Raw genomic sequence first — 55179 nt, 5'->3', positions numbered from 1 at the left:
GGTTCCCTCGAACCGAAAATTTGTTTAAACCGCTGCGACCACCGCTGCCAGTCGTCCCGCGACCTTGCGCGCGTGCTCTTCTTCAGCAGCTTCCACCATCACGCGGAACAGCTCTTCGGTGCCCGAGGGACGCAACAGCACACGGCCATCGCTACCCAGCTCTGCTTCAGCTTCAGCGATCGCTTCCTTCACCGCCGCGTCATTAAGAATCAGAGACTTGTCCGAGACCGGCACATTGATCAGCACCTGCGGCAGCACCGTCATCACGGCCGCCAATTCCTTCAGGCTCTTGCCCGTCTCAGCCATACGCTCCATGATCAACAGGCCCGACAGGGTGCCGTCACCGGTCGTTGCGCGCGCGGGCACAACGATGTGGCCAGACTGCTCGCCGCCGAGCGAGAAATCGCCACGGTTGAGCTCTTCCAGCACGTAACGGTCGCCGACCTTCGTCTCACGCATCGAGATGCCTTCACGCTGCATGGCCAGCTTCAGACCAAGGTTGCTCATCACCGTGGCAACCAGTGTGTTCTCGCGCAGGGACGACTTTTCCTTCATGCCCAGAGCGAGGACCGCCATGATCTGGTCGCCGTCAATGACATTGCCTTCCGCATCGACAGCCAGGCAACGGTCCGCGTCACCGTCATGAGCCAAGCCCAGATCAGCATTGTGCTCCACGACGGCTTTCTGAATCTGCTCAATGTGCGTAGAGCCCGAATTGTCATTGATGTTGTACGCATCAGGCTTATTGAAGATGGCCACAACCTCAGCGCCCGCCGCAGCGTACGCCTCCGGGGCGATCTTCGATGCCGCACCATTCGCACAGTCCACCACAACCTTGATGCCCTTCAGCGACGTCGTCACCGACTCCGCCAGGTGCTCAAGGTAGCGGACGTGTGCATCCGGGCTTTCCTCGATAATGCGTCCGATACCGGTACCAGTCGGGCCGCCCTCTTCAAGGTTGGCCATTGCGTGCTCGATCTCGTCCTCCACGGCGTCGGCAAGCTTCTTGCCACCAGCGCTGAAGAACTTGATGCCGTTGTCCGGCATCGGGTTGTGCGATGCCGAAATCATCACACCGATATCCGCGCCGTAATCATCTGTGAGGAACGCCAAGCCCGGAGTCGGGATCACCCCAACGCGGAGCACATCCACACCCTGGGATGCCATGCCCGCGGCCATCGCAGCAGCGAGCATCTCACCCGAAACACGCGGGTCGCGCCCAATGATCGCAGTGGGGCGACGCTGCTCCGAACGCTTATTCCGCGTGAGCACTTTCGCCGCAGCCTGCCCGAGCTTCAGCGCCAGCGGCGCAGTCAGTGACTCATTGGCCAAGCCACGCACACCATCAGTTCCAAACAGTCGAGTCATGACAATCAATTATGCCGTAGACGCTGTTTGCTGCTCGGTACGGGTTCCAGTTGACGGCACAGCGTCGATTTTTTCCAAACGTCCCCGAGAAAGCAGAAACGCCGCCACCCCACAGCGTGGGACAGCGGCGAACCAGCGTGAAAAGCAGTGCTTAACGCTTGGAGTACTGCGGTGCGCGACGTGCCTTGTGCAGACCAGCCTTCTTGCGCTCCACTGCACGAGCGTCACGGGTGAGGAAGCCAGCCTTCTTCAGGGTCGGGCGCTCAGCCGGGTTGTAGACGTTCAGTGCGCGGGCGATAGCCAGACGCAGTGCGCCGGACTGGCCGGTCGGGCCGCCGCCGCCAACGTTTGCCTTGATGTCGAACTGGTTCTCGCGCTCAAGCAGAGCCAGCGGGGACAGGATGTCCTGCTGGTGCAGCTTGTTCGGGAAGTAGTCCTCGAGGTCACGGCCGTTGACCGTGATCTTGCCCTCGCCCTCAACGACGGTCACGCGAGCGATTGCGCGCTTACGACGACCGACAGCCTGGATCGGGCCCTCGTGGAAGGAAGCGACCTCGACGGTCTCTTCCTGGGTGTCCTCGTCGCCTGCGACGGCGTCACCGATGGTGTAGTTGAACTCCTCGGTGGCAGCGGTAGCTGCGTCGATGTCGGTCTGCGTAGCCTCGACACCTTCCGTCTGGCCAGCGTTCGTGGTCTCTTCGGTGATGTTGTTCGGCTCGGTCATTACTGTGCCACCTGCTTAAACTCGAAGTTCTCGGGCTTCTGCGACTCGTGCGGGTGCTCGGAGCCGGTGTAAACGTGAAGCTTCTTAATGGACTGACGAGAGAGGCGGTTGTGCGGCATCATGCCCTTCACAGCCTCTTCGATCACGCGGTCCGGACGCTCATCAAGAGCACGGCCCAGGGTGATGGACTTCAGGCCACCCGGGTAACCGGAGTGGCGGTAGCGCATCTCGCGATCGCGCTTGTTGGACGAAATGTGGACCTTGTCAGCGTTAATGACAATGACGTGGTCGCCGGTGTCAGCATTCGGCGCGTACTGCGGCTTGTGCTTACCGCGCAGCAGATCTGCCACGGTGGAAGCAAGCTTGCCCAGCACCACGTCGGTAGCGTCGACGACGTACCACTTGCGGGTAATGTCACCGCTCTTCGGGTGGTAGGTAGACATATATGACTCCTTGAAGTCTTTATCTAGAGGCTGCCGGCCAGGGCGCGCTCAACCTTTCCCTTCCCGGTTCCGGCGGCCGGTGGAGACCCGGTGGGAAGACCCGATAAATCCTTCAGGCCACTAGGTGGCAAAAGGTTTTACCGGATGGCAAAACACACAGGGTGTTTACCTTAGAGCAACTGGTGGTCAGACACCAAAACGTCGCCGCTGCGAAACGCTGCTGCGGCGACGTATCTTCAACATGGTTCGAAACGTCTTGAAGAGACCGAAAAAGATCCGAAATAGCTCTGTGGGCACCGCCAGCCCCAGGCGGTGCCCACAATGAGAGCCCGATGAAAGGTGCGCGGGCTTTATTCGCGTCTGCTCCCCAGGATGTGGGAATGGTTTAAGGGAAAGCCCGCGCCAGACAGATTCTGATTATTCGTATTTACCCCCAGCTATTTGCAGCAGCAGTGTTGACGGCCTGCATACGGTTGTTGCCCTCATCGACCGCGCGGCCAATGGTTGCCAGGATCTCGTTGAGTTCCGCGGCGGCGGTATCCCACTTGGCCTGGTGTGCCTGGTAGCTCTCAGCGGCTTCGCCTTCCCAGGTGGCCACCATTGGCTTGAGCTGACCCTTGAGATCTTCGAGCTGGCTGCCGATGTTGCGGGAAGAAGACTCGATATCAGCTGCGGCACCTGCCAGCGAGCCGAATCCGTACTTAATCACTGTCACGATGTTCTCTCCTTATTTTGGGATGTGTGGTGTGCGGTGTGCGACGAATGGATCTACAGCGCCAGGCCGCCGGACGGTGCGATGGTGGCGAATACGTCAGAGTTGGTTGCGTCGACGTTTTCGAAATTGCCGGCATTGTCGCGAATATTGGTTGCGATTCCGCGGAGTGCCTCGCTGAGACGGCGCTCGGCGTCATCGAAACGGATCATCAGCTCATCAAAGCTGGCCTGTGCGGTACCGGACCAGTAGTCGCGCGTGGATTGTGCGACATCCTGCAGGCGATTGAGTTCAGCATTCACCGCGTCGTTGGTGCTGTCTACATTGTTGGCCGCGTTGCGCATAACGTCGGCTTCTGTACGGAACTGAGCGTTGCTCATGTTTCCTCCCCCGATGTGTTGTGTGTTGAAAAGAAGTGGATGGGGCACGTTGTTCAAAACCGTGTTCAAACCATTCGTGGCCTTTCCATCCTTATTTGACTGCCCCGCCCCCCGTTTCGGTTCCCTCAAACCGAAAACTTTTTGGGCTTGAGGGATTTTGGCTGCTAACCAGGCGAGAATCGGGCGGATTCATTGGCCATCGTGCACGTGGCCAACTGCACTGTGGTGGGCATGGTCTTGGTGTGGCAACCAATGGAGATCTGCACGTCACGGTCGGTCCAGGTACTCCATTGAGCTTTTGATCCATCGGGCAGATCGTGTTCGTAGCGGACACTCGTGTCGTCACTTTCGATGTGACGTAACTCTGGGTCTTCTTCGATGTCTTTTTTGACCTGGCGTATGACGGCTTCAGGTTCGACGCCGTAGAGCGGGTCAACGGCGAGCTGGAGACGGAAGTCCGGATCGGGACCTGTTGCCCGCCACATGTCGCCATCAGGCTCAAGGTGAAAGCCGACGGGCAATTCAACGCTCAAACCATCTTGTTCAAGCGTGACCTTGTCTACCTTCGCAGGCTCTGGCGTTTCTGGTGACTCTGGCGGCTCTTCACTGAGATCGCTCCCGATTGATTCTTCTGACCACGGAGCCTTATCTCCCACTTGGTTGGCTGCTTCGGAGCTATTGGCCGCTAGTTCATCCGTTGAGTTTCCTCGGTTGGTGACAAACCAGATCGCCACGGCACATACTGCGACGACAAGGAAAACAGCCCCAGTAAGCATGTAGCCGGAGCGCCCGAAACGTTCATTACGACGTGGCTCTAAGACAGGTCGTCGGACCGGGATGTGTCCGATTTCTTCCCATGATTCCGTCGCTGGATGAGTCTCGGTCCCTGCAGAGGAAGGCAGAGCGCCGGCATGCGAAACACGCGCAGCGTTATCTTCACTGTCTTCGCTGTCCTCACCGTCTTCACTGATTTCGCAGGTGAGCTCCACCTCGTAATCGCCGAAAGCCTCAATCAGCTTCCCCAACATCGCCTCGGTGGCGACAAGGTGAACTGTTGCCCACGCTGGATTCTCCCCCAGCACACTGCGGGCATAAGAGACGATTTCGCCAGCGGTCGGGGTGTCGTAGCGGTACACATTGGTCAGTCCGCTGAAGACAACGTGGTCGGCAGCAACAGTAATGGTGAGCACCGCATCTGCGGCGCTTCCTGTGGATGAAAACTCAGTGGTTGCGGGTGGGGTGGTCACTGGGGTGCCTCCGTGGTGGCGTCGATAAGCGTGCTGTGTGCGATGTGGATGGCGCCGAGCGCTTCGTTATCGCGGACGAGAATGCCGCGGCCGGGGCGCAGTGGCATTGGGCGAACGCCAAAGAGCGCGCCTTCGTCTTTGGTGCCGGACATGATGATCACGTCAGGGATTTGGTCTTTAAGCGCGCTGAGGAATGGGCCAAGTAGTGCGCGGGCGGTGCCACCGAATTTGCGGGCGACGATGATGTGTAAGCCGATATCTTGGGCATGCGGAATGAGTGACACGAGCGGGCGAAGTGCATCGTCACTGACAAGCTCGAGATCGTCGATGAGGAGGTAGATGTCCGGACCCTCCCACCACGAACGAGCGGCGAGCTGATCGGCATTCACATCAGGTCCAGGAAGTCGGCTACTCAACGTGGTCACCGTGTCAGCGATCGCGGCGGACGCCGCATCATTTGAACCGGCATAAGCCGCCACCATCGGGTGGTTTGAGACGCGCAGGTGCGTGCGCCGCGGATCGATAATGACCATGCGTGCAGTTTCACGGGACAGGTGCGCAAGGCCTGCGATCGCTGTGTTTACCAGCGTCGATTTTCCTGCGCCCGAAGCGCCGATCGCCAGCAAGTGCTGCCGTTCAAGCTTGATCGCCGCAATATCGCGACCACCGATACCAAGCACGACCTCACTGCGCTGCACGTCTGCTGCAGCGATCTCATGCACCTCAACATGCTCCGGCAGCACCTTCAGCGCCGGCACCGGAGTCTGTCCAGCTGCCTGCGCCGCGATGTGCGCGATGTCTTCTTTCGCAGTAGCAGCGATCAGCATGCTCTTGCCCGCAGCCGTAATGCCACGTCCCGGCGCGATGGGCAGTTTCTCCTGTAGTTTGCGGTCTAAGAGCGAGTCCATCGGCTCGGTGAGTTTGAGCTCCAGGCGCGTGCCAATCAGGTCACGCACATTCGGTCGGATCGCATTCCACCGCTGCGTAGTCACGATGAGGTGTACACCAGCCGCCGGGCCTTCCGCCGCGATTGTGGCCAGTGCATCCTTCAGATCTTCGAGCTTCGAATCAGGTGCGACGATCGCCTGCCAGCCATCCACGACCAGAACAGTCCGTGCGGGTCGGGCGCGACGCTTATCGACGATCCCTAGCACCTCATCCACCACCCTTCTCACTCGCTCTTCATCACTGCGCTGCGCCACGCCAGCCACGTGTGGCAGGGACTCGAGTACCTTCGAATCACCGCTGCCCGCGTCGATGATGTAGAAACCGAGCTGGTCTGTGCTGTGCGTTGCTGCCAAGGACGCCACGATCGTGCGCACCGCCATCGACTTGCCGGTCTGCGGACCACCGGCAATAGCCACGTGCCCGCCAGCTATACCCAGATCAAGGGTGAGGGGGTGTTGGCGCTGGTGATAAGGGTCGTCGATAAGCCCGATGTTCGCTTTGAGCTCCCCTGCTTCCTCGCACACTGCGGGCAAATCGACGCGATCTGGAAGAGGGGGAAGCCACACCGTGTGCGCCTGCTGCCCGCGGGCTTTCGCAGTCTGTTTTGCCGCGCTGACCACCTCAGCGAGCAGTGTCGTCGATGAATCCGCGATCATCTCACTGATCGGTTCTTCTGTCTCGTCCCATCCTTCAAAGAGACGGACCTGCGGGGAATCTTCCGGGTCTGTTGGCTCCGCGGGGCGCAGCAACGGCCCTGAAACATATGCGGCTTTGAACCGTGTCAGCTCCGTCGATGCCGTTTTGAGGTACCCCGTTCCCGGGTCCGCTGGCAGCTCATAGGCATCTGGCACGCCAAGCACCTGGCGTGACTCCGCTGCTGAGAATGTGCGCAAACCGATCCGATACGACAGGTGCGAATCCAGCCCGCGCAGCTTGCCTTCCTCCAAACGCTGCGAAGCTAGCAATAAGTGCACACCCAAAGACCTGCCCAAACGCCCGACCGCGACGAAGAGATCCGCGAAATTTGGGTGCTGGCCGAGAAGTTCTGAGAACTCATCCACCACAATCACCAAGGACGGAAGTGGCTCCAGATCCGGCCGCGTGCTTGTGCGCGCATCGTTGTAATCGGTGATATTCGCGAAATTTCCTGCCGCACGCAGCAATTCCTGACGACGATTCATCTCCCCCGAAATCGCGTCATACATGCGCTCCACCAGGATCGCTTCATCCTCAAGATTGGTGATCACCGCCGACGTATGCGGCAACCCCTCACACCCAAGAAACGTCGCACCGCCCTTGAAATCCACGAGGACCAAATTCAACTCATCCGGCGAATGCGTCGCAGCGAGTGCGACGACGAGAGTTCTCAGCAGTTCCGACTTTCCGCTGCCCGTAGCACCGATGCACAGCCCGTGTGGCCCCATGCCACCGTGCGCGGATTCCTTCAGGTCGAGGTACACCGGTTGCCCATCGGATCCAATTCCGATCGGAACAGTGAGGCGTTGGCGGCTCTGTTCCCTCCCTGGCCACATCGTCGGACCGGCAAGGTGCTCAATGTCGTCGATGCCGAGCAGATCAGTCAGGCCTGCGCCGTTCGCGCTAACGGTTCCTTTGTCCGGCCTGCGGTAAAACGCAAGGCTGCGATAGATAAATTCCGCCGCACCAGCACTGAACTGGTCCGGAACACCAAGCTTCTCCTGACCAGAGGCGGTCACTGCGTCAATCGTGTCACCGCACAGCAAGTGCAGCGCACCGTCATGTACAAATGCGTCTTCGTCTTCAGTCACCGCGATAACGCAGTCCGCCTCCGCATAGGCCATTGCACCGGGTGATCCTGCATCCACAACCGCGACCGTGAAGTGCGCGGCTTGCGGGTCACGGGTATGTGGCAGCCACTTCGCCGCCTCACACCCGCAAGCACTGATCTCCAGGCCGAGTGTTTCTGGTCCGTGAAAGAAAGCCAGTTCGGCGATCATTGCGCGAGCTGTGTCCACTGCTCCTGGTCCAGCGAGTGTGACCAATGGGAAGGCCTCTAGCTGGACCACGATCGGCATCCCCTGCACCACGCTGACAGCAGCCACCGTGCGGCGCAAGCTCACTGCGCACACCGGATCAAGATCTTCGGGCGAACCAGGATCTGCGACGTCGACAGGCGTGCACAAGGACGAAGCACCCGTGCCAACCCGCACTTCAAATGCGCGCGGATCATCAGCTGTGCGCTCCCACACGCGCTCCGTGTCCACGGCATTGACCAAGTGTTCTGGCTGCGGGTGAAAGAATTCAACATGCTTGCGCTGCTGCTTCGCATTCCCCCGTGCACGCTGGGCTAATGCGTCGAGGTGTCGCAGATACACCCGGCGCGATTCATCAATATCGCCTGCCTTTTCGGGTGGGTTCAAGGTGGCTAAAAGTCCCATCACCATCATCAGTGGGAAGACCATCAGCATGGGGCTCAATCCTCGGCCGCTGAGAGCGAAGATCGCCACCATTGCACCGATAGCGGCGACCATGACAACCGGCATGAGGATGCGCATCAGCGGTTCAGGTGACCTGCGCACCGCATCCGGAACGCTCTCTGCATCCAGCTTCCCCGTCGGCAAAGGCGGTGCCGCATCAATCACAGAACCTGTCGCCGGTGGCGTCTGAATTGGGTCATTATCCAGCCCGAGCATTATTTTCCCCCCTTGGTCCACGCACCTACCCTGTTGCGCTTCAGCATCGAAGAGCCCCCTGCTCTTCGCGCATTACAACAAGTCGGTGTCGTTGAACCGAAAGTCTAAATGCCGCGCAACCCGTATGCCTTTCTGCAATGTCCACTGAAGTGGACATCGTTCTGTTTCGCATTTTCCTGCCGGCATGCACACTGGCTTTTGCAACCAAGCACACACGGGGGAAATCATGGTCGCTGCTTCAACCCATCATGTTGTTCGAGTCACCGTGCGCATCAGCGCGGCACCTTTTCATCGCTCTATCGACGTGAGTTTGCCCACGTCATCGACGTTCAGCGAGGTGCTGCCGGAACTAGCGCGACTCATTGAACTGCCAGAGACACGACAGCCGTGGGAATTCGCCACCGCAGCGGGAGCACCATTGGATCCGCATATTCCGCTGCACAACATGCGGCTGCGGGATGGCCAGGTGCTCGCGCTGCGTCCCCATGAGCCGGTCGCGCCACCAGTGGTGCGTGATGCTGCCGAATCATTGGCGGCTACAGCAGCAACAGCTACTCGTTCGGGGATTGATACGGCGGCAACGCTCGCCGGCGCTGTAACTGCGGGCCTGCTCATCGCTGCATTGTCTACTCCACTGATCGGTGCCGCGGCGAGCACGTTGATCATGCTCGTGGTGGCTCTCGCCGCACGCTCACGTGCGATCTTCCCGGCTGCGGTGTTCAGCGCCGGGATTGTGTGCGGCGCGTGGGTCGCTGGTGGTTCCGCTTTGGCATGGCCTCCTACCACTGATGCGGCATTCGGAGCGATGTCTTCAGCCCTCGTCGTCGTGGTTCTCACTATTGGTGGGGCGTATCTCCGCCTGGCTGGTCCGCGTCTTTCAGCAGCTGTGGTCGCGGGAGCTGTCCTGATCATTATCGGTGCGCTCGGAGTGTGGTTGCCCGCGACTGAAGCACCGGCAGCGGCGGTGGTTCTCACCGGTCTCATCACCGTGATGCTCACCCCGTCTGCTGCCACGCGTGCTGCGGGTCTACGCATTCCACGGGTCCCTACCGCCGGACAAGAATTCGGTATCGCTGATGACTATCAAGATGACGTCGATGAACGTGCTCATGCTGCTCGTGCGATTACTACGGGGATCAGTGCAGCGACAGCAGTGTGTATGATTCCAGCGCTGATCATTCTTGCTTTCTCCGGTGGGGGCTGGGTTTTCGCGTTGTGTATCTGTGCTGCCGGTGCGCTCATCGTGCATGCCTCGCGCCACCACGATTCCGTGCCACGCCTCAGCCTGGGTTGCACCGCCGTGAGCGCATCGGCCTGCGGTATTGCGGCAGTCGCTGTGAGTGCCCATAGCGGTAGTGCTCACCCAGCTCTCATGATCGCCGCCGCGTTTTTTGCTCTCGCCGCTGCCACGTCTGTGCTGTGGGCCGCGCGCGTTCCTGATCTGGAGCCCACCACGCTCGTGTGGGTCGAGCGCGCCGAAGCAATCGCGATCATCGCGGTCATTCCGCTCGCCGTGCATCTCACCGGCATCTTCGAGCTCATTCGGGGGCTGTAGAAATGTCACGCACGCTTTTCCGCTTATCGACGCCACTGCTACTCCTCCCCGCCCTTATTCCCTCTCCTTTTGCATCTGCTCAGGATGTGGTGTGTGCCGTCGGCGCTCCCGCCGACGATGTGCAACCTGCAACGGAGAAAGAGAGTGAAAACCGGGAGGACATGCGCCGTCTCGCCACTGGTGCCGGGGTGAAGGTCGCGGTGATCGACACCGGAGTTGCCCGCCACCCGCAGCTGAATCAGTTGGTGGGCGGGGCAGATTTTGTCACGCCTGACGCCCCAGAGCCTTTGCTGGATTGTGATGCCCACGGCACTGTCGTCGCAGGCATTATCGCCGGAACAGAGACGGGGATCGCACCAGATGCGCAGATCATGTCGATCCGCCAATCTTCTGCTCATTACCGAACGCCAACACCACGTGAAGGCGACGAAGATGCGCCTCCTGCCGCAGGAAATCTAGAGACGCTGACCCAGGCCATTCACAATGCGCTTGATGAAAAAGCCAAGGTGATCAATATCTCGGTCGTGTCCTGTGTTGAACCCACGTTGGCATCACGCGTGGACACCCGTGGCATCACCGAAGCACTGAACCGCGCTGAGCACGAAGGTGCAGTGGTGGTGGCTGCAGCAGGCAACCTCACCCACGAGTGCCCTGCCGGATCTACTGTGTACCCAGCTCATTTTCCAACCGTGCTCACTGTCGGTGCGCGTTCAGATGCTCACACGATGGCCGATTACTCACTGCCGGTTCCAGAAGGCACCACGCTGCTTTCCGCCAGAGGTGATGTTCCGCTCGCTCTTGCTCCTGGCAATAAAGGATGGTCCGCAGGTATCGCTGGTGAGCGTGGCGCTGTCGAACCATTTGCGGGTACCAGCTTCGCCACACCAGTGGTTTCCGGCACTGCTGCATTATTGCGACAGCGCTACCCACATGCTTCAGCGGGTGAGATCAGGGACATCATCACCGCATCATCAGAACCGCACGGCGGGGCGGTTGATCCACTTCGTGCGCTGACCTTCATTGAGCATGCACAGAACCCAGATTCAGACCCGCTTCAAGTGAAGCCAGCAGAAACCGTCCGCTCTGCTGCGCCTGCTCGTGGACAGTGGATCGCTGTCAGCACCGTGCTCCTCGCAGCGCTCGCCATCGCAGCAGCCGCACTGCGAGGAATACTCAGTATGTCGCGGTCAACGCGGCCTCGCGGGTAAGTTCTGGGCCTTCCGGCAGCAGACTGATCAGGCTCCACGGCACCTGTTCAATGTGCTGCGCCCCAACGACATCGAGGTTCTCCCGTGTATCCACAAAATGGCGCTGCCCGGAAGCGCTCACCACGTGGTAGCCAGCACCGGTATCAATTCCCACTGCGCCATCTGACAGGCCAACGAAATGACTCGCCGGACTCGCTCCGGAAAGTTCAATTGCTCCCTGCGCGAGGACATCAGTTCCCACTACCGCCGCGGTGCCTGATTCAGTCGAGCAGACAGCCTTCCCATCGAGGTCAACCCATTCAGGCGCAGTGTCTGGCACATCAATGGCCAGTGGGACGTCTGCATCCGGGTATGCCGCGACCTGGGAGGTGGTGACATTGCGGGGAGTGACGCCGGCGTCGATAAGCATGTTCTTTTGTAATTCGGTGACCGCCTGAAGCCCACCATGTGGCGTGAGCACCCACGCTTTGTCGCCGCCCGCATTGTCGGCAATGAGGAGCTGCGGCAGTGGGTTCGGGAGCTTGATTGGCGGCAGCTCACGGAACGTGGTTAGCGCCGCAGCATCGATAGCCAGGCGCGGGACCTGCGCATTAAGTCCGAGCGCGCGGCGAATCACACGGCCCTGCGCATCGTCGGCTGGCGGCAACTTCGCGCGCCCCTCACGCGTGAGCAACCACTCATCCGCATCCAGCTTCACGACGACCCCCTCATTCCCCTTCAACTCCCCCGGCATCGCACCCGCCGCAATGGTCAGCCGCCCGGTGGTGTCCTGGCACGCAGACCACGCCGCGTCCTCCGCGTCGCCCGGCGCGAACATGGACGGTGCGGTAGCGATCCCGAGCGGAACACCACGCTGCATAGCTGTCAGCCGCTCATCCCCCACGCGCTGCGGCTCTTCCGCCACTCCCGCGATGAGGCGCGCGGACGTCAGGTTCGTCACCGGATGCACTTCCTCTCCGACCCGCACATACATCGCGCCATCCGTCGCCCGCAGAATCGCCGCCTCCCCCGGATCCGGATTGGGCCGCAACCACGCAAACAACCCGGACCCCGCGGCGATCAGCGCGACCGCGACAACTCCAAAGATCGCCGAACGACGCCTGGCCGCCAACGGGTCATGGATCATGCGGATATCCCCATAAATCAGACCATGCTCCACGCGCCGCCGCATGAAGCGATGGCCTGAAACCTGCGAACGCGTAGTCGGCAGCAAACGCCGTACGGTCGATGCTTCCCCCGTATCGGTATGAGTGTGCTCAGCCATGTGGACGTCCCCCCGTGGATTAGCGATGGCTTCTGTGAAAAGACGCTAAACGCGTGGAGGCCGCCCTTCAAGCGGAAGATGCACACTGAAGTGCGCAACTCATTAAACGCTGCCAGCGGACTGCGCTGGCAAGGCTTCCGTCAAAGACGTCAGCTCCGGCACCTTAGTAGACCCACCATTAGCTACCGCATCGCGCTGAAGCTCCTTGAGTTCCTGCTGGGTGAACTGCTCATTTACAGCGAAGATGGTCACGCGGCCGCGTTGATACACAGGCGTGACCCCCGGAGTGGACCACAATGCTTTGCTGACCTGCCAGTTGCGCGGGCCCGGCCAGAACGTATTGCCGGAGGAGACGATGAACCGGACCTCGAGGCGCTTGGCAGCCTCATCGGCCGGGCTTTGCGCGTTAGGTCGGCCGCGCTCGCCCGCGCCAAGGTGACCTGCCTGCTCCGCAAGAATCGACGAATTGGTGCCTGCACCGCCGGACGGCCACAAGTAGTGGCGGGCAACCGTAGGCACACCGCCTATGCCGTATGCCCAGGAATAACCATCGGTAGGTTCACCCGCAACAAGGCCCTGCTGTGTCTCAGGGCGGGAGGCCAGCCACGCATACGCAGCACGCTGATCAGCATCGACCATCCGATCCGTCATGCGGGACGCCTCAAAAGCAGCGCGCGAACCATCAGCTGCCACCGTGGACGCCCACGCACCGGTGCCCCACCCCGACAGAACAGCAAGCACCACCGAAGCGATCGAGGTCCCCCACACCCACGGGCGGGTGCCATAGCGCGCAGCGACCGGGGCCAGCGCCAGCACACGAATGATCGTTGCCACCCCGACCGCAGCGGCGGCGATCACCGTCATGGCCACGATCGTGATCAGGCGATGTGCACCGTTGTAGTGCGGTGCCCCCAACGCGGTCAGCAATGGCTCCAGCACACCATCAAACGGGTGCAACGCATGAGCCGTAGACGCGACCATGATGACGTAGAACAACGGTGCCCACACCTGCCGACGCCACACCACAGCCACGATCGCGCCGAAACCAGCCAGCCACAGTAGCGCCACCGGATCAAAGCCCGGGAAGAACTCATCCACGTGACGTGTGTCCATCAAGAAAGCCTTCTGCCAGGCCTCCGACAACGTTGCACTATCGCTGGACTTCCACGTATTCACTTCTTCCGCTTGGGTGCGCCCAGCGATCAATTGCGGCAAGAACGCCAATGCACCGCCTAATGCGGGGATAGCCAGCCACAGCGTGTCACCAATCCGGGACCGGTCCGGCGTGACCAACACATAGGTCAACCAGTACAGCGCCACCGCGAGCACCACCACCGTCACCGCCGAGGGGTGCACCTGCAGCATGCCCAAGAATGCGAACAACGTGGGCAGCGCCAGAATGCGATAACGCGGCACCTGCAAGAACAGAGCGATCACCAGACCAGACAGACCCATCGCCACGATGTACGGGCGCATGCCCGTGAAATCCGGAATCCACACCAGCACCGGCGACGCATACACACCGATTGGAGCCAGACCCGCCGCGATCTGCGCAACCATGCCCTGCCCGCGCGCAATCGCCCACGCCAAGCCAGCAGCACCAGCAGTTAGCGCCAAGCTCGGCAGAACTATCGACGCCACATTCGCCGCCACCACCGGCTCCAAACCCCCCGCCTTAGCGAACAGGGCTGTCACCGCGTGGAAAGCCGAAGGATAGAACAGATCAACATGTGTCTCCGGGCTTTGCAGCTCACCCATCCGGGTCGATGAAGCAATGCCCTCTTCCATGACAAAGCGGATGGCGTTGACGTGCCACTGGATATCCCAGCCCTGCACCACGTTATTCAGCTTGCCCGGCACATTGTCTTGGAGCTCCAACTGTTTCGCGATGAGCATCCACGCCCCCACCACGAAGCCTGCACCGGGCAGGATCCACGAAGGATCCGCGATGCTGCCCCGACGCCAATCACCAGGCCATAGAGCACGAAGCCAACTCTTCGCCCCACGTTTCTTCGCCCGCCGGGCAAACATGTAGCGCCACACACCAGCCGCGATCAGTGTCAAAAGCGTGAAGACGATGAACGAAGTCCAGCCGAAGCCGATCCCCATTGCCCCGTACATCCAACTGGCTAAACCGGCGATACCGAAGGTGACGGGCAATGATGCTGCAGCTGCCACTGGTAGCTTCGCACCAGCGACCCACGAGACGATCAGCCCCGGCAACGTGAATACCGCGATGGCCAGCCAGACAGCACCGACTGCACCCATGCGTTCTACCTCCGGAATATGTAAGACGGACTTTTACTGCCCAAGCATTTTATTCCTTCGGGGCTCCAGGATCGGTGTGCACCTCCGCAGCTTCTCGACGCTGACTAGTCAACTCCGCACGAGCTGCCAATTCCCCGTCTGCCGGGTAATCCACACCGATGAGCGTCAGCCCATTTGCTGGCGCCAAGCCCACCGCTGAAGCGCGTTCCGTCTCGCCGAGGAGGGCTTTCGCCCAGTCCACGTCTCGTCGCCCTGCTCCCACATCAAGACATGTCGCCACGAGCGCACGAACCATATGCCAGCAGAATGCATCAGCCACGATCACCGCTTCATACAGCTCCGGTTCCTCAGCGGTGGACACGTCGTGCCATTCAAAGGACCTGATCTCCCGGATCGTCGTGGCAAAGGGACGAGCCTTGCAGAAGGCAGCGAAATCATGCAGTCCGATCACCACATTCGCCACGTCTTGCGCCGCGGACAAATCGACCTTCTTCGGCCACACAGCGGTATCACGCAGGCGCGTCGGCAACGCACCGCTTTCTGCCGTGGTCACGCGGTATCGGTACGTCCGTGTCAGCGCTGAGAATCGCGCATTGAAGCCATCCGGTGCGAAGCTCACTGCTGTGACGCGAATATCCGGTTCCACCAGCTTCGCTAGTCTACGTACCAGCCGCCCCGGATCCCCATCAATAGAACGCTGGTGTAGGGAGGCAGCCGGGATATCTGCATGCGCCACCTGACCAGCAGCGTGCACACCCGCATCAGTACGGCCTGCCACCGTCAGTTCGACAGGGAAACGCAGAATCAGACGCAGTGCATCCTCAAGCTCCCCTTGGACAGTGCGCAGCTCTTCCCCGTTCTTCGGCTTTTGTCGTGCCCAACCGTGGAAGTCGGTGCCGTCATACGCGATATCAAACCGCAGGCGCACCATCTCTTCCGGATCGTCCGCACGGTCATTTACAACGCCGAGATCACTTTTTCCTGCGCCCATGCCCCAACCATAAATGGCGGCACTAGATGCGTTTGAAATCGCTCCACAAAACCCCAGGTCGCATGTTGCCCGTGTGGCAGATGTGTTTCGCTTTTCAAACGCATCTAGTGGAGACTCTTGCGGAGCTTTCGCGATGCCGCCACCGCGCCGCCACCGCGCCGTCCCCGCACATCGTTGACAACGAGAAAACGCCCGCTCCCCTCTTTCAGCAAGGTGGGAGCGGGCGCTTCGCTCTGTATGAGGCGAGAAGGTTACTTCTCGTCCTCAGTCTTCTCCTCGGCAGCAGCGTCGTCGTTGGACTCAGCCTCAGCCGGAGCTTCCTCAGCCTCAGCCGGAGCCTCTTCTGCCTTAGCTTCCTCAGCCTCAGCAGCCTTCTCCTTGGACGCGGCAGCGCGAGCTGCGCGGGTTGCCTCGGCGGTCACGGTCTCCTCGAGAACGAGGGAGATGTTGACCATCGGAGCGTTGTCGCCCTTGCGGTTCTCCAGCTTGATGGTGCGGGTGTAGCCACCTGCACGGTTCTCAAACTTCGGGGCGAGCTCGTTGAACAGGTACGCGACGACGTCCTTGTTCGGGATGTCCTTAGCCACAGCGCGGCGGTCAGCGACCGAACCGGACTTGGCCTTGGTGATCAGCTTCTCTGCGTACGGACGCAGCACCTTGGCCTTAGCCTCGGTGGTCTTGATGGAGCCGTTGACGAACAGCTGGGTAGCCAGGTTGGACACGATGTGCTTCTGGTGGCTAGCCGAACCGCCGAGACGCGGGCCCTTCTTCGGGGTAGGCATTGTTGTACTCCTCGTGTTGTTTCGCGGTCGTTAGAACCAGTGAAACTGTGTTTCTATGAAAACTTCAGTGCGCGGTGATTACTCGGCGTCATCCATGCCGCCATCGACAAAGTCGCCGGTCTCAGCGTCGTAGCCCTCAAGCTGGGTTGGATCGAAATCTTCCGGAGCGTCCTTGAGCGTCAGCCCCAGGGAAGCAAGCTTGATCTTGACCTCGTTGATGGACTTCTGGCCGAAGTTGCGGATATCCAGCAGGTCGGATTCGGTGCACTCAGCAAGTTCACCGACGGTGTGGATCTCCTGGCGCTTCAGGCAGTTGTAGGAACGCACGGAGAAGTTCAGGTCCTCGATCGGCATGTTGTACGCGGCGATGTACTCCGTCTCCTGCGGGGACGGGCCGATCTCGATGCCCTCGGCAGCGGTGTTCAGCTCGCGTGCGAGGCCGAACAGTTCAACCAGGGTGGAACCTGCGGACGCGAGAGCGTCGCGGGCGGTCATGGAGTTCTTGGTCTCCACATCGATGATCAGCTTGTCAAAGTCGGTGCGCTGCTCAACACGCGTCGCCTCAACCTTGTAGGAAACCTTCAGCACCGGCGAGTAGATCTGGTCGACTGGGATACGGCCGATCTCGCCACCGGAGTTGGGCATTGCCGGAACGTAGCCACGGCCACGCTCGACAACGAGCTCCATTTCCAGGCTCGCCTGCTCATTGAGCGACGCGATGTGCAGATCCGGGTTGTGCACGGTGACGTCAGCCGGCAGATCGATGTCTGCTGCGGTGACCTCGCCCGGGCCCTGCTTGGACAGGTACATGACCACCGGCTCGTCAGAGTCGGAGGACAGAACCAGGTCCTTGACGTTGAGGATGATCTCAGAAACGTTCTCTTTGACGCCGTTGATCGTGGTGAACTCGTGGAGCACACCTTCGATCTTGATCGAGGTCACTGCAGCGCCCGGGATGGACGATAGCAGCGTGCGACGCAGAGAGTTACCGAGGGTGTAGCCGAAACCAGGCTCGAGCGGCTCGATGACGAACTTCGAACGGTTGGTATCGATGTACTCCTCAGTGAGCTGAGGACGCTGTGAGATGAGCATGAACTTCTCCTTCCGGCGCCCGCTATATGACGCCGTAGAGGGTGCCAGCAACATGGTGTTGCCGACACGGATGACAGTTGAAGAGAGCCGTCGATAAGCAATTGCTTTTCGACGCCCCGAAGCCCCGCATTGCGCGGAGCCTCAATCTTACTTCGAGTAAAGCTCGACGATGAGCTGCTCCTGCAGCGGAACGTCGATCTGAGCGCGCTCGGGCAGCTGGTGCACGAGGATGCGCAGCGTCTCCGGGACGACCTGGAGCCACGCCGGGACAACAGAGTCGACCAGCGCGTCCTGAGCCTCTTCGAACCAGAGCATGTTGCGGGACTTTTCACGCACATCGATGATGTCGTACTGGGTCACGCGGTGGGACGGCACGTTGGTCTTCTTGCCGTTAACCGTGAAGTGACCGTGGGACACCAGCTGACGAGCCTGACGGCGCGTACGTGCCAGACCAGCGCGGTACACAACATTGTCCAGACGGGACTCCAGCAAGATCAGCAGGTTGTCACCAGTCTTACCCGGAAGGCGGTTAGCCTCCTCGTAGTAACGACGGAACTGCTTCTCCATCACACCGTAGGTGTAACGAGCCTTCTGCTTCTCCTGGAGCTGCAGCAGGTACTCAGATTCCTTGATGCGAGCACGGCCAGCCTGCCCCGGAGGGTAGGGACGACGCTCGAACGACATGTCGCCGCCGACCAGGTCGACGCGAAGGCGGCGAGACTTACGGGTAGCAGGGCCGGTATAACGAGCCATGATGTATTACCTCTTTTCCTTTCTCACCAGTTAAACGCGACGACGCTTCGGCGGACGGCAACCGTTGAACGGCTGCGGCGTCACGTCCGAGATCGAGGACACCTCCAGGCCGGCAGCCTGGAGCGAACGGATAGCGGTCTCGCGGCCGGAGCCCGGACCCTTGACGAAAACGTCGACCTTCTTCATGCCGTGGTCCATTGCCTTACGGGCAGCATTCTCGGCAGCCATCTGAGCAGCGAACGGGGTGGACTTACGGGAGCCCTTGAAGCCGACGTGGCCGGAGGATCCCCAGGAGATCACAGCGCCGCTCGGGTCCGTGATGGACACGATGGTGTTGTTGAAGGTGGACTTGATGTACGCGTGGCCCGAGGCCACATTCTTCTTTGCTACGCGGCGACCAGAGCGGCGCGCAGCAGAACGAGTCTTAGCAGCCATAGATTACTTCTTCTTTCCTGCGATGGTCTTCTTCGGTCCCTTGCGGGTACGCGCGTTGGTCTTGGTGCGCTGGCCGCGGACAGGCAGTCCACGACGGTGGCGCAGGCCCTGGTAGGAGCCGATTTCGATCTTGCGGCGGATGTCAGCCTGAACCTCGCGGCGGAGGTCACCCTCGACCTTCCACGAGTTCTCGATGACATCACGAAGAGCGGCGACCTGATCATCAGTCAGGTTGTCGGTACGCAGGTCAGGAGAGATGCCCGTCTTCTCGAGCAGCTCCTTGGAACGGGCAGGGCCGATTCCGTAGATGTATGTAAGTGCAACCTCCATGCGCTTATTGCGCGGAAGGTCCACACCAGCTAGACGTGCCATGTGGTACGTGCCTTTCAGGTTGTTTCGGTGGTTTTCTCCCAACTCGTCCACGCCACGCGGCACTTGTGTCCGGACCGTACCGGACTATTGGGCCGTGATTCACGTGGCTCCAGCCACCGCAGCCAGAGGTTGCATGGACCGTGACTGTCACACACCAGGTGCGACATGTGGGTCCGAGAGTAAGGAGGCTTAGGTCAGTTGCGCCTGACTCGGAGTGTCTGTGATTCCCCTACAGGGAAATTCTCGGTGGAGAATTTACTTGTAGCGGTAGACGATACGTCCGCGTTCCAGGTCGTACGGGGACAGTTCCACGACGACGCGGTCCTCGGGGAGGATGCGGATGTAGTGCTGGCGCATCTTGCCACTGATGTGGGCGAGAACCTCATGCCCGTTGTCAAGCTCGACACGGAACATCGCGTTCTTCAAGGGCTCGATGATGCGACCCTCGACCTCGATTGCGCCTTCTTTAGCCATACACTCCGCTTTCCCGACACCTATTTTGCTGCGTATTTACCTGACGAATGTCATGCAAAACAGCAGGTGTCTAACGTATTTGAGTCAATTGCATGTAGTGCGCTGGGGTTTTCCCGCACGCACCACCAGACCACTTTATCCGTCTACCTGCGGGAAAGCAAAATCCTCCCGCGCTCGTTGTTGAGCATCCGGGAGGATTCGATCAAGTGGCTTAAAGGCCTGTCGCTGAAACTAGGTTTTAAAAGACGTGGACCTGGTCGCCGATCTGCAGCGAGTTGAAGTAGGTCTGCGCATCGCCGCGGTACATACGGATGCAACCAGCAGACTTGATCGACGGATCGCCCTGGTGGAATGCGATGCCGTTGTAGGTGAAGTACGTAGCAAATGGCATCGGGGCGTTATTGAACTCGTAAGAGATCTCGTCCTTGACCTTGCGGTTGACGTAGTGGAAGCCCTTCGGGGTCTCTTGCCCCGGCTTGCCGGAAGACATGCGGACCGGACCATAGGTGATCTTGCCGTTGCGCTGCAGCCAGGTGCGCTGATTCTTGATATCCACGCACGCGCGTGCCGACGGTGCGCAGCCAGACGGCTGGTTCTTCGGCTTCGGGGCCGGCTTGGGTGCCGGTTTCGGAGCGGGCTTCGGGGCCGGCTTTGGCTTGGGCTTCGGCTTCGGGGTCTTCTCAGCGATCAGGCCTGGAGCCATCGCTTCGACGATCCGGTCGATGCCAGCGTGGAGTTCCTTCTCCTGCGCCTTGTTGCCACGGGAGATCGCGGTAGCCTGCGCGCGCAGTGCATTGCGTGCATCCCACACCGCATTGCGAGCACTGTTGTTCAGGTTCATCGACGCAGCCTGCAAGCTCTTCTCAGCCTGCTGCAGGAACTGCGAGGAACCAGCGGAAGATGCAGCCGGCAGTGCCGGTGCTGCCTCTGCGGTCGGCGGCGTGACCACGAGTGCTGCGGCCAGACCAACACCCGTCAACAGTGAGGCTCCCCGGCGGGCGAAGCGGGTCATCTTCGTTTCAAACGCATGGCGCGGTGTGTACGACATGGCAAGAAGTATAACCCCCGCCGAGGAAAATCTGGGAGTGAGGCAGTATGTCGCGGGTCGCTTATCCCTCACGTGGGGTCAGAATGCGGGGGCCATCCTCAGTTGCGGCAACGGTGTGTTCCCAGTGCGCCGCCGGGGAATTATCGGCAGTCACGACGGTCCAGTCATCATCCAAAACAACGGAATCAGTCTCGCCACCGAGAATTAGCATCGGCTCAATAGCAAGGACCGATCCAGCCACAATAAGTGGGCCACGGCCCGGGCGACCTTCATTGTGTAAGTAGGGGTCTTCGTGCATTTCACGGCCAATGCCATGCCCGCCGTAGCCGTCGAGAATGCCGAGTTCAATACCGAATTCAGCCTCAGCCTTGCGGGTGGCCAGTTCGAGGGCATGGGAGACGTCGGTAAGCCTGTTGCCTGGAACCATCGCTTGCATGCCTTCGAGCAGCACCTGCCGGGTTGCGCGATTGAGCTTATCGACGTCTTCTGTCAGCTCCCCCACCCCGAAGCTCCACGCCGAGTCCCCAACCCAGCCGTCCAAAGTAGCACCGCAGTCCACGGAAACTAGGTCGCCTTCTTTGAGAACGATGTCGGTGCTTGGAATGCCGTGTACCACGACATCATTAACGGATGCGCAGATCGAACCCGGGAAACCCTGGTAGCCCTTGAACGTCGGAAGAGCGCCGTGGCCGCGGATCACATCCTCGGCGACGGCATCGAGGTCAGCAGTGGTGACCCCGGGCGCTGCGGCTTTACGCACTTCCTGCAGCGCGATACCGACAATGCGTCCCGCCGCCTCCATCGCGTCGAGCTCCCCCGGAGTCTTCGCAGGGATGGACTTCTTGCGGCCGAACAGCATTGTGGTTCTTTCTAGTTGTGTTCTCTGTAGCGCGACTTAGCGTTCCAGGCGCTCCATAGCGCGTGCATTGACCTCATCAACATCGCCTTCAGCGTCAATGTTGATGATGGCATCGCCATAGTGGTCGATCAGCGGTGCAGTCTCATCGCGGTAAACCTGCAGACGAGTACGGATCGTATCCTCGTTATCGTCAGCGCGGCCGCGAGCGAGCATGCGCTCCACAACGACATCCTCATCGATGCGGAAGTTCAGCACGCCATCGAGCTTCTGACCATTGCGGGACAGCAGATCCTGGAGGATCTCTGCCTGCTCAACGGTGCGCGGGAAGCCGTCGAGAAGCCAGCCGTTCTTGGCGTCCTCCTCTTTCAGACGGGACTCCACCATGCGTGCGGTGACATCGGTGGGCACGAGCTTGCCCGCGTCGATGTACTCCTTCGCCTCCTTGCCCAGCGGAGTGCCCTCACCAATATTGGCGCGGAACAGGTCACCGGTGGAGATGTGCGGGATATTCAGCTTCTCCGAGAGAATCGCTGCCTGGGTGCCTTTGCCGGCACCGGGAGGGCCGAGGAGAACGAGACGCATTATTTCAACAGTCCTTCGTAGTTGGATTGCAGTAGCTGGGATTCAATTTGCTTCACCGTGGTCAGGGCCACGGAGACCATAATCAGGATAGCCGTACCACCGAACGCAGACATAGTTCCTCCGTTTCCGCTACCGCCAGTGAGGCCAAGATCCAGCGCGATATTCGGCAGGATCGCGATCAGGCCGAGGTAGATCGCACCGACGAAGAGCAGGCGGTTCATCACGAATGCCAGGTACTCAGCCGTCGGGCGGCCCGGACGGATACCCGGGATGAAACCACCGTACTTCTTCATATTGTCTGCCTGCTCGTACGGGTCGTACTGAATGGAGACGTAGAAGTAGGAGAAGAAAATGATCAGGGCAAAGTACGTGAGAATGTACTGCCAGGACGCCGGGTTCTGCAGCCACGCGATCACGGTAGACATCCACCAGTTATCCGGCGGGGTCGGCTTATCCGAGTTGATGATCTGGGTGATCAGAACAGGAACGTACATCAGCGAGGACGCGAAGATCACCGGGATAACACCAGCCTGGTTGACCTTCAGCGGCAGGTAGGTGGAAGTGCCACCGTACTGACGGCGACCGATCATGCGCTTTGCGTACTGCACCGGGATACGGCGCTGGCCCTGCTCGATGAACACGATGCCCACGACCAGGAGGATCACAGCTGCGATGACAACAGCGAAGACCACCGGGCCGGACTGACGCAGGATATTCGCACCGTCGGTAGGCAGGCGCGTAGCAATACCAGCGAAGATCAGCAGGGACATGCCGTTGCCGACGCCCTTTTCTGTAATGATCTCACCAAGCCACATGATCAGGACAGCACCCGACGTCATCACAATGACCATCATTGCCAAGGTCCACAGCGAGCGGTCCTCCACGAGCACCGGCACGCCCTGGCCCAGCAGCTGCTCACGGTCTGCCAGAGCCACGATGCCGGCAGACTGCAACAGCGCCAGGGCCACTGTCAGATAACGCGTGTACTGCGTCATCTTCGCCTGGCCAGACTGGCCCTCCTTCTTCAATTCCTCGAAACGAGGAATCACGACGGTGAGCAGCTGCGTGATAATCGACGCCGTAATGTACGGCATGATGCCGATCGCGAAGATCGACAACTGCAGCAGCGCACCACCGGAGAAGAGGCTGATCACGGAGAAGATATTCGCCTCATTGCCCTCAGACAGAGCGCTGAGACGCTCGGCGATGATTCCGTAATCAACACCCGGAGTCGGGATCTGAGCGCCGATGCGGTACAGAATGATCAGAGCAAGGGTGATCAGAATCTTCTTGCGTAGATCGGCGTCTTTGAATGCCTGAACAATGGCTGACACGTGGCCTCCTGGCACCTTCCCACTTGAGGGCCGGAGCTTATTTCAAACTCCGCGTCCACACGGAAGGCAGCGGACAGTAGATAACGTACGTTGATGCCGCACCACCCCGCGGGGGCGATGGACATATTTTGACTCGTCCACCCTACCAGGTAGCTCCGTGAAACTACTATTCCCCCGTCAACCATCCAATCGTTCCCGGTTGCTTGGTTAAAACAAAAGCCACACAATGCGAAAACTCCCCGCCGGTTAGTGCATTAGCACTACCGAACGGGGAGTTCAGCTCAAGGAGAATTAGTCCTCCTTGGTCTCCTCAGCCTTGGCAGCAACCTCAGTGGTGGAGCCGCCAGCAGCCGCGATCTTCTCAGATGCGGACTTGGAGAACTTCTCTGCGGTGACGTCGAGCTTGACGGAGATCTCACCGTCGCCCAGCACCTTCACCGGCTGGTTCTTGCGAACCAGGCCAGCTGCAGCGATGTCCGCGGAGGTGACAGAGCCACCCTCCGGGAAGGCCTTTGCCAGGTCTGCAACATTGACAACCTGGTAGACGACCTTGTTCGGGTTCTTGAAGCCCTTCAGCTTCGGCAGACGCATGTGCAGCGGCATCTGGCCACCCTCGAAAGCAGCGGAAACCTGCTTACGAGCCTTGGTGCCCTTCGTACCGCGACCTGCGGTCTTACCCTTAGAAGCCTCACCGCGGCCGACGCGGGTCTTGGCCTTGTTTGCACCCTCAGCCGGGCGCAGATCATGGAGCTTGATGATGTCAGCCATGTCAGTACCTACTCCCCTGCTACTTCTTCAACGGTGACCAGGTGGGCCACCTTGAGGATCTGACCGCGGGTTGCGGCGTTGTCCTGCTTAGTCACGGACTGACCGATCTTGCGCAGGCCCAGAGCCTCGAGATTCTTACGGGTGAGCGGCTTCTCGCCGATCAGACCGTGGTGAAGTGTAATTTTCAGTGCCATTGTGCTTAAGCCTCCTGTCCTGCGCGCTGACGCAGCATGCGTGCGGGGGCGACTTCCTCGATGGACTTACCGCGACGAGCGGCAACTTCCTCGGGGCGCACAAGTTCCTTCAGACCAGCAACGGTGGCCTTGACCACGTTGAGGGCGTTGTCGGAACCCAGCGACTTAGCCAGGATGTCCTGGATGCCGGCGCACTCGAGCACCGGACGGGCAGCGCCGCCGGCGATGACACCGGTACCGGGAGCAGCCGGACGCAGCATAACTACGCCTGCAGCATCCTCGCCCTGTACCGGGTGGGGGATGGTGCCGCCGATCATCGGGACGCGGAAGAAGTTCTTACGAGCCTCTTCTGCACCCTTCTGGATTGCGGCAGGAACTTCCTTTGCCTTGCCGTAGCCAACGCCGACCATGCCCTGGCCGTCGCCGACCACCACGAGGGCGGTAAAGGACATGTTGCGGCCGCCCTTGACGGTCTTTGCAACACGGTTGATGGTGACAACGCGCTCGATGTACTTATCGCGCTCGTCCTGTGCACCGCCACGGCGGTCATCGCGGCGTCCGCCGCGGCCACCACGGCCGCCGCGATCGTTGCGGTCGTTGCGACCACCGCGGTCGTTGTTGTTCTGGTTCTTCTGGTCGTCGGCGGATGCTCCGCCGTCACGCCGTTCACGCTCGGCCATGTCGCGATCCTTCCGTTGAGTTTCGTCTGCGGTGGTCATTAGAACTTCAGACCACCTTCACGGGCGGCGTCGGCAAGCGCGGCGACGCGGCCGTGGTACTTGTAGCCACCACGGTCGAAGACGACCGTCTCGATGCCAGCTTCCTTGGCGCGCTCAGCAACGAGCTCGCCAACCTTGGCAGCCTTCGCCTTCTTGTCACCCTCAAGGGTGCGCACTGCATCTTCCATGGAGGAAGCGGACACGAGGGTGTGGCCGGCCAGGTCGTCGATGACCTGGACATGCATGTGGCGGGAGCTGCGGTGCACAACGAGGCGCGGTGCCTCCGGGGTGCCACGCAGGGTCTTGCGGATGCGGTTGTGGCGGCGGACGCGGGCCTCACGGCGGCGGGTAGCAATATCCCGGCCGACCGGAGTGCGCTTCTGAGTAGTCTTTTCTTCAGTGCTCATGGATTACTTACCCGTCTTTCCGACCTTGCGGCGAACCTGCTCGCCCTCGTAACGGATGCCCTTACCCTTGTACGGGTCATCCTTGCGGAGGCGACGGATGTTCGCGGCGATCTGGCCAACCAGCTGCTTATCAATGCCTTCGATGGAGAACTTCGTGTTGCCGTCAACAGCAAACGTGACGCCCTCCGGAGCCTCGATGAGGATCGGGTGCGAGTAGCCGAGGGAGAACTCAAGGTCCTTGCCCTTCTGCTGCACGCGGTAGCCGACACCGAAGATCTCCATGTTGATCTTGTAGCCCTCGGTCACGCCAACAACGCAGTTGTTGATCAGCGAACGAGACAGACCATGGAGCGAACGGTTGTCGCGGTGGTCATTCGGGCGAGAAACCACGATCTGGTTCTCTTCAACGGCAGCGGTGATCGGAGCCGGGACGTCAACGGAGAGGGTGCCCTTCGGGCCCTTCACCTCAACGAGCTGGCCGTCGATCTTGGTCTCGACACCGTTGGGGATTGCGATAGGTGCATTACCTACACGAGACATATCTGTTCAACCTCCCTTTACCAGACGTAGGCGAGGACTTCCCCACCTACACCCTTCTCTTGGGCCTGGCGGTCCGTGAGCAGACCCTGGGACGTGGAGATGATTGCCACACCCAGGCCGCCGAGAACCTGCGGCAGGTCAGTCGACTTGGCGTACACGCGCAGGCCCGGCTTGGACACGCGGCGCAGGCCAGCGATGGAAGCCTGACGGGACGGGCCGTACTTCAGGTCGAGGGAGAGGGTCTTGCCCACCTTTGCGTCCTCAACCTTGTAGTCAGCGATGTAGCCCTCCTGCTTGAGGATCTCCGCGATGTTGACCTTCAACTTCGAGGAGGGCATAGACACGGTCTCGTGGTGCGCATTGTTAGCGTTGCGCACGCGAGACAGCATGTCCGCAATGGGATCTGTCATGGTCATGGTTGACCGTTTACCTTTCTCGTTGCGGTTCCCGTAACCCACCTTGTCCCGGCGCATCGTTGATGCATGGGACTCGCGTTATCCGTGTGTTCTGTCGGGGGCTACTACGAGTCCGAATCACACCGTCACCGGCATGTTTCCAAACTCAAACAGTGGGCGCTCCTTACCGCTTAATAACGGAAGTGCTCGCCGCCACCCTTCATACGGTCCGCATTTTGGCGGGGGGCCTGCAACAAAGTTGGATGTATACGTTCAATGCGGATCTGACACACGCAGCATGCGCGCGCAGAACCGTTGGTCAACCATACAGGTCAGCGCACCAGATGCACAAATTGCTTAGTGACTCCCCGCCTGCCCCCTTCATCCCCTAAAACTTCAGCATCTGGCTCAGGGCCGGCCATGCCACGCCGACACCGAGACCGACCATGCCGAGCACGGCGATGATGATGGTCGCGAGAATACCTTCCGGCGAGCGGATACCGGAGCCGTCCACACCGGAACTAGGGCCAGATTCCGGGGCGCTGTCGGGCACGAGTTTGCTGCTCAGCGGCAGTGACGACAGGTGGGAGCTCATTGCCACGCCCGAACCGTAAGGGTCCTCGTTGCCGTTGAAATTCGCGCACACCTGGTCGTCGGCAAGCGGCTTGTCATTGAATCGGTCGATCATGAAGCTGAAGCCGAAGGTCGGGCCGCTCAGCGCCTGCACGAGGTGATTCTTCATGCCGTCTTCAATTTCAGGAACGACGTCATCACGGTAGACCACCTTGGCATCGTCGACGGTGCACCACTTCATGGCCAGGTTCCGGGCCTGCCGGTACTCCACCTGACGGTCGTAGCGCCCGCTGATCACCATGACGGGTGCGACGGGAGAGCCGTTGCCGATTTCCTGCTCCCTCATCCTCGCCAGGGCCGTCGCCATGTCCGGCTCTTTGAGGATTTCTTCGAGCGAGCGCCCGTCCTTCGTCCAGTCACGGGTGGTCATGTACGCGTACGGCTCGGAGGTGATCTCGTTGGTGCAGGAATTCTTGAAGGTCTCCAGGACCTTCTTTCCGTCCTCGCTCAGGTATTTGTCCAGGAGATCGTCGAAGCCGTCGTACCGCTCGACCATGCCGTTCATCGCGAACCCGATGGCGCCCGAGAGGTCGGACCCGTCGATATTGCGGGCCACTTCGTAGAGGTTCGCCGGCGGCGCCGAGGCGTAGGCGCCGGCGACATTGGCTTGCTCATCGGCACTGTAGTAATTCCGCGCTTCTTCCACCGCCGCCGCGGAGGCGCCGCCGCCCTGCGAGTGGCCGTAGAAACCGATCTTGCCGAAGTCCTCCTCCCCGACCAGGTTCTTCACCGCACGTCCGGCATCCAGCATCGCGTGCGCCTGATCGAGGCGGTTCATGTACGTATGCACACCCTCGGTGCCCATTCCCACGAGGTCGGTGACCACGACGCGGACGCCGTACTTCGACAGCGCGAAGTCGTAGAGGCCCTCCATATTCACCGTGCGCTTCGACTCGATCGGATTCGGCTGCCCGTCCAACGGCCAGTTGCGAGACGGGGCGCACTGGTCGCCCTGGCCCACCGTTCCGCGCCCGATAACGACGGTGGGACGCGGCCCCTTGCCCCGCCACTTAGAGGTCGGCTCGACCACGTACCCGGTCACCGGAACGAGCTCGCCATTCGCGTCGGTCGTGGTGTACATGATCTTGGTCGCTTCATTCGGAAGATCAGAATCAGCCGAGCCCAAGACATTGGAGTACGGCACCGTCTTCTCTTTCAAGATTTCGCCCGGAGTGCCCGGCGCGACATCGGTGGTGTTATAGAAGCTGTCTTCCGCCTTTGCGATACCGCCCGCGCCAGTCATGACAGACGCGGTCAGAGCCGCCGCGACCAGAATTCCGCCCAATTTCTTCGTCATTGAAACTCCATCTCAACCGAATAAATGTGTCCTGCGACACATTAAGACGGGGCGGGCGAATTCGTGAGAAAACGCTTATTAGTACCAAAAAAATTATCTAGTTTCACCCCCAAACGTAGGTGCGTAAAACATTTTTGGGGTCGGGTTCCACGGATTCACGTCGGCGTCGATAAGCGGTCTTTAGGGTGAGACCATGCCACGAGGAAGAATGGAGATCCCGCTGAACGGGATGCGCATCGGCACGGCATCGGCCGGCCTGCAGATCGAAGGCTCGCCACGCCCCAGCAACTGGACGCAGTGGGCCAACGCCGGACATATCAAGGACGGCACCAGCCTCCACCCCACCACCGATCACTGGACACGGTGGCGGGAGGACAACGAACTCATGGCGGAACTTGAATTCTCCATTGCCCGCGTCGGCGTCGAATGGTCTCGCATCGAGCCCGAACCCGGGGCATACGACACAGAAGCGCTCGAACGCTACGCCGAGGAGTTTCGCGACCTCAAAGCGAAAGGCATCGAACCACTGGTCACCCTCCACCACTTCGGGCAACCGCTGTGGCTCGAGCGCCGCGGCGGTTGGACCAACCCGGACATCGTAGAGCGGTTCCTCGCGTACGTCGACGTGGTGCTCGACTACATGGGGGAGCTTATCGACGACTGGGTCACCCTCAACGAGCCCAATGTCTATGCCTCCGAAGCCTTCTTATTCGGATCCCAACCCCCTGGTTCCGGCGGTTTCGTGAAGATCAGGAAGGTCCTGCAAAACATGGCTGCGGCGCACCTGCTCGCCTACGAGCGGATCCACCGTCGCCTCGACGCTCCCGGCCGTACAGTCCGCGTCACCTTCGCGCACCACAAGCGCGTTTTCGCCCCGATGAACCCCCGCAACCCGATCCATCGGTTCATCACCCCGATCGTCGAGCATCTCTTCCAAGGCGCGATGGAAAAGGCTTTTTACCGCGGCATTTTCCTGCCGCTCATCGGCCGACCCAAAGCACTCGACAAGGACTTCATCACCCGCGCCAAAGCCGCCGCCGCGCTGACCAGGACGCCGAAGACGACGAAACGCTTCGTCGACGCCATCGCCATCAATTACTATTCCCGCACCGCCGTCAAAGGCTTTGACGACGCCACCTTCCCCGGCCGCCCCACCAACGACCTCGGCTGGGAAATCTACCCGCGCGGCATCGTCGACGTCTCCACTCACTTGGCTAAAGAATTCGCTCTGCCGATCTGGATCACGGAGAACGGCACCGCCGACAACAGCGAGTCCTTCCGGTGCGGCTTCATTCTCGACCACCTCGAGGAGCTCGCCCGCTTGAATTCAGGCTTGGATGCACCCGACGGAACGCCGCAGTCCCGGGTGCCCGTCGAGCGCTACTACCACTGGTGCTTCGTGGACAACTGGGAGTGGTCCGAGGGCATGGCGCAGCACTTCGGGGTCGTCGGACTCGACGAGAACCTCGACCGGCACGTCAAACCCGCCGCGCGCATGCTGCGTGACATCATCCGCGCCGACGCTTTGACCCCGGCGATCGATGCGCAGTACCGGGAAGCTACAAGCAGGTAAACACTGTGACTGCCACCGTGACAACCACTGTGACGACCATCGCGGAACGCCACCCAAAGGCCTTCTTCTGGAAATTCGCCCTCGCCTATATCGGCACGTGCCTCGTGTGGGCCGGCCCGTCGCAACTGTTGCTGGCCAACCAGATGCTCGCGGTCCGCCCCGGCAGCCACGAGGGCGCACTCGCACTTCTCATGATGTGCGGCGGCGCATCCTCCGTGGCCACCAGCCTCGTCGTAGGGTTCATCTCCGACCGCTCGCGCTTATCGACGGCATCTGACTGGGCCCGCCGCTGGGGCAAACGCTTCCCGTGGATCTTGGTGGCGGTACCGCTGGCGTCGATAGGCATGCTCGCGATGTCCGCGACTCCCGGATATTGGGCGTTGGTCGCCCTGTGGTGCCTGGTGCAATGCTTCGTCGCGTTCATGACGAACAACCTGTTGACCATCACTGCCGATGTCGTTCCGCAGAAGCATTTCGGTGTCATCTCCAGTGTCCTCGGCGTCACCTACGTTCTCGGGCTGGTGGGCGGAACTGCGCTTGCGAGCCTTCTCCCGCTGAACTGGGCGTACATCGTCATCGCGGGACTCGCTTTCGGGATGGTGATCCAACTCGGTTTCGGCCCCGGCGCGATCGATGCCGCCGCCAACCAGTCGACCCTCGACGACCAGGCTGAGCTCGGCACTGTCGTCTTCGACCCGGATGCCGAGCTGGAGCGACTGCCGCTCAATGCCTACCGGAACTACGCCACTGTGTTCCTCGCGCGCTTCGTCATTCATGCCACGCAATACACCGCGTTGTTCTACCTGCTTTATTACCTCCGCGACCACATCCGCGTCGCTGACCCTGATATCTGGGTCCTCATCCTCACCGTCATCTTCGCCGTGGTCACCATGGCCGCCGCGGCCGCAAGCGGTGCCCTGTCCGACAAACTCCAACGCCGCAAGATCTTCTTCGTCGCCGCGGCGGTGGCGATGGCCGCTGGAACACAGTTGATGGCTTTCGTGAGCACCCTGAAAGCCGCGATCACCGCCGCTGTTCTGCTCGGGTTGTCGTGGGGCTTGTTCACCTCCGTCGAGCAAGCGATGATCAATGAGTCCCTGCCGTCGAAGGTCAACCGTGCTCGCGATGTGTCCATCATGACGTTGGCGCAGGGCTCCGCGAATATGATCGCGGGCCTCCTCGCCGCCGCTGGCCTGCGGTATCTGGGCGGTTACCCCGGCCTCTACCAGGCCTGCACGGTTGCCTGCGTCTTGGCCGCGCTACTGGTGCTGACCGTGCGTTCCTCGCGCTGACGCCCGCGAGTTACGGGACCAGGACGGTGTGGAAGTACGTAGTCTGAGTCTCGTTGAAGTTGTTGTCCGAGACGACGATCAGGGTGCGGCGCCCGTCCTCGGTGCGCGGCCCCCATGCCAGCCCCTCGACGTTGTCCGGGTGTGGCTTCTCGGTGGCGAAATCGAAGACGAGCTCCTTGGACACCGTCTTCTCATCGCCGGCCAGCTTTTCTTTGCCCAGGACGTCATCGGCGCCGTCGAGATCGAGCTTGTAGATCTCAGCCTTGTTCTCGCCGTTTTCGCCCAGGTCCTTGAAGAAGCCACGCTGCAGCATGTAGAGATCGCCGTTGTCGTCTGCCAAAAGCGACGTCGCGCCACGTCCGGCTTCGAGCTTGACAACGAGCTCGCGGGTCGGCTTGCCACTCTCCAGGTCGTAGAAGGTGATGCGGTTGACCGATGCGTCCTTCTCCGAGTTCTTCGCGCCATCCTGGGCGAGGGCGTTTTCTTCGACGGTGACGGCCGTGCGGCCGCCGTCGATAAGCGTCATGCCCTCCGGCCCGTTGTTGTTGTAGATGCCGCGCGTGGAAACGCCGTTGGGCACCTGGTAGCCCGGCACGTCGATGCGGCGGATTTCCTTGCCGTCAGGCGCGGACTCGATGAGCTGCGGCGCGACGACCTGACCGGGCTTGCCGTTGCCCTCCGTGGTCCACAGGAAATTGCCGTTCGGCAGGACACGGATTTCCTCCGGGTCAATGAACTCGTCGTAGGCCTTGCCCTCCGGATCGGTGAACTCGATGACCCCGTCGCGGGTGAATGTCTTGTGGTCCGTCGTGGTGAAGACATAAGCGCGGACCGGGCCGTGCTCGTTCTTGTCGTCGGAGAGCACGACGTAGCGGCCCGGCGCGACCTCGTCGATGCCGCTGAACCCTCCAGCAGCCGGATCATCGTTGACGGCGCTGAAATCGAAGCGGTTCGCGTACTCCGCCTTCATCGGCTCCGCTGGTGCGGGCTGATCCTTGTCCCCCTTCGAAGAACCCGGCAGCGCTCCCGTGATCGCCTGGATGATCACGAAGCTGAGACCGCCGAGCACCGCAGCTGCGGCCACGACACCCGCCAGCGCCGCCGGCACCGGCACCGTGACCCCACCGATATTCACCTCACGCTGCCCGAGGCCTTCCAGGTCGAACGGCAGCGACGACAGGTCGTTCAGCCCTGGGATAGCGGGCGCGGGTGCCGCGGCCGGCTGCGGAGCGGGCGCCGGGGCTGGTGCCGGCTCAGGGTGACCGCCGTGCGCGACCGCGGGTGCTGGGTTGACTGCGAGGGCGACCGAAACGGTGAGGGCGACAGCGGCGCGCACTGCGGGGCGGCGGCCAGCGGCGAAACGGGTGGAACGGGACATGGCTACTCCTGTGGCTCGGCAAAACGTGATTCCAAGCCTAAGAACCACCGCGTGTGCCGCAAACGCTGCAGCGACAATTCATGTCCCGGTAATAGACGCGTTGATCCGCGTTCAACTCGTCGGAGCGCCCCGGATGTGGCCTAGCACGGCAACGCCGGGCGCGCGCGGACACGACTCTGGCCGAGATCGCTGGTCTCCCCCGCACTCACGCCGCGGAAATACGACCCGGCGTCGACCGTCGCCTTCGATGCGCGGTTGGTGAATTCGATGCCCTGCTGCGCGGCGAAAGCGCTCATCGCGTCACTTGCTTTATCGCGGTCGTCCATCAGCGCGAGGGCGTATTCGCCCTTGCCTGCGGCGACCGTGCCTTCGGCCGCTTGCAGCCGCTCAGTGATCACGCTGATGAACCCGCCCATGAAAGAGCGGCGCGCCACCACCGTCGCCACACCGAGTGCGCGGCTGCCGCTGATCTGCTGCGCCCCGGCGGCCATCTGCGGATTGAGGACTCCGAAGAGCATGTCCACCCGCTCTATGTGGCGGCGGAGACCGAAGGCGGTGACGGTGGAGATTTTCCGGGAGCGCCGGGTGCTTTCCATGTAGCCCATGCAGTGCAACGCATTGCAGAGATTCAGCAAAAGCGACGCTTGCATATCGGTATACGAACCACCGAGCGCAAATGTGCGCATTATCACCTCATCGCTTTCCGACGGGCGCCTCAGGTCCCTTTCCTCAAACCCATACGTGGCCATCAGGTCGAAAGCCTTCTGATAAAACACCTCCCCTTCCGCCGTTCCTGCCCGGTCCGCTGCCTGGTTCAACAGCTTCTGTACACGGTCTTTGATCTTTTCCAGATTGTTCGTACCCATGAGTTCCCCCTTGTTTTCAGTGCATGAAAGGTACACCGCTTTTTCTATCGCGACCCCCTACCCACACCGCTTCCTTTCGAACACTGACCTGTGGATAACTCCGAATCGGGCACAATCAGACATTCGGCGCTAATCTCGGAACTAAGGCTGCTCAATAGCACAGCAGCAAACACGAGCGAAGGAGCATCAATGATCCATCCGAACGCATCGCACAAGGCCGGAGAAAACGGCACCACCCCAACCCCCGGCAAGAAGGTCGTCCTGATCGGCGCCGGTGACGTCGGAATGGCCTACGCATCGGCCATCGTGAACCAGGGCCTGTGTGACCAGCTGGCCATCATCGATCTGAACGAAGAAAAGGTCTGGGGCGAAGTCCAGGACCTGAACCACGCGGTTCCGTGGTCCGGCCACAACACCCGTGTCACCCAGGGCACCTACGAGGACTGCCGCGATGCAGCAATCGTGGTCAACTGCGCTGGTGTCGCGCAGCGTGATGGTGAGACCCGCCTTGAGCTGGTCGGCCGCAATGTGAAGATCTTCAAGTCCATCGTCGACGAGGTTATGGCCCACGGCTTCAACGGCATCTTCCTTGTTGCAACCAACCCGGTCGACGTTCTCTCCTATGCAACCTGGAAGTTCTCCGGCTTGCCGTCCTCCCAGGTCATCGGTTCCGGCACCGTCCTCGACACCGCACGCTACCGCCACGCACTTGGGGAGTACTTCGGCGTCGCTGCCTCCAACGTCCACGCGTACATCATCGGTGAGCACGGTGACACCGAGCTGGCTGCTGTTTCCTCCGGTTCCGTTGCGGGCATTCCGCTGAACACCCGCTTGGAAAAGCTGGCACAGACTGATCCGAACGTCACCGAGAAGATGGACGAGATCTTCGTTAAGACCCGCGACGCGGCATACGACATCATCCGCGCCAAGGGCTCCACCAGCTACGGCATCGGCGGCGGTCTCGCCCGCATCACCCGTGCTGTACTCCGTAACGAAGAGGTCGTCCTCCCGGTCAGTGCACTGCTCGAGGGCCAGTACGGCGAGGAAGACATCTACATTGGTACTCCGGCCATGATCAACCGCAACGGTATCCAGGATGTCATTGAGCTCAACCTCGATGAGAAGGAGTCCGAGCAGTTCGCCCACTCCGCAAAGGTGCTGCGCGATGTGATGAAGCAAGCTGAGCTGGTCGACTAACCAATTTCAGCACCAGGACGTAAGTCACGTCCTTTCCTCTGCCGGTGTGGGTACATAGTGCTCGCACCGGCATTTTTAATGCCCGACATTGCCACCTGCACGTTATCGACGGGTTCAGTAGCTACAAACAGCGAACCCCGCCACCCGGTAGAAGAAATACCAGGTGGCGGGGGCTATTTTTCGTCGATAAGCAAAAGCTTACGGACGCTGCATCTTGCCGTCCTTGTCCTTGAACGGGAAGCCGAAGTGACGCAGCAGCGCACGGCCTTCCTCGTCGTTGGTAGCAGACGTCACGATGGTGATGTCCATACCGCGCGGACGATCAATCTTGTCCACGTCGATCTCGTAGAACATGGTCTGCTCAGACAGGCCGAACGTGTAGTTGCCGTTGCCGTCGAACTGGGTGTCCGACAGACCACGGAAGTCACGAATACGCGGAAGAGCAACCGTCAGAAGACGGTCCATGAACTCCCACATACGGTCGCCACGCAGGGTGACCTTCGCACCAATCGGCATGCCTTCGCGCAGCTTGAAGTTAGCGATGGACTTCTTCGCACGACGCAGCTGCGGCTTCTGACCAGTAATAGCGGTCAGGTCCTCGAGTGCACCGTTGATCACCTTGGAGTCACGAGCAGCGTCGCCGACACCCATGTTGACCACAATCTTGGTCAGACCCGGGATCTGCATGACGTTCTCGTAGCCGAACTCCTCAGAGAGCTTGCCGCGAATATCGTCCTTGTAACGCGTCTTCAGACGCGGCGTGTAATTAGCCTCGGTCATTAGATGTCCTTCCCGTTCGACTTGGCGACGCGGACCTTCTTGCCGTTCTCATCGAAGCGGTAGCCCACACGGGTCGGATTGCCCTCGGAATCAACGACCATCACGTTGGACACGTGGATCGGAGCTTCCTGGGTGACGATGCCGCCGGACTCAGCGCCGCGCTCGTTGTAAGAGTTGGCCACGTGCTTCTTCACGCGGTTAACGCCCTCGACGAGGACGCGGTCGCGCTTCGGGTAAGCCTCAATGACGCGACCCTGCGCGCCCTTGTCCTTACCAGCGATGACCTGAACCATATCGCCCTTTTTGATCTTCAACTAGATCACCTCCGGTGCGAGAGACACGATCTTCATGAACTTCTTGTCGCGCAGCTCACGTGCAACCGGGCCGAAGATACGGGTACCGCGGGGCTCAGTGTCGTTCTTGATCAGAACGGCTGCGTTCTCGTCGAACGAGATGTAGGAACCGTCCGGACGACGGGTCTCCTTCTTCGCGCGCACGATGACGGCGCGAACGATCTCGCCTTCCTTGACGTTGCCGCCCGGGGCAGCTTCCTTCACGGTGGCGACAATCGTGTCGCCGATACCGGCGAAGCGTCGAACAGAACCGCCGAGCACCTGGATGCACAGAATTTCGCGTGCACCAGTGTTGTCGGCGACCTTCAGACGCGATTCTTTCTGAATCACTTTTGGTCTCCTGACCTGGATCAATGTGCGCCAGATTTCCGTCCTGCACGCACGTGGTCAATGTCTATTTGTGCCTATCCGCTTATCGACGAACAGTGCTCACTGTCGAAGGGTCTCGCAGCCTCAACTCGGAAACGCGCATCAGCTACGACCAGCGCTAGACAACTGTGGTATTAAACCACGTCGCTGCTGCTTTACCCAAATCCCCGCCGCGCCCGACCTTCTACCCCCGTGAGCAGGCGTTCGCGTACGATATCGGAACAAGACACGGGGTGCCACGCGAACCAATAGACACGTGGCTGAGATAACACCCGTTGAACCTGATCGAACCAGTATTCGCGGAGGAATGTCTGATGGCTTCTTTGCCTAATTCTTTGTCTACTTCCAATTGCGCTATCCCGAATGTGCTGTCCATTGCGGGAACGGACCCCACGGGCGGGGCAGGGATCCAGGCGGACTTGAAGTCGATCTCAGCTGCCGGCGGTTATGGCATGTGCGTGGTGACGGCGCTAGTGGCGCAGAACACGCACGGGGTGCGCAGCATCCACGTTCCCCCGCAGGACTTCCTGAAGGAGCAGCTGGACGCGGTCTTCGACGACGTCGAGGTGGATGCGGTGAAGATCGGCATGCTGGGTGATGTGGACACCACCAATACGGTCTCGACGTATTTGGCGGCACACCCGGTCGAACTGGTTGTGGTGGATCCGGTGATGGTGGCTACGAGTGGGGATCGTTTGCTCACCGAGGACGCGGAGGAGGCGATGCGGCAGTTCGTGAGGGATCACGCGAGCGTCGTCACGCCGAATATTCCAGAACTCGCTGTGCTCGCGAACACGACGCCTGCGAAAACCTTCGACGAAGCCATCGAGCAAGGTCGCGCGTACGCGAGGGCAGCGAATGTCAAGGTTGTGGTCAAGGGCGGCCACCTGGAAGAGAATTACGCGTCGAACGCGTTGGTCAGCCCCGAAGGCGAGATCCAAGTCGTTCACGTCCCCCGCGTGAATACGAAGAATACGCACGGCACGGGGTGCTCACTGTCGTCCGCGCTGGCCACGCGCCTGGCCATCGACGCAGACACCGCACTTTCATGGACGTCGAGCTGGCTCCACGAAGCAATCGCGCACGCCGATGAGCTCAACGTCGGATCCGGCCACGGGCCCGTCGATCACTTCCACCGTTCGCGTCGCCTCGCAGCAGCAGGATCCACAACGCCGTGGAAGCTTGACGACGACTGGACCGCCCCCTCCTCCCCCTCACTCGAGCCCAAAATCGCTGCAGCCGGCCCATTCACCCGCGAACTCTGGGACAAAGCGGCCAAGAAGGTATGGCCAGAAACACTGGACCTCCCCTTCATTCGTGCACTGCGCGATGGCACCCTGCCAGAGGAGAGTTTCGCCTTCTACCTCGTCCAAGATGCCTACTACCTGCGCGAATACTCCCGCGCACTCGCGACAGTGAGCGCGAAGGCGCCCGATGCGGAAGACCAAGTGTGGTGGTCACAATCCGCCACTGTCGCGATCGAAGCCGAATCGGAATTGCACCGGAATTGGATCTCCCAACACCACGTGGAAGCTGACACTCCACCCTCCCCGATCACTCTTGGATACGTGAATATGCTCACATCACAAGCCGCGCTCGGAGACTACGTTGTTGGCGCTGCGGCCGTTTTGCCGTGCTTCTGGCTCTACGCAGAAGTCGGTTTACACCTCGCCGAAAACAACAATCCGGACCATCCGTACAACGCATGGCTATCGATGTACGGCGGCGAAGATTTCGTAGATGCCGTGCGTATGGCGCTGCAATCCGTAGAAAAGGCACTGTCGAACGCCTCGGAAGCTCAGCGGGCCGACGCGGCCGACGCATTCATGTACGCGTGCTACTACGAACGCGAATTCTTTGATCAGGCCTCACGGACAAAAGCAAATGCATAGCACATAAGAGTCGCTCGCGGGCGGAAATGGGTTAGCCACTTTTCCCAGAATCATTTAGTTTGGAAGAGTGAGTTTCAGTGAGAAGGCCCCCGTATCAATCCAGAATAAGCTCGACCTTTTCGGTCGTGAACCAGGTCGCCTTGCCTTGCGAAGCGTCATGGCTGGTGTCTACCTGGGCATCATGACTGCTTTCGCAGCCGCGACTGCAACTCTGACTGAGGCATACGCCCCGGGCTGGGGCAAGTACCCCTTCGCAATGCTTTTCGCGGTGACGCTGTACATCATGGTCGTCCTCCAGGCGGAGTTGGCGACCGGCAACATGATGTTCATGACCTACGGATACGTGCACAAATTGAACAACATATCGCGTGGTCTTGTGATCATCTTGTTTGTCACGTTCTTCAACTTGGTCGGCGCAATTGCTGTTTCATATTTGATCTCGTTGACCACAACGGGACAAAATGCCATGGACACGCTCCCCTTCCTTGCGGACCTGTGGGAAGCGAAGCTGGCTAAGCCAAGCGGCACCCTGTTCATCGAGGCCATCCTGGCCAACATGGTTGTCAATATCGGCTTCATTCTTACCGCCCAGGCCGGTAAGGACCACAGCGCCAAGATCTGGGCAGTCGCAATTGTCATTCCGTCCTTCGCCGCCATGGGCTATGAGCACTCGATCGCTAACTTCGTGCTCACTACCCTGGCTGGCTTCATGTTCGACCCATCCTCCATTGACGGCTTCACCATCGGCAACGTGGCACGCAACTGGGCACTGGTCTGGCTGGGCAACCTCGTCGGTGGCGGCCTGATCATGGGCGGTATTTATGGCTGGTTGAACCGCACCCGCACGAATTACCGCGACTAAGGCATAATCCCCGCGTCAGCTGGCCATCTGCCAGAATGAATCAGGTGAGTGCTTCTACCCCTGACATGCTTGATGCGATGCGCCGGGTGCGCGATGCCGTCGCAGGCACGCGTATCGACGGCGCCGCAGGCGACGACGCCCGCGCCATTGTGAACCAACTGGACGATTATGTCCTGCCCCGCCTGGCCAACCTCGATGCGCCGCTCTTGGCGGTTATCGGTGGCTCGACGGGTTCCGGCAAGTCCACGCTGGTCAATGCCGTGCTCCGTGAGCGCGTTTCCAATCCCGGCGTGATCCGCCCGACCACGCGCCAGCCAGTGCTGGTCGCTAATCCTGCGGACGCGGATTGGTTCAATTCGCCACAGGTCCTACCAGGTCTCGCGCGTTCGCACGGCGCTGGCGATGAGCAGTCAACGACGCTGCGTCTCGTCCCGACAGGCAGCATCCCAGAGGGGCTCGCGCTTCTCGACGCCCCCGATTTCGACTCCATCGACGACCGCAACCGCGCTCTGGCTTCGCAGTTGCTCGCTGCCGCTGATCTCTGGGTGTTCGTCACTACCCCAGCCCGCTATGCCGACCAGTTGGTGTGGAATTTCCTCCACGACGCCGCCGGACGCGGCATTGAGGTCGTGGTGGTACTCAACCGCCTCGATGAAGCATCAGCAGCAACAGTTCCCGATGACCTGCGCCGCATGATGAATGAAGCCGGCCTGGGCAACGCTACTGTTTTCACGGTCCCCTTCGTCCCTGATCTCGGCGGTGAGAACGGGGAAGAGTTCCTACAAGACACTCTGGTCGCCGAACTGCGCTCGTATTTGACGGGCCTCGCTGAAGACTCTGCTGCACGCCGTGCCGTCGCGGGCAAGACGGTGGTGGGAGCGGCATCGGGGGCGCTGGGGCGCGTCGATAAACTGATTGAAGCGCGTTCCCGCCAGGAAGCGTTCGCCGCGCAACTCGACAGCGCGATCAGCGAACAGTATTCCGCTGCCCACAGCCACGTCATCGACGCCACCTCCGACGGCAAGATGTTGCGCACCGAAGTCATGGACAGGTGGCAAGACATCGTGGGCACGTCCGATGTGACCCGCAGTTTTGAGCGCTGGTTCTCCCAGGCAGTAGATAAGGTGGGCAGCTTCTTCAGCGGCGAGCCCGCTCCCCTGCGGGAGGTGGAAACCGAACTGGAATCCGGGCTGCACGCAGTCATCGTCGACGCGGCCGACACCGCCGCCGCACGTTCCTGGTCCCACATCGGCTCCGTCGCACCGGATCTCCGCGCAGAAGCCGACCCCGCACTCGCGCGCTCAAGTGCAGATATCGACGAGCTCGCTGCCACCCTCGTCCGCGACTGGCAAGCAGCCCTGCTCGACCGCATCCAAGAGACCGCCGGCTCGAAGCGGCAACGCGCACGCGCCATGTCCTTCGGCCTGAATGTGCTCACTGTTGCGCTCATGCTCGTGGTGTTCGCTTCCACCGCCGGACTGACTGGCGGCGAAGTAGCCATCGCCGGCGGTTCTGCAGTCCTTGGCCAGAAGCTACTGGAGACGATGTTCGGCGAGGACACCGTTCGACGCATGGCCACCGATGCCCGCAATGACCTCAACGAGCGTCTCCGCCAGCTGCTCCAACGCGAGCGCGAGCGCTATTTCCCAGTCACGGATCCCCTGCTGGAAGGCACTAGGGCTGAAGAGTTGGAACACGCCGCGGTGACGGCGCATGCCGCCGTTGGCGAGCGCTTCCCCGAGCTGGCCGGCACAGCCCGCCCCGCCCGCGCAGAGCTAGCGCCGACAGAACAGGCGCCCACAACGCTCGACGAGACTGCCGAACGCGGCCCGCTTCGTGACCTGTTCGCGCAATTGCGTGGCGGATTCCAACGCCCGAACGCACCGGAGGAAGGCGACTCCAATGGCACTGTTTAAACGCACGGCATCTCTCGGTGATCGTCTCACAGCTCTCAGCGAAGCTTCTGAGATCGGCGCGCCGTACCTCTCCCCTACGCAGCGCGAACGCCTCGAGTCAATCGCTCGTGCAGGCGCTGAACGACGTGCCCTGTCAGCCGAGCACACCGTCGTCGGATTCTTCGGGGCGACCGGTTCGGGAAAGACATCGCTTTTCAATGCAGTAGTTGGCGAAGACCTGGGCAAAGCAGCCGCCCGCCGCCCAACCACTTCGTCTCCGTTGGCCGCGATCTGGGAGCCGAATGGTTCTGAGGAACTCCTCGACTGGCTCGAGGTAGAAGACCGCCGCAATCGCAACGGTGAATTCGCCTCCAAAGCCGGCCCGTTGATCCTGTTGGACCTTCCCGATTTCGACTCGGTGGAGCAGGCTAACCGCGAGATCGCAGAACGTCTGGCATCCCAGGTCGATGTCCTTGTGTGGGTCTCGGACCCGGAGAAATACGCCGACAGTGTCATTCATGACCAGTTCATCCGCCCCCACGCGAACCACTCCGCCGTGACGCTGGCCGTGCTGAACAAAACGGACCTGCTTGCGCAGTCCGATCTGCCGACGGTCTCCCAGTCCTTCGCTCAGCTCTTGCGCGATGATGGCCTGCAAAATGTCAGCGTCATCCCCACCTCCACCCACACCGGCGCTGGGATCGAGGATCTGCGCGCCGCGATCGCTCGTGTTGCCCAGGCGCACACGGCGCAATCCGCACGCATCGAAGCGGATATCGCTTCCGCGACAGAGGAGTATCGGGATGCGGGGAAGGCGGGGGACGTCGATAAGCGTGCAAAGCGTGAACTGGATGGGGTGCTCGCCCAGGCTGCGGGCGCGGACCGCGTGGCTACCTCGACGGCTGCCGCCTACCGCAAGCGTCTGCATGAACGCACCGGCTGGCTGCTGACATCTTGGGTGACACGTTTCCGTCCTGACCCGCTCAAGCGCATGGGATTGCGCGAAGAAGCTGATGAGGTCGGCGTGCACCGCTCCTCCTTGCCCGAGTTGGACGCCGCATCAAAGGCGGTAGCTAACCGAGGCGTGCGCAACTACGCCACCGCCGCCGCAGCAGACCTCCCACCGGAATGGGCGTCAGCCGTCTCCGACCGCGCCGACGAGGTGGCCACACGTCTCCCTGCTGCCCTCGACCGCGCCGTCGCCCGCACGCGCTTGCCTGCGGAGCCGTCGAAAGCCTGGTCGCTGCTCACCATCGTTCAATGGTTGGCGCTGCTCGCCGCGCTGATCGGTGTGCTGTGGTACCTCATCGTCGCGTTCGTGCCAGGTGTGCTCACTCCGCTTTTGGGCAGTGACCTCGTCCCGGATGTCGAGGGCTGGCCCATTCCCACCCTGCTCATCATGGCCGGACTACTGACGGGCCTGGTCATCGGGCTCGTCACTGCAGTTTTCGGCGGGGTGATCGGCGCGGGAGTCAAACGCAGGACGCGATCAGCATTACGAAAAGAAATCGCCGCGACATCTGAGACCGAAGTCGTCGCACCGCTTGGAGTGATCCGCGACGATTATGCCCGCTTCACCGAGCGCATCGCCGTCGCTGCGGGCTAGTCGCCAACCATTTCGCGGTGCAGCTCGCCACCCGGGCCGCTTACGATCACATTGGCGGGTTTCCCGTCGACCGACTCGCGCAGAATCTCCTTGATGGGCTGCAGGTCATCAGGGTTGAACGCGCCGTCCGCGTAGAAATACCACACGCTCACAGGCCCGCCGTTGGCCACGTGATACAGGTATAGCGAGCTTGCGGCATCGACGCGTTCGGCCTGCGCAACGAGCTCGCTCAGCGTCACGCCATCAGCACGCAGTGCGAGATTCGGGCTGGCCGCGCCCCATCCCGGCACCCCTTCCTCACGCACAGGGTGATGCAGCGGGAACCCACGCAGCATGAAGATGGCACCTTCACCCAGGTGCGCATACGCCCTGTCGCGGAAGTCACGGGCAGCAGCATCGCTTATCGACGCCTCCCTATCCACCTCCACAGCCACTCCCCCACCCGGGCCCGCTGCCTTGATTGAGACCTCCGCTACCTCCGGTGCCGCGAATGGCTCTAATAGTTCTCCGGCCTCTGCTCCGAACTCGGCGGATGGGAATGAGCCCTGCCACTTAAAACCAGTGTTGCCTAGCTGCGCTTTCACATGAGACGTCAACTCCTGGTCAAGCTCTTCCCCCTTTTCGCGCAGCGCGACCAAGGCAGCGACAAACTCAGCGACGTCTTCTGCTGCCACCGTCCCGCCGACCGAGATCGTGCCAGACGGAAAACCGCCCGCAATGACCGGGGAAAACTTCAGATCTTCAAAGGCCGGGTCAGACGCAGCCCACTGCTCCAGCGCACCGCGCTCACTTTCCGACGGGTCGCCGCACCCAGAAAGAGCAAGCACCACCGCGCCGACCACGCCACCAATGACCTTCCGCAACATGCGCACCATCTTAAAAGACAAAAAGCGCCCGCCCTCCGCATCCGAAGAAAGGATGGGAGGGCGGGCGTACGAGACGTCGATAAGCGAAAGTGCTTAGCGAGCCTTCTCGATGATCTCAACGAGACGGAAGTGCTTGTCCTTGGACAGCGGACGCGTCTCCTCGATACGGACGAGATCGCCGACACCAGCGGTGTTCTCCTCGTCGTGTGCCTTCACACGCTTGGTGGTACGGACAATCTTGCCGTACAGAGCGTGGGACTTGCGGTCCTCGATCTCAACAACGATGGTCTTATCCATCTTGTCGGACACGACGTAGCCGCGGCGGCGCTTCTGCAGAGCCTTAGTAGTTGCTTCAGACATTAGTTAGCTCCTTCACCAGGGACGGTGGACAGGCCAAGCTCGCGCTCACGCAGCACGGTGTAAAGACGTGCGATGTCGCGCTTCACCGCCGGGATACGACGGTTGTTGGTCAGCTGACCGGTAGCAAGCTGAAAACGCAGGTTGAACAGCTCTTCTTTGAGAGCGCCCAGGCGGTCGTTCAGCTCAGCATCGGAGAGCTCACGGAACTCGTGTGCAGGGGTTCCAGTAGCCATTAGAACTGGTCCTCCTTCGAGATGATACGAGTCTTGCACGGCAGCTTAGCGCCAGCACGGCGCAGAGCTTCCTGAGCGACAGCCTCGTTCGGGTAGGACATTTCGAACAGGATGCGGCCAGGCTTAACGTTGGCCACCCACTTCTCCACCGGGCCCTTACCGGAACCCATACGCACGCCGAGCGGCTTCTGGGTCAGCGGACGATCCGGGAAGATGTTGATCCAGACCTTGCCGCCACGCTTGACGTGACGGTTGATGGCAATACGGGCTGCCTCAATCTGGCGGTTGGTGATGTAAGCCGGCTCGAGAGCCTGCAGGCCGAAGTCACCGAAGTTGATGGTGTTGCCGCCCTTGGACACGCCGGAACGACCCGGACGGTGCTGGCGACGGTACTTAACGCGCTTAGGGATAAGCATGTGTCTTAGCCCTCCTTCTTCTGCTCTGCGCGCTGGCGACGCTGGCCACCGCGGCGGGGACGGCGGTCACCGCGGCCGCGGCGGTCATTGCCCGGAGCGTTCAGCTCGGACTCGCGCACGCCACCAACGACGTCGCCCTTGTAGATCCACACCTTGACACCGATGTTGCCGAAGGTGGTCTCTGCTTCAGCCAGGCCGTAGTCGATCTCCGCACGCAGGGTGTGGAGCGGGACGCGGCCCTCGTGGTAGCGCTCAACGCGGGACATCTCAGCACCGCCGAGACGGCCGGAGCACTGGATCTTGATGCCCTTGACCTGCGGCTGGCGCATTGCAGACTGGATAGCCTTGCGCATTGCGCGGCGGAATGCCACGCGGTTGACCAGCTGCTCAGCCACGTTCTGGGCGACCAGTGCGGCGTTAGCGTCAACGTTCTTGACCTCGAGGATGTTGAGGGCGACCATCTTGCCAGTGAGCTTCTCCAGCTCACGGCGGATGCGGTCAGCCTCAGCACCGCGGCGGCCGATCACGATACCCGGACGAGCCGTGTGGATGTCCACGCGGACACGGTCGCGGGTGCGCTCGATGACAACGTCAGCGATGCCGGCGCGCTGCAGGTTCTTGTTCAGGAACTCGCGGATCTTGATGTCTTCAGCGACGTAGTCCGCGTAGGACTTGTCGGCGTACCAGTGGGACTTCCAGTCGGAAGTGATGCCCAGCCGGAGGCCGTGCGGGTGGATTTTCTGACCCATTGCTTATGCCTCCTTCTGGCTTTCAACTACCACGGTGATGTGGCAGGTGCGCTTACGGATCTGGAAGGCGCGGCCCTGTGCGCGCGGCTGGTAGCGGCGCATGGTCGGGCCTTCGTTGGCGTATGCCTCGGAGATGACCAGCGTGCGCGGGTCAAGACCGAAGTTGTTCTCGGCGTTCGCTGCTGCGGACGCGACGACCTTGGCCACCTGGGTGGACACGGTCTGCGGCGCGTACTTCAGGATAGCGAGAGCCTCGGACACGGACTTGCCGCGGACGAGATCGAGAACACGGTTCGCCTTCATCTGGGAAGTGCGCACATATTTCGCGGTTGCGTGTGCGGAAGTGATCGTTTCACTCATCGCTTATCGACGCCCCTTCTCATCCTTGACGTGACCCTTGAAGGTCTTGGTCGGTGCGAACTCACCGAGCTTGTGGCCGACCATGGACTCATCGACGAACACCGGCACGTGCTTACGGCCGTCGTGGACGGCGAAGGTGTGACCGATGAAATCGGGGAGAATGGTCGAACGACGGGACCAGGTCTTGATGACCTGCTTGGTTCCAGCCTCGTTCTGTGCGTCCACCTTGTTGAGGAGGTGTTCGTCTACGAACGGGCCTTTCTTCAGGCTGCGTGGCATGTGAAGTTACCTCCTCTTAGCGCTTCTTATTCGGGCGACGGCGGCGCACGATCATGTTGTTGGAATAACGGTTCGGGTTGCGGGTGCGACCTTCCTTCTGGCCCCACGGGGAAACCGGGTGGCGGCCACCGGAGGTCTTGCCCTCGCCACCACCGTGCGGGTGGTCGACCGGGTTCATGACAACACCGCGGACAGTGGGCCTCCAGCCCTTCCAGCGCATACGGCCGGCCTTGCCCCAACGGATGTTGATCTGGTCAGCGTTGCCGACCTCACCAACGGTTGCACGGCAACGGATGTCCACGCGGCGGATTTCAGAAGACGGCATACGCAGGACTGCGTAGCTGCCTTCCTTACCCAGCAGCTGGATGGACGTACCAGCGGAGCGTGCCAGCTTGGCACCTGCGCCCGGCTTGAGCTCCACAGCGTGGATCGTCGTACCGGTCGGGATGTTGCGCAGCGGCAGGTTGTTGCCAACCTTGATATCAGCTGCAGCGCCAGCCTCAATGACGGTGCCCTGGGTCAGGCCCTTCGGTGCGATGATGTAACGCTTCTCGCCATCTGCGTAGTGCAGCAGAGCGATGTTAGCGGTGCGGTTCGGGTCGTACTCGATGTGAGCGACCTTTGCCGGAACGCCGTCCTTGTCGGAACGACGGAAGTCGATCACGCGCCACTGGCGCTTGTGACCGCCGCCGCGGTGACGGGTAGTGATGTGACCGTGGGAGTTACGGCCACCCTTCTTCGGGAGCGGTCGCACCAGGGACTTTTCCGGAGTCGAGCGAGTGATCTCCTCGAACTCGGAAACGGAACTGTTGCGGCGACCCGGGGTTGTCGGCTTGTACTTACGAATAGCCATAGTTTGTCCTCTTTAGATCTCTCTTTTCGGTGAGATCGCCCTTAGGCGACGCCGCCGAAAATGTCGATGGAGTCGCTGCCCTCGCGGAGGGTGACGTACGCGCGCTTGGTGTCCTTCCGCTTGCCCCAACCGTTGCGGGAGCGCTTGCGCTTGCCCTCACGGTTGACGGTGTTCACGGAAGCGACCTTCACGCCGAAGATGTCCTCCACGGCAATCTTGATCTGGGTCTTGTTCGCGTTCGGGTTGACGTAGAACGTGTAGGTGTTCTGTTCCATCAGCGCGTAGGTCTTCTCAGAGACGACCGGGGCGATGATGATGTCGCGCGAGTTAGCTGTCTTAGCCATTAGTTCTCCTCGCTTTCTGCTGCTGCGGCCACGGCTTCACCGTTTGCGCGGTTGACGAAGTCGTGCAGAGCCTCAACGGAGAAGACGACATCGTCAGCGTTGAGAACGTCGTATGCGTTCAGCTGGCCCGGCTCGAGGATGGTCACGCCCGGCAGGTTCCGTGCGGAAAGACGGGAGTTAGCGTCCTCGCGGCCGATGACCAGAAGAACCGACTTGCGGTCCGTCAGGCGCTCGATGAAAGTGCGAGCGGACTTCGTCGACGGGTTCTGACCCGGAACGAGCTCCTCGACCACGTGGATGCGGTCGTTCTGAGCGCGGTTGGTCAGGGCGCCGGCGAGAGCGGCCTTGATCATCTTCTTCGGGGTGCGCTGCGCGTAAGAACGCGGCTGCGGACCGTGGACAGTGCCACCACCAGTGAAGTGCGGTGCACGGATCGAGCCCTGACGAGCGCGACCGGTGCCCTTCTGGCGGAACGGCTTCTTACCACCGCCGGCAACCATGCCACGAGTCTTCGTAGCGTGGGTGCCCTGGCGCTTCGCGGCGAGCTGTGCAATGACGACCTGGTGCATCAGCGGAACCGATGCTTCGCGGTCGAAGAACTCAGCCGGGAGCTCAACGGAACCCTTGGTGGCTCCGTCTGCGGTGTGGACATCGAGTGTCAGGTTTGTCATGCGTGAGCACCGCCCTTCACTGCGGTCTTGACGGTAACCAGGCTGCCCTTAGCACCAGGGATAGCACCCTTGATGAGGAGCAGGTTCGAGTCGCCGTCGATCCTTTGAATCTTGAGGTTCTGGGTGGTGACACGGTTGCCGCCCATGCGGCCAGCCATGCGCGTGCCCTTGAACACGCGGCCCGGGGTAGCACAGCCACCGATGGAGCCGACGCGACGGTGCGCAGCCTGGTTACCGTGAGCGGCACCCTGGCCAGCAAAGCCGTGACGCTTCATAGCGCCTGCGTAACCCTTGCCCTTAGTGGTGCCGGCAACGTCAACGAAGGTATCGCCATCGAAGATGTTGACGGTCACTTCCTGGCCGAGCTCGTAAGCAGAGGTGTCATCCATGCGGATCTCTGCCACGTGACGGCGCGGGTTCTGGCCAGCCTTCTTGTAGTGGCCTGCCTGAGGCTTCTTCGTCTTACGGGGATCAATCTCGCCGTAAGCGATCTGGATGGCGGAGTAGCCATCGGTCTCTTCAGTGCGGATCTGGGTGACAACGCACGGCCCAGCCTCGACGACGGTCACCGGAATGACCCGGTTCTCCTCGTCGAAGATCTGGGTCATACCGAGCTTGCGGCCCAGAATGCCCTTGATCTCGTTAGTCATATGTTTTGTTCTCCCTACTGGATGTTCACGTCAACGCTCGCGGGGAGGTCGATGCGCATGAGGGCATCAACCGTCTTCGGCGTCGGGTCGAGGATGTCAATGAGGCGCTTGTGGGTGCGCATCTCAAAGTGCTCGCGCGAGTCCTTGTACTTGTGGGGAGAACGAATAACGGCGTACACGTTCTTTTCAGTGGGCAACGGCACCGGTCCAACGACACGGGCACCCGTGCGGGTAACCGTTTCCACGATCTTCTTCGCAGATGCGTCGATCGCTTCGTGGTCGTAGGCCTTGAGCCGAATGCGGATCTTCTGTCCCGCCACGTTAACCTCTTCCTCGCTATCTCACTTTTCATCACCGATGAAAGTGGTGAGATGTGTAGCTTTCAGTTTCTCTATAACGTTGTCCGGTTTAGGGCCGGCGCCAACGCCAGTGTCTGTTCAAACGAATGACTGCCATGACTTCCGCGGAAGTTGCACGCGCGCAATAAACAACGCTCGTGTCAGTGCTTCCGCTGGGAATATTCCCAGTGTCAGGCTCGGAAGGGTGTTTGAGCACATCGTTTGCACGATCCACTCACGTGGCCCTTGCGTACTGCCGCTGTTTATTTGCCATGCCCCTTCTCCGGTCCCCGGTCTCGAGAGTGCCTACTCGGTGGTGGCCTGTGCTCGATCGCAGGTCCTTCGTCGATAAGCGTGAGCTCATCGTGCAAAGGTGTCATGTTCGCTTTACCAGCGACGCGGATGCGCCGTGTTAAAGCAACCCGAGTATTCAAACACACAGGTCGTCGGAAACGCAAACTACGGAAATATATCGAAATGATGTCGATTGCTGCGCGTCATAGCCGGGCCAGACTTTTGGACATAGGATTGGCCTTTGTACATATCGCACAAGATAAAAGCCTGTTGAAAGGAATGTCATGGCAGACAACAACGCAAACCAGAACACCCCGGCTACCAATAACCCTGCGGAGGCGCCGGAGCAGCCGCGCAATGAGGTGCTTGAGACCGACCACGGCACCACCGTTATTGATGACAATGTTGTGGGCAAGATCGCAGGCATCGCCGCACGCGAGGTGTCCGGCGTGAACAACCTCGGTGGCGGCGCCGCCCGTATGTGGGGCGCTGTGCGTGAGTCCCTGACGTCTTCCACCAACGTCCAGCAGGGCGTCAATGTTGCTGTGGAGAATGGTCACGCGAGCGTCGCGGTCGCCGTCATCGCTGAGTACGGCGTGGCCATCCACGAGCTGGCAAACGCGATCCGCGAGAACATCACCATCGCGGTCACCCGTATGACCGGCCTGATCGTTGACCGCGTCGATGTCTCCGTCCACGATGTGCACCTGCCGGAAGAGACAACTGAGACCGAGACGTCCAACCAGCAGGCTCTGGACCAGTAGGAATGGCCGCATTCTCCGTCACCAAGGACACCGCGGAAACAATCCGTGACGCAGCTCTTTCTGTCGACGGTGTGGCGGGAGTCTCCGGCGGCCGCATGGGCCAAGCATTCCTGCGGGTCAGCGGCGCCATGATCGAAGGCATTCAGCTTATCGACGACACCGTCCCCCACCTCTCCCTACACCTCACCTACGACCTGCGCTCACGCCGCCAGATCCCCGAGATCGTAGGCGACGTGCGGAAGGCAGTGAGCGCTTTGCCTGTTTTCGCAGAGTCGGGCTCGGGCTCGGGCTCGGAGCCAGTCATCGACGTCGTGTTCGATGACGCTGTGTAGAGCTGTGTAGAGCTGTGTAGAGCTGGACTACCTGCAACGCATTGGAAACGTATTAGAAAAGTGGAGCACCCATGAACATCTTCTCCAATAAGACCGTCCTCGGCGCCGTCGTCGGTGTCGTGCTGGCGTTCGCTTTGATCCTCGGCGGTTGGATCGGGTTCTTCTTCACGCTGCTGTTCGGCGTTATCGGTGGTGTCGTCGGTGCGCAGCTGGAAGGCCGTATTGATTTGGCTGATTTGGTCAGCACCACCTCTGGGCGGGGTCGTAGCTAATGGATCCTGCTTCGTACCGCATTAGCGAAAAGGCCGTCGCACGCGTCGCTGAAATCGCTGTCTTGTCGGTGCCTGACGTACGCGAGATCGATGCAAAGCTCGCTGGCCTGGCCGGCAGAAGCTTCCCGCGCATCGACGCGCAAATTGACCGCCCCGGCGGCTCCGTCATCCTGGACTTGGAGATCGTGAACTCGTATCCCGCCCCCATCGGGGCAATTACCGACGAGGTCCGCCAGACCGTCAGCAACCACGTCACAACCTTGACAGGTCTCTCCGTAACAAAGGTCAACGTGAACGTCGTCGACGCTGAATCCACAGCCTTCGGTGAACGTGTCACCCGCAATGACCTCAAGCTCCACCTCACGGAGATTGCGGCAGCCCCGGTACGGGTCACTCGTTCTCAGGTGACGTCTCCGCATGTGAAAGAGCCCATCGAACTTGCGGACATCGAAGTAGACGACTCGACGTACAAAAAGATCGCATCCATCGAGGCACCTGAGCCTCAGCAGATCCGTAGCATCTCCGCTCCCCTGCCATCTCGTCCCCGCTCGGTTGAGATACCGGAGCCGCCACGCGTTGACTCGGTAGAAACACCAGAGCCATTCCAGCCAACTCTCCCCCAGTGCCCGGAGCAGACACCGTTGCGCGCGATCAGCGTCAACACCTTCGGCAGTGCCAACGGTGCGCACCCACGGTCGGTGTCACCGCCAGCCCCGGCACCGCTGCGCGACATCAACATCAAGCAGTACGCACCCCGCATCCCAGTTGAACGCCCTGCCCAGCGACCACTGCAATACATCCAGGTCGCAAGAGCTGCACAGCTCACACCCGTTTCCCTCCCGGCGCAGAAGCCACTGAGGGAAATCAGGGTGAACAGGTTGAGGTATGTGGGCGTCGATAAGCCGATGCCCGCGCCGCTCCGTGCGATCAGCGTGCCGCAGCTCGACGTCGTGAAGCCGCAAGTGCCGCAGCAGCGTCCGCTCAAGCCGATCACCATCGAAACAGAAGAGGAGGCCTAGTGCCCGTGACTGACGCGACACCCACCGGCCCCCGCGCCGGCGCCGAACCCAAGGGAAACCCCGCAGTACGGTGGCTGACTGTCCTCCTCGGAATCGTGCTGCTCACCGTCTCCGGCGTCATCGGCCGCGACCTCTGGTACCGCTACCAAGAAAACGACCCGGACAACTCGTGGATCCGACCCACGCTCGAGTGGCTCGGCACCGCAAGCGCAACACCCCTCGGCGTCACAGTCGGCATTGTCATCGCCGCGATCGGCCTGTGGTTCATCATCGCAGCGTTCAAACCACGACCGCGCCGCTACGTGCAGGTCGATTCGGCCTCATCCATCTGGCTGCGGCCGGTGGACGTGGCGCGGCGGGCGACGGCGTCGGCACGCAATGAGCTCGGGCGCACCAATATCGCCTCCCGCGCAACCCGCAAAAAGCTCACGCTGAACGTCGAAGACGACGGATCATCAGCTCTCGACCAACGCCTCTCCGACATCCTGACCGACGAGATGCAGCGCCTTACGCGACCACCCAAAGTCCGCATCAAAATCCATCAATCCACCCAACCGAAGGAGCTGGCATGACACGCACACTGGCGTTCTTTGACCGCCTGATCATCTTCCTGCTCGGCGTCCTTCTCCTCGTGGGCGGACTTGTGCCCGCTGCTTTGTACTGGGAGATCCCGTATGTCAGCGAGTACGTGCGTGGCGTGAACCGTTCGCTGCTCAGCGATGTGCCTGGCATGAATTGGTACGCGACAGCTCTCATCTGCACACTGATCGGCGCGATCATCGTGGGCATGTGGCTGATCATGCCGAATATCCGCAACCGTGGGTTCAACAGCCGGTTCATTACGCCGGCGCACGAAGATCAGGGCGAGACTCGCATCAACGTGGCGCGCGTGGCTCAGGCAGCGTGCAAGCATGCGGAGCAGTCGGAGCTCGTGGCGAGCGCAAAGCAGTCCGTCGCCTATGTTCGGGACCGTCCGACTGCAACGTTCACGATCACCGCGAATCCGAATTTCGACATTGATAGCATCGTGGCCTATGTCGAGCAGGTCGACGCGGATTTCCGGGACGCGCTAGACACCATGGATATCGACACAGTGTTCAAGCTTCACCTCGATAAGGTCACTGCTTAGCTCTCCACGAGCAGCAGCTTATCGACGATCCCCAGCCCCACCGTCTCCCCTCCACCCGACACGTAGACGAATTCTTCGCCCACGCGACAACGCACGATCTGATTCCAGGCGTGCGTTGTTTTCGTTACAGTGCGTCGCTGCGTTGTCCACAGGTGGAGCCGTTGAGTGATGAGCACTCTGCTTCCGTCAGCTAGGACGGCGAGCCACACGTGGTTGCCGATCTCAGCGCGTTCCAGCCCTTCGATATCTTCGTTAGTGGTGCTCTTGATCTGCGAAATCAATGTGACGATGCCCAGGCGATGCGCCAGTCCTTCCCCATCCATGACGGTCAACATCCGTCCAGGGCCTGTTGGGCGTACAGAGCTGTAATGCCACACACTAGGTTGCCTGTCGCGATCCCCAGAGCGCACGACCACTGCCCCGCTTTTGGTCAGTGTTACGCGTTGATCAGGGGAAAGCGTTTCAACCAAGAGGTCATCAGCGACACGGCCATCATCGTCGCGGGGTAGCTCGGAGGGGTGCGTCAAAGATTCGACAATGAGTAACTGCTCGAGTTCTTCGTCCGTCGTACCCCAACCGGCACCTCGATTGGCCAGAATGCCGAAGAGGGTGGCTAGTGGCAGGTCGGGTTGGCCTTCCCAGGCATCACGAAGCCTATCCAGGACGCGCGGAATTCGAGTCGGGTCTTGCACCCTGGTGAGTCTACGGTCCCGTCATGTGCACATGCATCTAGCTGCCGAACAGTAGGTGCATGGCTCCGTACCGGTGGGTGGTATTCGGTACCGGTTTTCCTCGTGGTGATACCCAGATTGGGCTGCCGCGTCGCCTTCGTATTCGACCCCGGTGTGTGCGCCACGGGTCATCATCATTAGTCCGGTTGTGATACCTACACACCGGCGCCAAATTCGCCATATTCGTCTCACCACCACGCGCCCAGGCAGTGATGTGGTGAATCTCGCAATGATCAGCAGCATGCCGGCACCCCGGCACCGGACACGTCGTCAACGTTGCCCGCGCCAAATCCCGCTGCTTGCTGTTAGCGAACCGCTGGGTGCGGTACAGGTTCACCGCACCTTCCGCCGGGTGGAACAACGCCACCTCAAGCTCAGCACCATGAAACTGTGCAAGGTATTCCGCACCCGTCATCGTGGTGCCATCCGACAACCCAAGAATTGTTTCATCGCCGTGGCCGCCGAGAATCTTCGTGTAATCGGATAGTGGAATCACCACCAACGGCCGCGGCACCGCTAAGGCCACCCCACCACCAGAACGCAACAGGCGGGCAAACGCCTCATACATCTGCGGACCCTCAGGACGGGTGGCATCCAAATTCTGGCGCAGGGCGTGTTCAAGGGCAGCAATATCACGCTCAGAACCTGTAGCAGTAAACGACCGCTTACCTTTACGCGATTTGGTAAACCGCACCGACGTTTTCGGGGCAGGCTTCTCCGGGACCTCCACGATGTCTTTCGCACGACGCTTCAACGTCGCGTAGTTCCCCTCCACCGACAACAGGGCCAAACGCGTCTTCCACGGATCCTTGGCCTTTTTGACCTGCTGCTCAATAAACACCAACTGATCCAACGACTTCGACGTCGAACGCGCAATCCGTACAGCATGAGCCTGCTGGCGGGAGTGCTTGGTTTTCCCGTAGTAGGTCTCGTGAACACTGGCCCATTCGGTAACACGGTTGGGGTTGGCGCCGGCATCGATGAGCAGCTGAGCATCGAAACTGCCCAGCGAGTCGATGGCGTTGGTGGCACCAACATAAACCGCGAAATCGTTCATGCCCCAAACAATAAACAGCCGGCGCCACCAAACGCAGGGCGAAGAACCAGACCTGTGGATAACTGGAGAAAAGCGAAAAGCCGCACCCCTTACGGGATGCGGCTGATCTAGGAAACTAGTCGAAGACTAGTCCAGGATCTTGGTGACGCGGCCAGCGCCGACGGTGCGGGAGCCCTCGCGGATAGCGAAGCGCAGGCCCTCGTCCATAGCGACCGGCTGAATCAGCTCGACAGACATGTCGACGTTGTCGCCCGGCATGACCATCTCGGTGCCCTCCGGCAGCTTCACAACACCGGTGACGTCGGTGGTGCGGAAGTAGAACTGCGGACGGTAGTTGTCGAAGAACGGGGTGTGGCGGCCGCCCTCGTCCTTGGACAGGACGTAGACAGAGCCCTCGAACTTGGTGTGCGGGGTGTAAGCGCCCGGCTTGATGATGACCTGGCCACGCTCAACGTCCTCACGCTTCAGACCACGGAGCAGCAGAGCAGCGTTGTCGCCAGCCTCAGCGGTGTCGAGAAGCTTGTTGAACATCTCGATGGAGGTGACGGTGGTCTTCTGGGACTTCTCGCGGATACCGATGATCTCGACCTCGTCGTTGAGGTTCAGGACACCACGCTCGACACGACCGGTAACAACGGTACCGCGGCCGGAAATGGTGAAGATGTCCTCGATCGGCATCAGGAACGGCTTGTCGGTCTCGCGCTCCGGATCCGGGATGGAGTTGTCGCATGCTTCCATGAGGTCGATCACGGACTGGACCCACTTCTCTTCGCCCTCGAGAGCCTTGAGTGCGGAGATGTGGGTGATCGGTGCTTCCTCGTCGTAGTCCTGCTCAGCGAGGAGTTCGCGGATCTCCATCTCGACGAGCTCGATGATCTCCTCGTCGTCGACCATGTCGCACTTGTTCAGTGCAACGAGGATGTACGGAACGCCAA

General features: G+C 60.8%; 62 protein-coding genes and 1 riboswitch. Of the genes, 15 read left to right on the top strand and 47 right to left on the bottom strand.

Features of this window, described 5'->3' with window-relative positions:
- Positions 1 to 24 precede the first annotated feature (24 nt).
- From glmM to eccCa, 7 genes are all read right to left on the bottom strand, one after another.
- Complete coding sequence (gene glmM / locus Q0X21_RS03260) at positions 25 to 1368, bottom strand: phosphoglucosamine mutase (RefSeq protein ID WP_297850309.1); 1344 nt, start codon at positions 1366 to 1368, stop codon at positions 25 to 27.
- Between the two features lie 151 nt (positions 1369 to 1519).
- A complete protein-coding gene (gene rpsI / locus Q0X21_RS03255; RefSeq protein ID WP_297850308.1) occupies positions 1520 to 2092 on the bottom strand; it encodes a 30S ribosomal protein S9 in 573 nt (190 codons plus the stop codon).
- Positions 2092 to 2535, bottom strand: a complete 444-nt coding sequence (rplM, locus tag Q0X21_RS03250; RefSeq protein WP_087117192.1) for a 50S ribosomal protein L13 — start codon at positions 2533 to 2535, stop codon at positions 2092 to 2094. Before rplM ends, rpsI begins: the two co-directional genes overlap by 1 nt.
- A 427-nt stretch (positions 2536 to 2962) precedes the next feature.
- Complete coding sequence (locus Q0X21_RS03245) at positions 2963 to 3250, bottom strand: WXG100 family type VII secretion target (protein ID WP_297850307.1); 288 nt, start codon at positions 3248 to 3250, stop codon at positions 2963 to 2965.
- A 53-nt stretch (positions 3251 to 3303) separates the two neighbouring features.
- Positions 3304 to 3627 carry a WXG100 family type VII secretion target gene (locus tag Q0X21_RS03240; protein WP_297850306.1) on the bottom strand — a complete coding sequence of 108 codons (324 nt, stop codon included), beginning with the start codon at positions 3625 to 3627 and terminating at the stop codon, positions 3304 to 3306.
- 164 nt (positions 3628 to 3791) lie between these two features.
- On the bottom strand, positions 3792 to 4874 hold the full coding sequence (locus Q0X21_RS03235) for a type VII secretion-associated protein (RefSeq protein WP_297850305.1): 1083 nt from the start codon (positions 4872 to 4874) through the stop codon (positions 3792 to 3794).
- Positions 4871 to 8494, bottom strand: a complete 3624-nt coding sequence (eccCa, locus tag Q0X21_RS03230; RefSeq protein WP_297850304.1) for a type VII secretion protein EccCa — start codon at positions 8492 to 8494, stop codon at positions 4871 to 4873. Before eccCa ends, Q0X21_RS03235 begins: the two co-directional genes overlap by 4 nt.
- Before the next feature lie 226 nt (positions 8495 to 8720).
- Here eccCa and eccD point away from each other — a divergent pair, with 226 nt between their 5' ends.
- Together eccD and mycP are read left to right on the top strand one after the other, a co-directional pair.
- Positions 8721 to 10049: a type VII secretion integral membrane protein EccD gene (gene eccD / locus Q0X21_RS03225; protein ID WP_297850303.1), complete on the top strand. Its 1329-nt coding sequence runs from the start codon at positions 8721 to 8723 to the stop codon at positions 10047 to 10049.
- A gap of 2 nt (positions 10050 to 10051) precedes the next feature.
- Positions 10052 to 11257 carry a type VII secretion-associated serine protease mycosin gene (gene mycP / locus Q0X21_RS03220; protein ID WP_297850302.1) on the top strand — a complete coding sequence of 402 codons (1206 nt, stop codon included), beginning with the start codon at positions 10052 to 10054 and terminating at the stop codon, positions 11255 to 11257.
- On the opposite strand, the gene eccB is transcribed toward mycP, so the two are convergent.
- From eccB to Q0X21_RS03120, 20 genes are all read right to left on the bottom strand, one after another.
- A complete protein-coding gene (eccB, locus tag Q0X21_RS03215) occupies positions 11223 to 12521 on the bottom strand; it encodes a type VII secretion protein EccB (protein ID WP_297850301.1) in 1299 nt (432 codons plus the stop codon). The genes mycP and eccB overlap by 35 nt on opposite strands.
- Before the next feature lie 102 nt (positions 12522 to 12623).
- The gene (locus tag Q0X21_RS03210; RefSeq protein WP_297850300.1) at positions 12624 to 14789 is read right to left on the bottom strand and encodes a DUF6541 family protein; all 2166 of its coding nucleotides are present in this window, start codon (positions 14787 to 14789) and stop codon (positions 12624 to 12626) included.
- Between the two features lie 49 nt (positions 14790 to 14838).
- Positions 14839 to 15720, bottom strand: coding sequence for a tRNA pseudouridine(38-40) synthase TruA (gene truA, locus Q0X21_RS03205; protein WP_297850330.1), 882 nt, complete (start codon positions 15718 to 15720; stop codon positions 14839 to 14841).
- 311 nt (positions 15721 to 16031) lie between these two features.
- Positions 16032 to 16562, bottom strand: a complete 531-nt coding sequence (gene rplQ, locus Q0X21_RS03200) for a 50S ribosomal protein L17 (RefSeq protein ID WP_297850299.1) — start codon at positions 16560 to 16562, stop codon at positions 16032 to 16034.
- 78 nt (positions 16563 to 16640) lie between these two features.
- Positions 16641 to 17654: a DNA-directed RNA polymerase subunit alpha gene (locus tag Q0X21_RS03195; RefSeq protein WP_297850298.1), complete on the bottom strand. Its 1014-nt coding sequence runs from the start codon at positions 17652 to 17654 to the stop codon at positions 16641 to 16643.
- Between the two features lie 147 nt (positions 17655 to 17801).
- Positions 17802 to 18407 carry a 30S ribosomal protein S4 gene (gene rpsD, locus Q0X21_RS03190; protein ID WP_297850297.1) on the bottom strand — a complete coding sequence of 202 codons (606 nt, stop codon included), beginning with the start codon at positions 18405 to 18407 and terminating at the stop codon, positions 17802 to 17804.
- A 30-nt stretch (positions 18408 to 18437) separates the two neighbouring features.
- Positions 18438 to 18842 (bottom strand): 30S ribosomal protein S11, encoded by a 405-nt coding sequence (rpsK, locus tag Q0X21_RS03185; RefSeq protein ID WP_297850296.1) that lies wholly within the window; start codon positions 18840 to 18842, stop codon positions 18438 to 18440.
- Between the two features lie 3 nt (positions 18843 to 18845).
- Complete coding sequence (rpsM, locus tag Q0X21_RS03180) at positions 18846 to 19214, bottom strand: 30S ribosomal protein S13 (protein WP_005286639.1); 369 nt, start codon at positions 19212 to 19214, stop codon at positions 18846 to 18848.
- Between the two features lie 255 nt (positions 19215 to 19469).
- Entirely contained in the window at positions 19470 to 19688 is a 219-nt protein-coding gene (infA, locus tag Q0X21_RS03175; RefSeq protein ID WP_076599143.1) for a translation initiation factor IF-1, read from the bottom strand.
- A 238-nt stretch (positions 19689 to 19926) separates the two neighbouring features.
- Entirely contained in the window at positions 19927 to 20736 is an 810-nt protein-coding gene (locus Q0X21_RS03170; protein WP_297850294.1) for a L,D-transpeptidase, read from the bottom strand.
- Positions 20737 to 20797: 61 nt separating this feature from the next.
- Positions 20798 to 21595 (bottom strand): type I methionyl aminopeptidase, encoded by a 798-nt coding sequence (gene map / locus Q0X21_RS03165; RefSeq protein WP_297850293.1) that lies wholly within the window; start codon positions 21593 to 21595, stop codon positions 20798 to 20800.
- A 36-nt stretch (positions 21596 to 21631) separates the two neighbouring features.
- On the bottom strand, positions 21632 to 22177 hold the full coding sequence (locus Q0X21_RS03160) for an adenylate kinase (RefSeq protein WP_297850292.1): 546 nt from the start codon (positions 22175 to 22177) through the stop codon (positions 21632 to 21634).
- Complete coding sequence (gene secY, locus Q0X21_RS03155) at positions 22177 to 23511, bottom strand: preprotein translocase subunit SecY (protein ID WP_297850291.1); 1335 nt, start codon at positions 23509 to 23511, stop codon at positions 22177 to 22179. Before secY ends, Q0X21_RS03160 begins: the two co-directional genes overlap by 1 nt.
- A 291-nt stretch (positions 23512 to 23802) precedes the next feature.
- Complete coding sequence (rplO, locus tag Q0X21_RS03150) at positions 23803 to 24279, bottom strand: 50S ribosomal protein L15 (RefSeq protein WP_297850290.1); 477 nt, start codon at positions 24277 to 24279, stop codon at positions 23803 to 23805.
- A gap of 8 nt (positions 24280 to 24287) precedes the next feature.
- Positions 24288 to 24473, bottom strand: a complete 186-nt coding sequence (rpmD, locus tag Q0X21_RS03145; RefSeq protein WP_297850289.1) for a 50S ribosomal protein L30 — start codon at positions 24471 to 24473, stop codon at positions 24288 to 24290.
- 5 nt (positions 24474 to 24478) lie between these two features.
- Positions 24479 to 25153 carry a 30S ribosomal protein S5 gene (gene rpsE / locus Q0X21_RS03140; protein ID WP_297850329.1) on the bottom strand — a complete coding sequence of 225 codons (675 nt, stop codon included), beginning with the start codon at positions 25151 to 25153 and terminating at the stop codon, positions 24479 to 24481.
- Between the two features lie 38 nt (positions 25154 to 25191).
- Positions 25192 to 25599: a 50S ribosomal protein L18 gene (gene rplR / locus Q0X21_RS03135; protein ID WP_297850288.1), complete on the bottom strand. Its 408-nt coding sequence runs from the start codon at positions 25597 to 25599 to the stop codon at positions 25192 to 25194.
- A gap of 3 nt (positions 25600 to 25602) precedes the next feature.
- Entirely contained in the window at positions 25603 to 26139 is a 537-nt protein-coding gene (rplF, locus tag Q0X21_RS03130; RefSeq protein WP_297850287.1) for a 50S ribosomal protein L6, read from the bottom strand.
- Positions 26140 to 26156: 17 nt separating this feature from the next.
- Positions 26157 to 26555, bottom strand: a complete 399-nt coding sequence (gene rpsH, locus Q0X21_RS03125; RefSeq protein ID WP_034664241.1) for a 30S ribosomal protein S8 — start codon at positions 26553 to 26555, stop codon at positions 26157 to 26159.
- A 367-nt stretch (positions 26556 to 26922) separates the two neighbouring features.
- Complete coding sequence (locus Q0X21_RS03120; RefSeq protein ID WP_297850285.1) at positions 26923 to 28464, bottom strand: lipase family protein; 1542 nt, start codon at positions 28462 to 28464, stop codon at positions 26923 to 26925.
- Between the two features lie 193 nt (positions 28465 to 28657).
- On the opposite strand from Q0X21_RS03120, the gene Q0X21_RS03115 reads away from it, so the two are divergent.
- A complete protein-coding gene (locus tag Q0X21_RS03115) occupies positions 28658 to 30037 on the top strand; it encodes a glycoside hydrolase family 1 protein (protein ID WP_297850284.1) in 1380 nt (459 codons plus the stop codon).
- A 17-nt stretch (positions 30038 to 30054) separates the two neighbouring features.
- A complete protein-coding gene (locus Q0X21_RS03110) occupies positions 30055 to 31329 on the top strand; it encodes an MFS transporter (protein WP_297850283.1) in 1275 nt (424 codons plus the stop codon).
- A 10-nt stretch (positions 31330 to 31339) separates the two neighbouring features.
- Here the strand turns inward: Q0X21_RS03110 and Q0X21_RS03105 are convergent, their stop codons facing one another.
- On the bottom strand, positions 31340 to 32707 hold the full coding sequence (locus tag Q0X21_RS03105) for an esterase-like activity of phytase family protein (RefSeq protein WP_297850282.1): 1368 nt from the start codon (positions 32705 to 32707) through the stop codon (positions 31340 to 31342).
- A 140-nt stretch (positions 32708 to 32847) separates the two neighbouring features.
- The gene (locus tag Q0X21_RS03100) at positions 32848 to 33573 is read right to left on the bottom strand and encodes a DUF2786 domain-containing protein (RefSeq protein ID WP_297850281.1); all 726 of its coding nucleotides are present in this window, start codon (positions 33571 to 33573) and stop codon (positions 32848 to 32850) included.
- Positions 33574 to 33762: 189 nt separating this feature from the next.
- Between Q0X21_RS03100 and Q0X21_RS03095 the strand changes: the two genes are divergently transcribed.
- On the top strand, positions 33763 to 34770 hold the full coding sequence (locus tag Q0X21_RS03095; RefSeq protein WP_297850280.1) for an L-lactate dehydrogenase: 1008 nt from the start codon (positions 33763 to 33765) through the stop codon (positions 34768 to 34770).
- 198 nt (positions 34771 to 34968) lie between these two features.
- On the opposite strand, the gene rplE is transcribed toward Q0X21_RS03095, so the two are convergent.
- From rplE to rplN, 3 genes are read right to left on the bottom strand one after another with little or no spacing between them, the layout of a single operon-like run.
- Positions 34969 to 35550 carry a 50S ribosomal protein L5 gene (gene rplE, locus Q0X21_RS03090; protein ID WP_297850278.1) on the bottom strand — a complete coding sequence of 194 codons (582 nt, stop codon included), beginning with the start codon at positions 35548 to 35550 and terminating at the stop codon, positions 34969 to 34971.
- Positions 35550 to 35864: a 50S ribosomal protein L24 gene (gene rplX / locus Q0X21_RS03085; protein ID WP_297850277.1), complete on the bottom strand. Its 315-nt coding sequence runs from the start codon at positions 35862 to 35864 to the stop codon at positions 35550 to 35552. The genes rplE and rplX overlap by 1 nt, the downstream gene beginning before the upstream one ends.
- Positions 35865 to 36233, bottom strand: a complete 369-nt coding sequence (rplN, locus tag Q0X21_RS03080) for a 50S ribosomal protein L14 (RefSeq protein WP_034664252.1) — start codon at positions 36231 to 36233, stop codon at positions 35865 to 35867.
- 258 nt (positions 36234 to 36491) lie between these two features.
- Positions 36492 to 36597: riboswitch (TPP riboswitch) on the top strand.
- On the opposite strand from rplN, the gene Q0X21_RS03075 reads away from it, so the two are divergent.
- The 4 genes from Q0X21_RS03075 to Q0X21_RS03060 all read left to right on the top strand — a co-directional run bounded on the left by Q0X21_RS03075 (position 36587) and on the right by Q0X21_RS03060 (position 42527).
- A complete protein-coding gene (locus tag Q0X21_RS03075; RefSeq protein ID WP_297850276.1) occupies positions 36587 to 38164 on the top strand; it encodes a bifunctional hydroxymethylpyrimidine kinase/phosphomethylpyrimidine kinase in 1578 nt (525 codons plus the stop codon). Its footprint overlaps the riboswitch before it by 11 nt.
- Before the next feature lie 67 nt (positions 38165 to 38231).
- Positions 38232 to 39026: a formate/nitrite transporter family protein gene (locus tag Q0X21_RS03070; RefSeq protein ID WP_297850275.1), complete on the top strand. Its 795-nt coding sequence runs from the start codon at positions 38232 to 38234 to the stop codon at positions 39024 to 39026.
- A 44-nt stretch (positions 39027 to 39070) separates the two neighbouring features.
- Positions 39071 to 40942: an ABC transporter gene (locus tag Q0X21_RS03065; RefSeq protein WP_367172675.1), complete on the top strand. Its 1872-nt coding sequence runs from the start codon at positions 39071 to 39073 to the stop codon at positions 40940 to 40942.
- Positions 40929 to 42527 carry a GTPase family protein gene (locus Q0X21_RS03060; RefSeq protein WP_297850274.1) on the top strand — a complete coding sequence of 533 codons (1599 nt, stop codon included), beginning with the start codon at positions 40929 to 40931 and terminating at the stop codon, positions 42525 to 42527. Before Q0X21_RS03065 ends, Q0X21_RS03060 begins: the two co-directional genes overlap by 14 nt.
- Here the strand turns inward: Q0X21_RS03060 and Q0X21_RS03055 are convergent.
- From Q0X21_RS03055 to rpsJ, 12 genes are all read right to left on the bottom strand, one after another.
- On the bottom strand, positions 42524 to 43393 hold the full coding sequence (locus Q0X21_RS03055) for a hypothetical protein (protein WP_297850273.1): 870 nt from the start codon (positions 43391 to 43393) through the stop codon (positions 42524 to 42526). The two genes, Q0X21_RS03060 and Q0X21_RS03055, sit on opposite strands and share 4 nt — an antisense overlap.
- Positions 43394 to 43486: 93 nt before the next feature.
- Complete coding sequence (rpsQ, locus tag Q0X21_RS03050) at positions 43487 to 43753, bottom strand: 30S ribosomal protein S17 (RefSeq protein ID WP_297850272.1); 267 nt, start codon at positions 43751 to 43753, stop codon at positions 43487 to 43489.
- A complete protein-coding gene (gene rpmC, locus Q0X21_RS03045; RefSeq protein WP_297850271.1) occupies positions 43753 to 43986 on the bottom strand; it encodes a 50S ribosomal protein L29 in 234 nt (77 codons plus the stop codon). The genes rpsQ and rpmC overlap by 1 nt, the downstream gene beginning before the upstream one ends.
- Positions 43986 to 44402, bottom strand: a complete 417-nt coding sequence (gene rplP / locus Q0X21_RS03040; protein WP_210574973.1) for a 50S ribosomal protein L16 — start codon at positions 44400 to 44402, stop codon at positions 43986 to 43988. Before rplP ends, rpmC begins: the two co-directional genes overlap by 1 nt.
- Positions 44403 to 44407: 5 nt before the next feature.
- On the bottom strand, positions 44408 to 45151 hold the full coding sequence (gene rpsC, locus Q0X21_RS03035; protein ID WP_297850270.1) for a 30S ribosomal protein S3: 744 nt from the start codon (positions 45149 to 45151) through the stop codon (positions 44408 to 44410).
- Between the two features lie 3 nt (positions 45152 to 45154).
- Entirely contained in the window at positions 45155 to 45511 is a 357-nt protein-coding gene (gene rplV / locus Q0X21_RS03030; RefSeq protein ID WP_076599108.1) for a 50S ribosomal protein L22, read from the bottom strand.
- A gap of 3 nt (positions 45512 to 45514) precedes the next feature.
- A complete protein-coding gene (gene rpsS, locus Q0X21_RS03025) occupies positions 45515 to 45790 on the bottom strand; it encodes a 30S ribosomal protein S19 (RefSeq protein ID WP_297850269.1) in 276 nt (91 codons plus the stop codon).
- Between the two features lie 16 nt (positions 45791 to 45806).
- A complete protein-coding gene (rplB, locus tag Q0X21_RS03020) occupies positions 45807 to 46643 on the bottom strand; it encodes a 50S ribosomal protein L2 (RefSeq protein ID WP_297850268.1) in 837 nt (278 codons plus the stop codon).
- 41 nt (positions 46644 to 46684) lie between these two features.
- Positions 46685 to 46987 carry a 50S ribosomal protein L23 gene (gene rplW, locus Q0X21_RS03015; protein WP_297850267.1) on the bottom strand — a complete coding sequence of 101 codons (303 nt, stop codon included), beginning with the start codon at positions 46985 to 46987 and terminating at the stop codon, positions 46685 to 46687.
- Positions 46987 to 47658 carry a 50S ribosomal protein L4 gene (gene rplD, locus Q0X21_RS03010; RefSeq protein ID WP_297850266.1) on the bottom strand — a complete coding sequence of 224 codons (672 nt, stop codon included), beginning with the start codon at positions 47656 to 47658 and terminating at the stop codon, positions 46987 to 46989. The genes rplW and rplD overlap by 1 nt, the downstream gene beginning before the upstream one ends.
- On the bottom strand, positions 47655 to 48308 hold the full coding sequence (gene rplC, locus Q0X21_RS03005) for a 50S ribosomal protein L3 (RefSeq protein WP_297850265.1): 654 nt from the start codon (positions 48306 to 48308) through the stop codon (positions 47655 to 47657). The genes rplD and rplC overlap by 4 nt, the downstream gene beginning before the upstream one ends.
- 14 nt (positions 48309 to 48322) lie before the next feature.
- Entirely contained in the window at positions 48323 to 48628 is a 306-nt protein-coding gene (gene rpsJ, locus Q0X21_RS03000) for a 30S ribosomal protein S10 (protein ID WP_003848085.1), read from the bottom strand.
- 596 nt (positions 48629 to 49224) lie between these two features.
- Between rpsJ and Q0X21_RS02995 the strand changes: the two genes are divergently transcribed.
- The 6 genes from Q0X21_RS02995 (at position 49225) to Q0X21_RS02970 (ending at position 52456) form a co-directional block, all read left to right on the top strand.
- Positions 49225 to 49704 (top strand): Asp23/Gls24 family envelope stress response protein, encoded by a 480-nt coding sequence (locus tag Q0X21_RS02995; protein WP_297850264.1) that lies wholly within the window; start codon positions 49225 to 49227, stop codon positions 49702 to 49704.
- A 2-nt stretch (positions 49705 to 49706) separates the two neighbouring features.
- A complete protein-coding gene (locus Q0X21_RS02990; protein ID WP_297850263.1) occupies positions 49707 to 50036 on the top strand; it encodes a hypothetical protein in 330 nt (109 codons plus the stop codon).
- 71 nt (positions 50037 to 50107) lie between these two features.
- Positions 50108 to 50308 carry a hypothetical protein gene (locus Q0X21_RS02985; RefSeq protein ID WP_297850262.1) on the top strand — a complete coding sequence of 67 codons (201 nt, stop codon included), beginning with the start codon at positions 50108 to 50110 and terminating at the stop codon, positions 50306 to 50308.
- Positions 50308 to 51327 (top strand): Asp23/Gls24 family envelope stress response protein, encoded by a 1020-nt coding sequence (locus tag Q0X21_RS02980; RefSeq protein WP_297850261.1) that lies wholly within the window; start codon positions 50308 to 50310, stop codon positions 51325 to 51327. The genes Q0X21_RS02985 and Q0X21_RS02980 overlap by 1 nt, the downstream gene beginning before the upstream one ends.
- A gap of 5 nt (positions 51328 to 51332) precedes the next feature.
- Positions 51333 to 51899, top strand: coding sequence for a hypothetical protein (locus tag Q0X21_RS02975; RefSeq protein ID WP_297850260.1), 567 nt, complete (start codon positions 51333 to 51335; stop codon positions 51897 to 51899).
- Entirely contained in the window at positions 51896 to 52456 is a 561-nt protein-coding gene (locus Q0X21_RS02970; RefSeq protein ID WP_297850259.1) for a hypothetical protein, read from the top strand. Before Q0X21_RS02975 ends, Q0X21_RS02970 begins: the two co-directional genes overlap by 4 nt.
- Here Q0X21_RS02970 and Q0X21_RS02965 read toward each other — a convergent pair.
- From Q0X21_RS02965 to Q0X21_RS02955, 3 genes are all read right to left on the bottom strand, one after another.
- Entirely contained in the window at positions 52453 to 53148 is a 696-nt protein-coding gene (locus Q0X21_RS02965; protein WP_297850257.1) for a hypothetical protein, read from the bottom strand. The two genes, Q0X21_RS02970 and Q0X21_RS02965, sit on opposite strands and share 4 nt — an antisense overlap.
- Before the next feature lie 37 nt (positions 53149 to 53185).
- On the bottom strand, positions 53186 to 54244 hold the full coding sequence (locus tag Q0X21_RS02960) for an HNH endonuclease signature motif containing protein (RefSeq protein WP_297850256.1): 1059 nt from the start codon (positions 54242 to 54244) through the stop codon (positions 53186 to 53188).
- 126 nt (positions 54245 to 54370) lie between these two features.
- Positions 54371 to 55179: elongation factor Tu (locus tag Q0X21_RS02955; RefSeq protein WP_297850255.1), on the bottom strand; the 809-nt coding region annotated here is incomplete at its 5' end.

This window comes from uncultured Corynebacterium sp. (assembly GCF_947253065.1).
In the GTDB taxonomy this organism is placed as follows: domain Bacteria; phylum Actinomycetota; class Actinomycetes; order Mycobacteriales; family Mycobacteriaceae; genus Corynebacterium.
The sequence above is the reverse complement of the archived record's forward strand: the minus strand, read 5'-3'. Positions and strand labels throughout refer to the sequence as shown.

What these genes read in the sequence shown, in the direction of transcription:
- rpmC (WP_297850271.1), bottom strand. Translation starts at nt 43,986, where the DNA reads ATGGCTACTGGAACCCCTGCACACGAGTTCCGTGAGCTCTCCGATGCT.
- rpsH (WP_034664241.1), bottom strand. Translation starts at nt 26,555, where the DNA reads ATGACCATGACAGATCCCATTGCGGACATGCTGTCTCGCGTGCGCAAC.
- Q0X21_RS03100 (WP_297850281.1), bottom strand. Translation starts at nt 33,573, where the DNA reads ATGGGTACGAACAATCTGGAAAAGATCAAAGACCGTGTACAGAAGCTG.
- rplR (WP_297850288.1), bottom strand. Translation starts at nt 25,599, where the DNA reads ATGAGCACTGAAGAAAAGACTACTCAGAAGCGCACTCCGGTCGGCCGG.
- Q0X21_RS02980 (WP_297850261.1), top strand. Translation starts at nt 50,308, where the DNA reads ATGGATCCTGCTTCGTACCGCATTAGCGAAAAGGCCGTCGCACGCGTC.
- Q0X21_RS03120 (WP_297850285.1), bottom strand. Translation starts at nt 28,464, where the DNA reads ATGACGAAGAAATTGGGCGGAATTCTGGTCGCGGCGGCTCTGACCGCG.
- rplP (WP_210574973.1), bottom strand. Translation starts at nt 44,402, where the DNA reads ATGCTTATCCCTAAGCGCGTTAAGTACCGTCGCCAGCACCGTCCGGGT.
- map (WP_297850293.1), bottom strand. Translation starts at nt 21,595, where the DNA reads ATGCTGTTCGGCCGCAAGAAGTCCATCCCTGCGAAGACTCCGGGGGAG.
- rpsI (WP_297850308.1), bottom strand. Translation starts at nt 2,092, where the DNA reads ATGACCGAGCCGAACAACATCACCGAAGAGACCACGAACGCTGGCCAG.
- mycP (WP_297850302.1), top strand. Translation starts at nt 10,052, where the DNA reads ATGTCACGCACGCTTTTCCGCTTATCGACGCCACTGCTACTCCTCCCC.
- eccB (WP_297850301.1), bottom strand. Translation starts at nt 12,521, where the DNA reads ATGGCTGAGCACACTCATACCGATACGGGGGAAGCATCGACCGTACGG.
- Q0X21_RS03170 (WP_297850294.1), bottom strand. Translation starts at nt 20,736, where the DNA reads ATGTCGTACACACCGCGCCATGCGTTTGAAACGAAGATGACCCGCTTC.
- rplC (WP_297850265.1), bottom strand. Translation starts at nt 48,308, where the DNA reads ATGACTAACGAGATCAAGGGCATTCTGGGCCGCAAGCTCGGTATGACC.
- rplB (WP_297850268.1), bottom strand. Translation starts at nt 46,643, where the DNA reads ATGGCTATTCGTAAGTACAAGCCGACAACCCCGGGTCGCCGCAACAGT.
- rpsK (WP_297850296.1), bottom strand. Translation starts at nt 18,842, where the DNA reads ATGGCTGCTAAGACTCGTTCTGCTGCGCGCCGCTCTGGTCGCCGCGTA.
- rplD (WP_297850266.1), bottom strand. Translation starts at nt 47,658, where the DNA reads ATGACAAACCTGACACTCGATGTCCACACCGCAGACGGAGCCACCAAG.
- Q0X21_RS03240 (WP_297850306.1), bottom strand. Translation starts at nt 3,627, where the DNA reads ATGAGCAACGCTCAGTTCCGTACAGAAGCCGACGTTATGCGCAACGCG.
- rplQ (WP_297850299.1), bottom strand. Translation starts at nt 16,562, where the DNA reads ATGCCTACCCCGAAGAAGGGCCCGCGTCTCGGCGGTTCGGCTAGCCAC.
- rplM (WP_087117192.1), bottom strand. Translation starts at nt 2,535, where the DNA reads ATGTCTACCTACCACCCGAAGAGCGGTGACATTACCCGCAAGTGGTAC.
- rpsQ (WP_297850272.1), bottom strand. Translation starts at nt 43,753, where the DNA reads ATGTCTGAAGCAACTACTAAGGCTCTGCAGAAGCGCCGCCGCGGCTAC.
- Q0X21_RS03060 (WP_297850274.1), top strand. Translation starts at nt 40,929, where the DNA reads ATGGCACTGTTTAAACGCACGGCATCTCTCGGTGATCGTCTCACAGCT.
- infA (WP_076599143.1), bottom strand. Translation starts at nt 19,688, where the DNA reads ATGGCTAAAGAAGGCGCAATCGAGGTCGAGGGTCGCATCATCGAGCCC.
- rpsS (WP_297850269.1), bottom strand. Translation starts at nt 45,790, where the DNA reads ATGCCACGCAGCCTGAAGAAAGGCCCGTTCGTAGACGAACACCTCCTC.
- rplE (WP_297850278.1), bottom strand. Translation starts at nt 35,550, where the DNA reads ATGACCGAGGCTAATTACACGCCGCGTCTGAAGACGCGTTACAAGGAC.
- Q0X21_RS02995 (WP_297850264.1), top strand. Translation starts at nt 49,225, where the DNA reads ATGGCAGACAACAACGCAAACCAGAACACCCCGGCTACCAATAACCCT.
- rplO (WP_297850290.1), bottom strand. Translation starts at nt 24,279, where the DNA reads ATGGCTGACATCATCAAGCTCCATGATCTGCGCCCGGCTGAGGGTGCA.
- Q0X21_RS03195 (WP_297850298.1), bottom strand. Translation starts at nt 17,654, where the DNA reads ATGCTCATCTCACAGCGTCCTCAGCTCACTGAGGAGTACATCGATACC.
- rpsC (WP_297850270.1), bottom strand. Translation starts at nt 45,151, where the DNA reads ATGGGTCAGAAAATCCACCCGCACGGCCTCCGGCTGGGCATCACTTCC.
- rplV (WP_076599108.1), bottom strand. Translation starts at nt 45,511, where the DNA reads ATGAGTGAAACGATCACTTCCGCACACGCAACCGCGAAATATGTGCGC.
- rplF (WP_297850287.1), bottom strand. Translation starts at nt 26,139, where the DNA reads ATGTCTCGTGTAGGTAATGCACCTATCGCAATCCCCAACGGTGTCGAG.
- Q0X21_RS03055 (WP_297850273.1), bottom strand. Translation starts at nt 43,393, where the DNA reads ATGTTGCGGAAGGTCATTGGTGGCGTGGTCGGCGCGGTGGTGCTTGCT.
- Q0X21_RS02960 (WP_297850256.1), bottom strand. Translation starts at nt 54,244, where the DNA reads ATGAACGATTTCGCGGTTTATGTTGGTGCCACCAACGCCATCGACTCG.
- eccD (WP_297850303.1), top strand. Translation starts at nt 8,721, where the DNA reads ATGGTCGCTGCTTCAACCCATCATGTTGTTCGAGTCACCGTGCGCATC.
- Q0X21_RS03160 (WP_297850292.1), bottom strand. Translation starts at nt 22,177, where the DNA reads ATGCGTCTCGTTCTCCTCGGCCCTCCCGGTGCCGGCAAAGGCACCCAG.
- rpsM (WP_005286639.1), bottom strand. Translation starts at nt 19,214, where the DNA reads ATGGCACGTCTAGCTGGTGTGGACCTTCCGCGCAATAAGCGCATGGAG.
- rpmD (WP_297850289.1), bottom strand. Translation starts at nt 24,473, where the DNA reads ATGGCACTGAAAATTACACTTCACCACGGTCTGATCGGCGAGAAGCCG.
- Q0X21_RS03210 (WP_297850300.1), bottom strand. Translation starts at nt 14,789, where the DNA reads ATGGGTGCAGTCGGTGCTGTCTGGCTGGCCATCGCGGTATTCACGTTG.
- Q0X21_RS03095 (WP_297850280.1), top strand. Translation starts at nt 33,763, where the DNA reads ATGATCCATCCGAACGCATCGCACAAGGCCGGAGAAAACGGCACCACC.
- Q0X21_RS03115 (WP_297850284.1), top strand. Translation starts at nt 28,658, where the DNA reads ATGCCACGAGGAAGAATGGAGATCCCGCTGAACGGGATGCGCATCGGC.
- rplW (WP_297850267.1), bottom strand. Translation starts at nt 46,987, where the DNA reads ATGGCTAAGACAGCTAACTCGCGCGACATCATCATCGCCCCGGTCGTC.
- Q0X21_RS02990 (WP_297850263.1), top strand. Translation starts at nt 49,707, where the DNA reads ATGGCCGCATTCTCCGTCACCAAGGACACCGCGGAAACAATCCGTGAC.
- eccCa (WP_297850304.1), bottom strand. Translation starts at nt 8,494, where the DNA reads ATGCTCGGGCTGGATAATGACCCAATTCAGACGCCACCGGCGACAGGT.
- Q0X21_RS03075 (WP_297850276.1), top strand. Translation starts at nt 36,587, where the DNA reads ATGGCTTCTTTGCCTAATTCTTTGTCTACTTCCAATTGCGCTATCCCG.
- truA (WP_297850330.1), bottom strand. Translation starts at nt 15,720, where the DNA reads ATGGTGCGCCTGCGGTTTGATATCGCGTATGACGGCACCGACTTCCAC.
- glmM (WP_297850309.1), bottom strand. Translation starts at nt 1,368, where the DNA reads ATGACTCGACTGTTTGGAACTGATGGTGTGCGTGGCTTGGCCAATGAG.
- Q0X21_RS03105 (WP_297850282.1), bottom strand. Translation starts at nt 32,707, where the DNA reads ATGTCCCGTTCCACCCGTTTCGCCGCTGGCCGCCGCCCCGCAGTGCGC.
- rpsE (WP_297850329.1), bottom strand. Translation starts at nt 25,153, where the DNA reads ATGGCCGAGCGTGAACGGCGTGACGGCGGAGCATCCGCCGACGACCAG.
- Q0X21_RS02985 (WP_297850262.1), top strand. Translation starts at nt 50,108, where the DNA reads ATGAACATCTTCTCCAATAAGACCGTCCTCGGCGCCGTCGTCGGTGTC.
- rpsD (WP_297850297.1), bottom strand. Translation starts at nt 18,407, where the DNA reads ATGGCTCGTTATACCGGCCCTGCTACCCGTAAGTCTCGCCGCCTTCGC.
- Q0X21_RS02970 (WP_297850259.1), top strand. Translation starts at nt 51,896, where the DNA reads ATGACACGCACACTGGCGTTCTTTGACCGCCTGATCATCTTCCTGCTC.